This is a genomic window from Streptomyces lusitanus, assembly GCF_042647945.1.
In the GTDB taxonomy this organism is placed as follows: Bacteria; Actinomycetota; Actinomycetes; order Streptomycetales; family Streptomycetaceae; genus Streptomyces; species Streptomyces pseudogriseolus.
Genome location: NZ_JBHRWL010000002.1, coordinates 651,085 through 705,945, shown reverse-complemented (window position 1 = coordinate 705,945; position 54,861 = coordinate 651,085). Strand labels below are relative to the sequence as shown.

At 71.4% G+C, this 54,861-nt stretch carries 55 protein-coding genes and 1 pseudogene (2 of these 56 cut by a window edge); 29 read left to right on the top strand and 27 right to left on the bottom strand.

The genetic code is table 11. The features are described from left to right. Positions 1-1,063 carry the 3' portion of a tetratricopeptide repeat protein gene (locus ACFOSY_RS04720; protein WP_394305445.1) on the top strand. 923 nt of this gene lie to the left of the window's left edge, so the window shows 1,063 of its 1,986 coding nt (coding positions 924-1,986); its start codon lies beyond the left edge, outside the window; it ends in the stop codon at positions 1,061-1,063. Positions 1,064-1,103: 40 nt separating this feature from the next. Here ACFOSY_RS04720 and ACFOSY_RS04715 read toward each other — a convergent pair whose 3' ends face one another. Further along, positions 1,104-1,364 carry a DUF7848 domain-containing protein gene (locus ACFOSY_RS04715; protein WP_394305403.1) on the bottom strand — a complete coding sequence of 87 codons (261 nt, stop codon included), beginning with the start codon at positions 1,362-1,364 and terminating at the stop codon, positions 1,104-1,106. 707 nt (positions 1,365-2,071) lie between these two features. On the opposite strand from ACFOSY_RS04715, the gene ACFOSY_RS04710 reads away from it, so the two are divergent. Continuing rightward, positions 2,072-2,866 (top strand): XRE family transcriptional regulator, encoded by a 795-nt coding sequence (locus ACFOSY_RS04710; protein WP_394305402.1) that lies wholly within the window; start codon positions 2,072-2,074, stop codon positions 2,864-2,866. 53 nt (positions 2,867-2,919) lie between these two features. Continuing rightward, positions 2,920-3,852 (top strand): annotated as a pseudogene (locus tag ACFOSY_RS04705) (IS5 family transposase). A gap of 14 nt (positions 3,853-3,866) precedes the next feature. Here ACFOSY_RS04705 and ACFOSY_RS04700 read toward each other — a convergent pair. The 3 genes from ACFOSY_RS04700 to ACFOSY_RS04690 all read right to left on the bottom strand — a co-directional run bounded on the left by ACFOSY_RS04700 (position 3,867) and on the right by ACFOSY_RS04690 (position 5,845). Further along, on the bottom strand, positions 3,867-4,130 hold the full coding sequence (locus tag ACFOSY_RS04700; protein ID WP_394305401.1) for a hypothetical protein: 264 nt from the start codon (positions 4,128-4,130) through the stop codon (positions 3,867-3,869). A 59-nt stretch (positions 4,131-4,189) separates the two neighbouring features. Next, positions 4,190-4,711, bottom strand: a complete 522-nt coding sequence (locus ACFOSY_RS04695; protein WP_394305400.1) for a GNAT family N-acetyltransferase — start codon at positions 4,709-4,711, stop codon at positions 4,190-4,192. Positions 4,712-4,819: 108 nt separating this feature from the next. After that, positions 4,820-5,845 carry an ATP-dependent 6-phosphofructokinase gene (locus tag ACFOSY_RS04690; protein WP_394305399.1) on the bottom strand — a complete coding sequence of 342 codons (1,026 nt, stop codon included), beginning with the start codon at positions 5,843-5,845 and terminating at the stop codon, positions 4,820-4,822. 201 nt (positions 5,846-6,046) lie between these two features. Between ACFOSY_RS04690 and pta the strand changes: the two genes are divergently transcribed. The 3 genes from pta to pyk all read left to right on the top strand — a co-directional run bounded on the left by pta (position 6,047) and on the right by pyk (position 10,861). Beyond that, positions 6,047-8,152, top strand: coding sequence for a phosphate acetyltransferase (gene pta, locus ACFOSY_RS04685; protein WP_394305398.1), 2,106 nt, complete (start codon positions 6,047-6,049; stop codon positions 8,150-8,152). Further along, positions 8,149-9,360, top strand: a complete 1,212-nt coding sequence (locus ACFOSY_RS04680) for an acetate kinase (protein ID WP_394305397.1) — start codon at positions 8,149-8,151, stop codon at positions 9,358-9,360. The genes pta and ACFOSY_RS04680 overlap by 4 nt, the downstream gene beginning before the upstream one ends. A gap of 73 nt (positions 9,361-9,433) precedes the next feature. After that, positions 9,434-10,861: a pyruvate kinase gene (gene pyk, locus ACFOSY_RS04675; protein WP_394305396.1), complete on the top strand. Its 1,428-nt coding sequence runs from the start codon at positions 9,434-9,436 to the stop codon at positions 10,859-10,861. A gap of 104 nt (positions 10,862-10,965) precedes the next feature. On the opposite strand, the gene ACFOSY_RS04670 is transcribed toward pyk, so the two are convergent. From ACFOSY_RS04670 to ACFOSY_RS04655, 4 genes are all read right to left on the bottom strand, one after another. Further along, on the bottom strand, positions 10,966-12,306 hold the full coding sequence (locus ACFOSY_RS04670; protein WP_394305395.1) for a hypothetical protein: 1,341 nt from the start codon (positions 12,304-12,306) through the stop codon (positions 10,966-10,968). Further along, positions 12,296-12,865, bottom strand: a complete 570-nt coding sequence (locus ACFOSY_RS04665; RefSeq protein WP_394305394.1) for a DUF6114 domain-containing protein — start codon at positions 12,863-12,865, stop codon at positions 12,296-12,298. The genes ACFOSY_RS04670 and ACFOSY_RS04665 overlap by 11 nt, the downstream gene beginning before the upstream one ends. Positions 12,866-12,981: 116 nt before the next feature. After that, positions 12,982-13,617 (bottom strand): DUF6230 family protein, encoded by a 636-nt coding sequence (locus ACFOSY_RS04660; protein WP_394305393.1) that lies wholly within the window; start codon positions 13,615-13,617, stop codon positions 12,982-12,984. Positions 13,618-14,273: 656 nt separating this feature from the next. Next, entirely contained in the window at positions 14,274-15,248 is a 975-nt protein-coding gene (locus tag ACFOSY_RS04655; protein ID WP_394305392.1) for a tetratricopeptide repeat protein, read from the bottom strand. 236 nt (positions 15,249-15,484) lie between these two features. On the opposite strand from ACFOSY_RS04655, the gene ACFOSY_RS04650 reads away from it, so the two are divergent. Together ACFOSY_RS04650 and ACFOSY_RS04645 are read left to right on the top strand one after the other, a co-directional pair. Then, positions 15,485-16,105, top strand: coding sequence for a TetR/AcrR family transcriptional regulator (locus ACFOSY_RS04650; protein ID WP_225656574.1), 621 nt, complete (start codon positions 15,485-15,487; stop codon positions 16,103-16,105). Between the two features lie 109 nt (positions 16,106-16,214). After that, the gene (locus ACFOSY_RS04645) at positions 16,215-17,015 is read left to right on the top strand and encodes an SAM-dependent methyltransferase (protein WP_394305391.1); all 801 of its coding nucleotides are present in this window, start codon (positions 16,215-16,217) and stop codon (positions 17,013-17,015) included. Positions 17,016-17,113: 98 nt separating this feature from the next. Here the strand turns inward: ACFOSY_RS04645 and ACFOSY_RS04640 are convergent, their stop codons facing one another. The 5 genes from ACFOSY_RS04640 to ACFOSY_RS04620 all read right to left on the bottom strand — a co-directional run bounded on the left by ACFOSY_RS04640 (position 17,114) and on the right by ACFOSY_RS04620 (position 20,524). After that, entirely contained in the window at positions 17,114-18,814 is a 1,701-nt protein-coding gene (locus ACFOSY_RS04640) for an acyl-CoA mutase large subunit family protein (protein ID WP_394305390.1), read from the bottom strand. Positions 18,815-18,898: 84 nt separating this feature from the next. After that, on the bottom strand, positions 18,899-19,231 hold the full coding sequence (locus ACFOSY_RS04635; RefSeq protein WP_394305389.1) for a DUF3817 domain-containing protein: 333 nt from the start codon (positions 19,229-19,231) through the stop codon (positions 18,899-18,901). A gap of 43 nt (positions 19,232-19,274) precedes the next feature. After that, entirely contained in the window at positions 19,275-19,784 is a 510-nt protein-coding gene (locus tag ACFOSY_RS04630; RefSeq protein ID WP_031023172.1) for a MarR family winged helix-turn-helix transcriptional regulator, read from the bottom strand. A 105-nt stretch (positions 19,785-19,889) separates the two neighbouring features. Beyond that, positions 19,890-20,183 carry an MTH1187 family thiamine-binding protein gene (locus tag ACFOSY_RS04625; RefSeq protein ID WP_086698769.1) on the bottom strand — a complete coding sequence of 98 codons (294 nt, stop codon included), beginning with the start codon at positions 20,181-20,183 and terminating at the stop codon, positions 19,890-19,892. Beyond that, positions 20,180-20,524: a DUF3817 domain-containing protein gene (locus tag ACFOSY_RS04620; RefSeq protein ID WP_394305388.1), complete on the bottom strand. Its 345-nt coding sequence runs from the start codon at positions 20,522-20,524 to the stop codon at positions 20,180-20,182. Before ACFOSY_RS04620 ends, ACFOSY_RS04625 begins: the two co-directional genes overlap by 4 nt. A gap of 212 nt (positions 20,525-20,736) precedes the next feature. Between ACFOSY_RS04620 and ACFOSY_RS04615 the strand changes: the two genes are divergently transcribed. The 4 genes from ACFOSY_RS04615 to ACFOSY_RS04600 all read left to right on the top strand — a co-directional run bounded on the left by ACFOSY_RS04615 (position 20,737) and on the right by ACFOSY_RS04600 (position 23,392). After that, positions 20,737-21,369, top strand: a complete 633-nt coding sequence (locus tag ACFOSY_RS04615) for an AIM24 family protein (protein ID WP_369158621.1) — start codon at positions 20,737-20,739, stop codon at positions 21,367-21,369. Between the two features lies 1 nt (position 21,370). Next, complete coding sequence (locus ACFOSY_RS04610) at positions 21,371-22,021, top strand: AIM24 family protein (protein ID WP_394305387.1); 651 nt, start codon at positions 21,371-21,373, stop codon at positions 22,019-22,021. Then, positions 22,018-22,818: an AIM24 family protein gene (locus tag ACFOSY_RS04605; RefSeq protein WP_394305386.1), complete on the top strand. Its 801-nt coding sequence runs from the start codon at positions 22,018-22,020 to the stop codon at positions 22,816-22,818. The genes ACFOSY_RS04610 and ACFOSY_RS04605 overlap by 4 nt, the downstream gene beginning before the upstream one ends. Before the next feature lie 97 nt (positions 22,819-22,915). Next, entirely contained in the window at positions 22,916-23,392 is a 477-nt protein-coding gene (locus tag ACFOSY_RS04600; protein ID WP_006130189.1) for a MarR family winged helix-turn-helix transcriptional regulator, read from the top strand. 18 nt (positions 23,393-23,410) lie between these two features. On the opposite strand, the gene ACFOSY_RS04595 is transcribed toward ACFOSY_RS04600, so the two are convergent. After that, positions 23,411-24,889, bottom strand: coding sequence for a sensor histidine kinase (locus ACFOSY_RS04595; protein WP_394305385.1), 1,479 nt, complete (start codon positions 24,887-24,889; stop codon positions 23,411-23,413). Beyond that, on the bottom strand, positions 24,886-25,551 hold the full coding sequence (locus ACFOSY_RS04590) for a response regulator transcription factor (protein WP_394305384.1): 666 nt from the start codon (positions 25,549-25,551) through the stop codon (positions 24,886-24,888). The genes ACFOSY_RS04595 and ACFOSY_RS04590 overlap by 4 nt, the downstream gene beginning before the upstream one ends. A 116-nt stretch (positions 25,552-25,667) precedes the next feature. Here ACFOSY_RS04590 and ACFOSY_RS04585 point away from each other — a divergent pair, with 116 nt between their 5' ends. Genes ACFOSY_RS04585 through ACFOSY_RS04575 form a run of 3 tightly spaced genes read left to right on the top strand, consistent with a single transcriptional unit; the run spans position 25,668 to position 27,058 of the window. Continuing rightward, positions 25,668-26,285, top strand: a complete 618-nt coding sequence (locus ACFOSY_RS04585) for a PepSY domain-containing protein (RefSeq protein WP_394305383.1) — start codon at positions 25,668-25,670, stop codon at positions 26,283-26,285. A gap of 40 nt (positions 26,286-26,325) precedes the next feature. Next, a complete protein-coding gene (locus tag ACFOSY_RS04580; protein WP_394305382.1) occupies positions 26,326-26,613 on the top strand; it encodes a type II toxin-antitoxin system Phd/YefM family antitoxin in 288 nt (95 codons plus the stop codon). Further along, complete coding sequence (locus ACFOSY_RS04575) at positions 26,606-27,058, top strand: PIN domain-containing protein (RefSeq protein WP_394305381.1); 453 nt, start codon at positions 26,606-26,608, stop codon at positions 27,056-27,058. Before ACFOSY_RS04580 ends, ACFOSY_RS04575 begins: the two co-directional genes overlap by 8 nt. Positions 27,059-27,261: 203 nt before the next feature. Here the strand turns inward: ACFOSY_RS04575 and meaB are convergent, their stop codons facing one another. Both meaB and ACFOSY_RS04565 read right to left on the bottom strand, forming a co-directional pair. Beyond that, positions 27,262-28,233, bottom strand: coding sequence for a methylmalonyl Co-A mutase-associated GTPase MeaB (gene meaB, locus ACFOSY_RS04570; RefSeq protein WP_394305380.1), 972 nt, complete (start codon positions 28,231-28,233; stop codon positions 27,262-27,264). Positions 28,234-28,283: 50 nt separating this feature from the next. Next, entirely contained in the window at positions 28,284-29,507 is a 1,224-nt protein-coding gene (locus ACFOSY_RS04565; protein ID WP_394305379.1) for an acetyl-CoA C-acetyltransferase, read from the bottom strand. Between the two features lie 147 nt (positions 29,508-29,654). Here ACFOSY_RS04565 and mce point away from each other — a divergent pair, with 147 nt between their 5' ends. The 7 genes from mce to ACFOSY_RS04530 all read left to right on the top strand — a co-directional run bounded on the left by mce (position 29,655) and on the right by ACFOSY_RS04530 (position 39,347). Next, a complete protein-coding gene (mce, locus tag ACFOSY_RS04560) occupies positions 29,655-30,095 on the top strand; it encodes a methylmalonyl-CoA epimerase (RefSeq protein ID WP_394305378.1) in 441 nt (146 codons plus the stop codon). Positions 30,096-30,321: 226 nt separating this feature from the next. Then, positions 30,322-34,170, top strand: a complete 3,849-nt coding sequence (gene scy / locus ACFOSY_RS04555; protein ID WP_394305377.1) for a polarized growth protein Scy — start codon at positions 30,322-30,324, stop codon at positions 34,168-34,170. A gap of 183 nt (positions 34,171-34,353) precedes the next feature. Then, a complete protein-coding gene (locus ACFOSY_RS04550) occupies positions 34,354-35,292 on the top strand; it encodes a coiled-coil domain-containing protein (protein WP_006130181.1) in 939 nt (312 codons plus the stop codon). An 80-nt stretch (positions 35,293-35,372) separates the two neighbouring features. Continuing rightward, a complete protein-coding gene (locus ACFOSY_RS04545) occupies positions 35,373-36,335 on the top strand; it encodes an ABC transporter ATP-binding protein (protein WP_394305376.1) in 963 nt (320 codons plus the stop codon). Between the two features lie 2 nt (positions 36,336-36,337). Then, complete coding sequence (locus ACFOSY_RS04540) at positions 36,338-37,111, top strand: ABC transporter permease (protein WP_394305375.1); 774 nt, start codon at positions 36,338-36,340, stop codon at positions 37,109-37,111. Positions 37,112-37,242: 131 nt separating this feature from the next. Further along, entirely contained in the window at positions 37,243-38,457 is a 1,215-nt protein-coding gene (locus tag ACFOSY_RS04535; RefSeq protein ID WP_394305374.1) for an ABC transporter ATP-binding protein, read from the top strand. Next, positions 38,454-39,347 carry an ABC transporter permease gene (locus ACFOSY_RS04530; protein WP_394305373.1) on the top strand — a complete coding sequence of 298 codons (894 nt, stop codon included), beginning with the start codon at positions 38,454-38,456 and terminating at the stop codon, positions 39,345-39,347. The genes ACFOSY_RS04535 and ACFOSY_RS04530 overlap by 4 nt, the downstream gene beginning before the upstream one ends. 18 nt (positions 39,348-39,365) lie before the next feature. Here ACFOSY_RS04530 and ACFOSY_RS04525 read toward each other — a convergent pair whose 3' ends face one another. Then, positions 39,366-39,698 (bottom strand): ATP/GTP-binding protein, encoded by a 333-nt coding sequence (locus ACFOSY_RS04525; RefSeq protein WP_394305372.1) that lies wholly within the window; start codon positions 39,696-39,698, stop codon positions 39,366-39,368. Between the two features lie 241 nt (positions 39,699-39,939). Between ACFOSY_RS04525 and ACFOSY_RS04520 the strand changes: the two genes are divergently transcribed. After that, complete coding sequence (locus ACFOSY_RS04520) at positions 39,940-40,968, top strand: LLM class flavin-dependent oxidoreductase (protein WP_394305371.1); 1,029 nt, start codon at positions 39,940-39,942, stop codon at positions 40,966-40,968. Positions 40,969-41,052: 84 nt separating this feature from the next. On the opposite strand, the gene ACFOSY_RS04515 is transcribed toward ACFOSY_RS04520, so the two are convergent. After that, complete coding sequence (locus ACFOSY_RS04515; RefSeq protein WP_006130174.1) at positions 41,053-41,445, bottom strand: SCO5389 family protein; 393 nt, start codon at positions 41,443-41,445, stop codon at positions 41,053-41,055. A gap of 288 nt (positions 41,446-41,733) precedes the next feature. Between ACFOSY_RS04515 and nucS the strand changes: the two genes are divergently transcribed. Beyond that, entirely contained in the window at positions 41,734-42,405 is a 672-nt protein-coding gene (gene nucS, locus ACFOSY_RS04510) for an endonuclease NucS (protein ID WP_394305370.1), read from the top strand. A 91-nt stretch (positions 42,406-42,496) separates the two neighbouring features. On the opposite strand, the gene ACFOSY_RS04505 is transcribed toward nucS, so the two are convergent. The 3 genes from ACFOSY_RS04505 to ACFOSY_RS04495 form a co-directional block, all read right to left on the bottom strand. Next, complete coding sequence (locus tag ACFOSY_RS04505; protein WP_394305369.1) at positions 42,497-45,031, bottom strand: ATP-binding protein; 2,535 nt, start codon at positions 45,029-45,031, stop codon at positions 42,497-42,499. Between the two features lie 263 nt (positions 45,032-45,294). Then, positions 45,295-45,618 carry an STAS domain-containing protein gene (locus ACFOSY_RS04500; RefSeq protein ID WP_006130171.1) on the bottom strand — a complete coding sequence of 108 codons (324 nt, stop codon included), beginning with the start codon at positions 45,616-45,618 and terminating at the stop codon, positions 45,295-45,297. Between the two features lie 153 nt (positions 45,619-45,771). Beyond that, a complete protein-coding gene (locus ACFOSY_RS04495; protein WP_394305368.1) occupies positions 45,772-46,620 on the bottom strand; it encodes a 3-hydroxyacyl-CoA dehydrogenase family protein in 849 nt (282 codons plus the stop codon). Positions 46,621-46,920: 300 nt separating this feature from the next. Between ACFOSY_RS04495 and ACFOSY_RS04490 the strand changes: the two genes are divergently transcribed. Both ACFOSY_RS04490 and ACFOSY_RS04485 read left to right on the top strand, forming a co-directional pair. Next, positions 46,921-47,586, top strand: a complete 666-nt coding sequence (locus ACFOSY_RS04490) for a maltokinase N-terminal cap-like domain-containing protein (protein ID WP_394305367.1) — start codon at positions 46,921-46,923, stop codon at positions 47,584-47,586. A 52-nt stretch (positions 47,587-47,638) separates the two neighbouring features. Continuing rightward, on the top strand, positions 47,639-48,211 hold the full coding sequence (locus tag ACFOSY_RS04485; RefSeq protein ID WP_394305366.1) for a cob(I)yrinic acid a,c-diamide adenosyltransferase: 573 nt from the start codon (positions 47,639-47,641) through the stop codon (positions 48,209-48,211). 17 nt (positions 48,212-48,228) lie between these two features. Here ACFOSY_RS04485 and ACFOSY_RS04480 read toward each other — a convergent pair whose 3' ends face one another. After that, positions 48,229-48,432 (bottom strand): DUF5708 family protein, encoded by a 204-nt coding sequence (locus ACFOSY_RS04480; RefSeq protein ID WP_394305365.1) that lies wholly within the window; start codon positions 48,430-48,432, stop codon positions 48,229-48,231. Further along, on the bottom strand, positions 48,429-49,022 hold the full coding sequence (locus ACFOSY_RS04475) for a hypothetical protein (protein ID WP_394305364.1): 594 nt from the start codon (positions 49,020-49,022) through the stop codon (positions 48,429-48,431). The genes ACFOSY_RS04480 and ACFOSY_RS04475 overlap by 4 nt, the downstream gene beginning before the upstream one ends. Before the next feature lie 153 nt (positions 49,023-49,175). Here ACFOSY_RS04475 and ACFOSY_RS04470 point away from each other — a divergent pair, with 153 nt between their 5' ends. The 3 genes from ACFOSY_RS04470 to ACFOSY_RS04460 all read left to right on the top strand — a co-directional run bounded on the left by ACFOSY_RS04470 (position 49,176) and on the right by ACFOSY_RS04460 (position 52,975). After that, positions 49,176-50,366, top strand: a complete 1,191-nt coding sequence (locus ACFOSY_RS04470) for a sensor histidine kinase (RefSeq protein WP_394305363.1) — start codon at positions 49,176-49,178, stop codon at positions 50,364-50,366. Next, positions 50,366-51,007 carry a response regulator gene (locus tag ACFOSY_RS04465; RefSeq protein ID WP_225654362.1) on the top strand — a complete coding sequence of 214 codons (642 nt, stop codon included), beginning with the start codon at positions 50,366-50,368 and terminating at the stop codon, positions 51,005-51,007. The genes ACFOSY_RS04470 and ACFOSY_RS04465 overlap by 1 nt, the downstream gene beginning before the upstream one ends. 141 nt (positions 51,008-51,148) lie before the next feature. Further along, a complete protein-coding gene (locus tag ACFOSY_RS04460) occupies positions 51,149-52,975 on the top strand; it encodes a glycosyl hydrolase family 18 protein (RefSeq protein WP_394305362.1) in 1,827 nt (608 codons plus the stop codon). A gap of 83 nt (positions 52,976-53,058) precedes the next feature. Here the strand turns inward: ACFOSY_RS04460 and ACFOSY_RS04455 are convergent, their stop codons facing one another. The 3 genes from ACFOSY_RS04455 to atpD all read right to left on the bottom strand — a co-directional run. Continuing rightward, a complete protein-coding gene (locus tag ACFOSY_RS04455; protein WP_031020613.1) occupies positions 53,059-53,505 on the bottom strand; it encodes a DUF2550 domain-containing protein in 447 nt (148 codons plus the stop codon). Positions 53,506-53,633: 128 nt separating this feature from the next. Then, positions 53,634-54,011, bottom strand: a complete 378-nt coding sequence (locus ACFOSY_RS04450; RefSeq protein ID WP_093768144.1) for a F0F1 ATP synthase subunit epsilon — start codon at positions 54,009-54,011, stop codon at positions 53,634-53,636. A 131-nt stretch (positions 54,012-54,142) separates the two neighbouring features. Beyond that, a protein-coding gene (atpD, locus tag ACFOSY_RS04445) for a F0F1 ATP synthase subunit beta (protein ID WP_225654364.1) crosses the window boundary here: on the bottom strand, positions 54,143-54,861 show its 3' portion. The gene runs 718 nt beyond the window's last position; only the last 719 of its 1,437 coding nucleotides appear in the window; its start codon lies beyond the right edge, outside the window — the gene reads right to left on this strand; its stop codon occupies positions 54,143-54,145.

Here is a 54,861-nt window from a genome sequence, read left to right as displayed (position 1 = left end):
CATCAACGGGGCACCTTCCGCCATGCGGTGGCGCCTGCATGACCTGGTGCGGGCGTTCGGGGCGGGCGTGGTAGCGGGGGATGCAGGGTTGCGGGAGGAGGGGGAGGCGGCGCGGGAGCGGGTGCTGGAGTTCTATTGGCGGTGGGCGAAGGCGGCCGATGACCGCTTGCGGTGGTTGCCGGGGAAGCCGGTGCCGGAGCGGTTCGGGGACCGGGGGCACGCGTTGGAGTGGCTGGACGGCGAGCGGTCCGGTCTGATTGCGGCGGTGGGGTGGGGGCGGGAGGAGCGGTTCGCGGGCACGGCGACGCGGCTGGCCGAGTGCTTGGGGGAGTACCTGGACTGGCGGCGGTACTTCGACGATCTGATCGCCGTTGCGAAAGCTGCACTCGGTGCGGCGCGGCTTGCCGGGGACCGACTGAACGAGGCCAACGCATGGAACAGCCTCGGCAACGCCCTGCTGGTGGCGGGCCGGCCGGGGGAGGCGATCGAGGCCCACAGCCAGGCCCGCTACCGATATCAAGCCGCCGGAGGACGCCACGACGAGGCTGTAGCGTGGGGCAACCTCGGCAACGCCCTGCGAGCTGCGGGCCAGGTGGACGACGCGATTGACGCCCACGCTCGGGCCCGGGATCTGTACCAGGCCGCTGGGGACCGCCACCGCGAAGCCATGGCGTGGGACAACCTCGGCAACGCCCTGCAAGAAGCGGGCCGAACTGGGGAGGCGATCGACGCCCACACCCGGGCCCGCGACTTGTTGCAGGCCGCCGGGGACCGCCACGGCGAGGGCCGGGCCTGGCACAACCTCGGCAACGCCCTGCGAGCAGCGGGCCGATTGGAGGCGACGATCGAGGCGTATGGCAAGGGCCTCAAAATTTGCAGGGAATTCGAGGACTGGTACGGCGCGGGACAGACCCTTCGCAACCTGGCTCACACTTACAAGACCATTGGCCGCCCCGCTGACGCCCACGCCGCCTACCTCCAGGCCGCCGACGCCTACACTCGCGCCAACGCCCCCACCGAAGCCTCCCGAGCCCGCGCCTGGGCTGCCGAACTACCGCAATAGCTCCCCACCCAAACCCAGCTTCACACGCTTGCGAATGTACTCAGGCGTCACGCTCCCGGTGAGTGTTGCCCTCCGCCGGCGTCACGCGCCAATAGGTCTCGACCATGGCCTTGTACTGCCGATGAGCCGGATTCAGACCCGTGTGTTTCAGCGCCCAGATCTCCACAGGCTCAGGGGAATCGTCCGACGCCGGCGCCTCTGTTCCGCACACCATGCACAGAGCGGAGTAGATGGCCTGCGTGGCACCCTCGCTGGTTTCGGGACCCTGCGCCCATTCAGCCGCTTTGACGATTGAATGCATCACAGTTCCCCCCGGCTTCGCCTGTTCACTTCCGCCAGTTGAGCGCGCAGCCCCGCATCCGTCCTCGCCCGGCAAAGTGGGCAGGCGCAGGGCGGGAACCTGTCGAAGAGTTCCGGTACATCGGCAGGCTTGACGGTACGCAACGGCCGGACCTGAGTGCGGACGCCTGTCTTCGGATTGATCCGGTAGACCTCAATGGTCATCGTCACAGGGCATCACTCCAAGGGAGCGCCCAGGGCCCCGCCCATGGATGAGCGTCCGCGCGGTCGTTTCCGGCCGAAACGCTCAGGTGTGCCACGTAAGGCCGGACAAGCACACCCGTCGGCTCCCAGGCCTCCTCCGCCTCCCAGTCGGGAAGCGTCTGCGTCTGCGGTGGGGTCGAGCGCCCTTTCATGTGGAACCGGCGCACGGCGACCAGTCGGGCACCCCACACACATGGTGACAGGGGGATTTCCACCCACCGGGGTGCCACAGGAGTCACTACGTGTCCGCTGTGCCTGGCATGGGTGCGCGGCCCGAACAGGACCGCTCTCAGCCAGTCGAGCAACTGCGTGATAGGCATGGGATGTCGACGCTCCTCGTAAGCGTTGGCCATGCCCCGGGGCCGTTCGCGCGGTCGCCGGGGTCCTTGCGTCCCGCCATGCTGACGCCCCCTCAAGGAGCTTTCGATGCCGTTCCGGCGACATTTGAGACGTTTCCTCGGTAGCGTGGAAAACGCCCAAACGTCTTCGGGGGAACTCTTGAACAGCGCACTGAGATCGGCTATGCAGTCGGCCAATCTGTCGCCCAGGCAGTTGGCGGTACGGGTAGGCGTTTCCGGCAAGACCGTGGAACGGTGGGTGGCGGACGCCGAACTGATCCCGCACGCCAGGAACCGGGAAGACGCCTGCAAAGCGCTGGGAGTTGACGAAGAGATGCTGTGGCCGAAAGCAGTGAAGGACCGGATCAAGTCCGGCGGGGACCGCGAGATCATCCAGTCCTACCCCTACCGTTCCTCCTGCCCATCGACGGTCTGGGCCGAACTCGTGGAGAAGTCCACGACGGACATCCTCTTCGCGGGGTACACCAACTATTTCCTTTGGATCGACCAGCCCGCGTTCGTGTCGACCCTGCGCCGGAAGCTCGACAGCGGGTGCCGTGTGCGTTTCCTGCTGGGCGACCCCGACGGCGAGACAACGCGCAACCGCGAACAGATCGAAGACGTGGCTCTCACTGTTTCCACGCGTATCCGGATCACGCTCGAGCACCTGGACAAACTCGGTGCGCATGAGGGCCTGGAAGCACGCTTCTCCGCGGCGGGCGACGCGGCCAGTCACGTCTCACTGTCGGTCTTCCGCTTCGATGACGAAGCGCTTGTCACGCCCCATCTGGCCCGACTGGTGGGACACGACTCACCACTGCTGCACCTGCGGAAGCTCGGCGGTGCCGGCATGTTCGCCCGGTTCGCCGAACACGCCGAAGACTTGTGGTCGAAGGGAGAGCCGACAGGCCCCCGAGCCTAGGACTTGTCCGGCCGATCATGTGACTACTCCGAGCCCGAGTCGTTGTTGTGGACATGGGGCGGGGTGATCTGAGTGATGCCGAGTGGGAACGGCTACGGCCGTTCCTGCCGGTCAGCGACGGTCGTTGTGGCCGGTGGCGGGATCACCGGCAGGTGATCAACGGGATCCTGCACCGGGGTACGGACCGGCGTGCAGTGGCGTGACCTGCCCGAACGGTTCGGTCCATGGAGGACCGTCTATGAACGCCATCGCCTGTGGTCTGCAGATGGCACCTGGGAACGACTGCTCCAGCAGGTCCAGGCCGCGGCGGACGCGGCAGGTGAGATCAACTGGGACATCTCGGTGGACTCCACAATCGTCCGCGCACATCAGCATGCGGCCGGTGCCCGCACCGATCCGCCCCCGGTACTCGCTTCAAAAGGGGCCGAAGGGGTGGAACACCAGGACGAAACACCGTGGGAGAGTCTCGTCGGCCGCCTGGTGGAGGTGGTGCCGGAAGCGAGGGCCTGGGCCGCTCGCGCGGCGGGTTCACCAGCAAGCTCCACCTGAGCGCCGACGGCCGCTGCCGCTCGTTGTCCCTGACCCTCACTCCGGGCCAACGAGCGGACTGCACCCAGTTCAAGCCGGTTCTGGAGAGGATCCGCGTTCCCAGACCTGGCCCGGGCCGGCCGCGCAAAAAGCCGGACAATCTCGCCGCCGACAAGGCATACCGCAACGGTCCGTGCCGGGAGTATCTGCGGCGTCGGAGTATCCGTCACGCGATTCCCGAAAAGACCGACAGCCAGGCGGCCCGGCTCCGTAAGGGCTCACGCGGAGAACGGCCACCGGGCTTCGACGCGGAGCGGTACAAGAAGCGCAACACCGTCGAACGGGCGATCAACCGCTTGAAGCAGTCCCGCGCGGTGGCCACTCGCTACGACAAGCGCGGCTACGTCTTCCTCGGCACCGCCACCGCCGCAGCCCTGGTCATCTGGCTCCGAACCTGACGATCGGACACAGCTCAGCTGCCGTCTTCGGCGGGTCGCTGGTGCCCGCACGACACCAATCCACCGTTCTTGTCGAAGACCTCGGCGTCATGACCTGCGTTCACCCACACCGTAATGCCCTGGTCATGCACGACCACGTTGAACGGCGACTGCTCCGGCTCCGCCTCGGTCACCACCGTGAACTCCTCACCAGGACGCATCCAGTGATCAGTTCCCCACGGCTCGACCCACAGGCAGACCATGCTGCTGCTCTCGTTGCTCACGCTCGTCTTGGACACGCACGCACCCTAACCAGCAACATGATCGGCCGGACAAGTCCTAGCCGCCGTACCCGGCATCAGCCGGGAAGAACGCTCCGATGCCATCGAATCTCGCCGTCATGCCATGCGTCAGTGGGCGTGAGTCCGGCGGCTGCTGCGACGGCAGCGGAGGCTCGGTGTTCGGGGTGGACGTGCGCGATGATCGCGTGCACCGGGGGCCAGCTGAGCCAGCCGGCGAGTCCTTGGGCCGCTTCGGTGGCGATGCCTCTTCCCTGCCACGGGGTTCCCACCACCCAGGCGATCTCCGCGACGGCGCCGATGCCGCCGTGGCCGTCGAGGCTGATCGTCGCCTGGACGGTGCCCGTCAGGCAGGACTCGTCCCGCAGCCGGATCACCCAGTTCAGCCAGGTCACGGCCGGGTCGGGGGAACCCGCGGTCATACGCTGGTAACGCGACCGCAGGGCCTGCGCCGTCTCCGGAGTGCCGCCGATGAAGGTGTGCAGGGCGGGATCGGACAGCACCACGGCCATCTCCTCGGCGTGCTCGACGCGCAGCGGCAGCAGGTCCAGTCGGCGGGTGCTGATGGTCCGGGCTGTCATGATGTCCACGTGGCGCTGTCCGCTCTCACATCGCTCGAGGTGCGGCATCCGGCGGGTTCGGCGGCAGCGTCCGCTCGGCGGGGCGGGGGCGACCTCGGGCCGTACCGGCTAGAAGACCGACTCCGCCTCGTCCATCCGGTCCTTCGGGACCGTCTTCAGTTCCGTGACCGCCTCCGCGAGCGGGACCATCACGATCTCCGTGCCGCGCAGGGCGGTCATCCTGCCGAAGTCGCCGCGGTGGGCGGCCTCCACCGCGTGCCAGCCGAAGCGGGTCGCGAGGACGCGGTCGTAGGCCGTGGGCACGCCGCCGCGCTGGACGTGGCCGAGGATGACCGGCTTGGACTCCTTGCCGAGGCGCCGCTCCAGCTCGTACGCCAGCGCCGTGCCGATGCCCTGGAAGCGCTCGTGGCCGAACTTGTCGATCTCGCCCTTGCCGTAGTCCATGGTGCCCTCGGCCGGGTGGGCGCCCTCGGCGACGCAGATCACCGCGAACTTCTTGCCCCGGTCGAAGCGCTCCTCGACCATCTTGACCAGCTGGGCCGGGTCGAAGGGCCGCTCGGGCAGGCAGATGCCGTGGGCGCCGGCCGCCATGCCGGACTCCAGGGCGATCCAGCCCGCGTGCCGGCCCATGACCTCGACGACCATCACCCGCTGGTGCGACTCGGCGGTGGTCTTCAGGCGGTCCATCGCCTCGGTGGCGACGCCGACGGCGGTGTCGAAGCCGAAGGTGCGGTCCGTGGAGGAGATGTCGTTGTCGATCGTCTTGGGGACGCCGACCACCGGCAGACCGGCGTCGGACAGCATGCGCGCCGCCGTCAGCGTGCCCTCGCCGCCGATCGGGATCAGCGCGTCGATGCCGAACTCGTGGATCATGTCGGAGGCGTTCTCGCAGGCCTCGCGCAGCCGGTCGCGCTCCAGCCGGGAGGAGCCCAGTATCGTCCCGCCGCGCGCCAGGATGCCGCTGACCGCGTTGAGGTCCAGCGTGCGGTAACGGCCGTCCAGCAGGCCGGAGTAGCCGTCCTCGAAGCCGATGACCTCGTCGCCGTAGTTGTCCACCGCCCGGTGCACGACCGACCGGATCACGGCGTTCAGTCCAGGGCAGTCGCCGCCTGCGGTGAGGACTCCTATACGCATCGTGCTGTGTCTCCTGGTCGCTGTCGTTACCGGTGAGCCACTGCCGATTCTTTCACGTCCCCCGGAGCACCGCCGACAGCCCGATGCGCGGGCGCCTTAACCAGCGCCGCAGGTATTGTCAAGAGGGATCCGCTCACCTGTGTGGGCGGTTTCGAGGCACCGCCGTTGCCCTGGCGGCCCCCGACGAAACGGAGAGCGCGCGTGACCCGCAGCGTGTACGTGACCGGTATCGACCGCGGCGACGGCCGGCAGGTCGTCGAACTCGGGGTCATGGAACTGCTGACCCGGCAGGTCGACCGGGTGGGCGTGTTCCGCCCCCTGGTGCACGACGGGCCCGACCGGCTCTTCGAACTGCTGCGCGCCCGCTACCGGCTCGCCCAGGACCCCACGACGGTCTACGGCATGGACTACGCCGAGGCCTCCGCGCTCCAGGCCGAGCGCGGCACCGACGAGCTGGTGTCCACGCTGGTCGACCGGTTCCATCTGGTGGCCCGCGACTACGACGTGGTGCTGGTGCTGGGCACCGACTACGCGGACACGCAGTTCCCGGACGAGCTGTCCCTGAACGCCCGCCTCGCCAACGAGTTCGGCGCCTCGGTGATCCCGGTCGTGGGCGGCCGCAGGCAGACCGCCGAGTCGGTGCGCGCGGAGACCCGCAACGCCTACCGCGCCTACGACACCCTCGGCTGCGACGTGCTCGCGATGGTCGTCAACCGGGTCGCGCGCGAGGACCGCGACGAGATCGCCGAGCGGCTCGCCACCCGGCTGCCCGTGCCCTGCTACGTGCTGCCCGACGAGCCCGCGCTGTCCGCGCCCACGGTGTCCCAGATCGCCCACACCCTCGGCGCGAAGGTGGTGCTCGGCGACGACTCCGGGCTCGCCCGGGACGCCCTGGACTTCGTCTTCGGCGGCGCCATGCTGCCGAACCTGCTCGCCGCCCTCACCCCGGGGTGTCTGGTGATCACCCCCGGCGACCGGGCCGACCTGGTGGTGGGCGCGCTGGCCGCGCACAGCGCCGGCACCCCGCCGATAGCCGGGGTGCTGCTGACCCTGGACGAGGTGCCCGGCGAGCGCATCCTCACGCTCGCCGACCGGCTGGCGCCCGGCACGCCGGTGCTGTCGGTGCCGAGCAACAGCTTCCCCACCGCCGAGCAGCTGTTCTCCCTGGAGGGCAAGCTGAACGCGGCCACCCCGCGCAAGGCGGAGCGGGCGCTCGGCCTGTTCGAGCGGTACGCCGACACCGCCGAGCTCACCCGCCAGGTGTCCGCGCCCAGCAGCGACCGGGTCACCCCGATGATGTTCGAGCACAAGCTGCTCGAACAGGCCCGCTCCGACCTGCGCCGGGTGGTGCTCCCGGAGGGCGCCGAGGAGCGGGTGCTGCACGCGGCGGAGGTGCTGCTGCGCCGGGGCGTGTGCGAGCTGACCCTGCTCGGCGACGTCGACCAGATCCGCAAGAAGGCCGCCGACCTGGGCATCGACCTCGGCGACACCCAGCTGATCGACCCGGCGACCTCCGAGCTGCGCGACTCCTTCGCCGAGAAGTACGCGGCGCTGCGCGCGCACCGGGGCGTCACCGTGGAGCTGGCCTACGACGTGGTGTCCGACGTGAACTACTTCGGCACGCTGATGGTGCAGGAGGGCCTCGCCGACGGCATGGTGTCCGGCTCGGTGCACTCCACGGCGGCGACCATCCGCCCGGCCTTCGAGATCATCAAGACCCGGCCGGACGCGGACATCGTCTCGTCGGTGTTCTTCATGTGCCTGGCCGACAAGGTGCTGGTGTACGGCGACTGCGCGGTCAACCCGGACCCGGACGCCGAGCAGCTCGCCGACATCGCGGTGCAGTCGGCGGTCACGGCGGCGCGGTTCGGGGTGGAGCCGAGGATCGCGATGCTGTCGTACTCGACCGGCACCTCCGGCTCGGGCGCCGACGTGGACAAGGTGCGCGGCGCGACCGAGCTGGTCCGCGAGCGCCGTCCCGACCTGCGCATCGAGGGGCCGATCCAGTACGACGCGGCGGTGGAGCCGTCGGTGGCGGCGACCAAGCTGCCGGACTCCGAGGTGGCCGGGCAGGCGACCGTGCTGATCTTCCCCGACCTGAACACCGGCAACAACACCTACAAGGCCGTGCAGCGCTCGGCCGGCGCGATCGCCGTCGGCCCGGTCCTCCAGGGCCTGCGCAAGCCCGTCAACGACCTGTCCCGGGGCGCCCTGGTCCAGGACATCGTCAACACCGTCGCGATCACCGCCATCCAGGCACAGTCCCCGGCCCCAAGTTCCCCGAGCGAGAAGGCAGCCGCCCAGTGAGTCCGTCCCGCGTCCTCGTCCTCAACTCCGGCTCCTCGTCGGTGAAGTACCAGCTGCTGGACATGAGCGACAGCAGCCGGCTGGCCTCCGGTCTCGTCGAGCGGATCGGCGAGCGCACCTCGCTGGTGCGCCACACCCCGCTCGCGTCCGGCGGGGAGCCCCGGGAGCGGACCGGGCCGGTCGCCGACCACGACGCCGCGCTGAAGGCGATGGCCGAGGAGCTGGCCGCCGACGGGCTGGGCCTGGACTCCCCCGAGCTGGCCGCGATCGGCCATCGGGTGGTGCACGGCGGGAAGCGCTTCACCGAGCCGACGGTGATCGACGAGCCGGTGCTCGCCGAGATCGAGCGGCTGATCCCCGTCGCGCCGCTGCACAACCCGGCCAACCTGACCGGCATCCGCACGGCGATGTCGCTGCGCCCCGACCTGCCGCAGGTCGCCGTCTTCGACACCGCCTTCCACACCACGATGCCGGAGTCGGCCGCCCGGTACGCGATCGACGTGAAGACCGCCGACGCGCACCGCATCCGCCGCTACGGCTTCCACGGCACCTCGCACGCGTACGTCTCCCGGGCCGCGGCGCGGCTGCTGGGGAAGGCGCCCGAGGAGGTGAACGTGATCGTGCTGCACCTCGGCAACGGGGCGTCCGCCTCGGCGGTGCGGGGCGGCCGCTGCGTGGACACCTCCATGGGGCTCACGCCCTTGGAGGGGCTGGTGATGGGTACGCGGTCGGGAGACATGGATCCGGCCGTCATCTTCCATTTGATGCGTGTTGGCGAAATGTCCGCCGACGAGATCGACACTCTTCTCAACAAGAAGAGCGGTCTGGTCGGACTGTGCGGGGACAACGACATGCGGGAGATCCGGCGCCGGATCGACGAGGGCGACGAAGAGGCGGAGCTGGCGTTCGACATCTACATTCACCGTCTGAAGAAGTACATCGGCGCCTATTACGCCGTTCTCGGACGGGTGGACGCGGTGGTCTTCACCGCCGGGGTCGGCGAGAACTCCGCCGAGGTGCGCGCGGCCGCCGTGTCCGGCCTGGAGGGGCTGGGTCTCGCGGTGGACGGCGGGCGCAACGCCGTCCGCGGCGGCGGGGCGCGGCTGATCTCGCCCGAGGGGGCGCGGGTCGCGGTCGCGGTGGTGCCCACGGACGAGGAAATGGAGATCGCACAGCAGACATACGCACTGGTCGGAAAGAACAACTGAGCAGCGGCCACCCCATTTGTACATTCCGCCAGACGGAATATTCCGGAGCGAAACAAACCGATAGGATCGCCCCATGCGCCGTTCGAAAATCGTCTGTACTCTCGGCCCCGCGGTCGACTCCCATGAGCAGCTCGTCGCTCTCATCGAAGCCGGCATGAACGTGGCCCGCTTCAACTTCAGCCACGGCTCGCACGCCGAGCACCAGGGCCGGTACGACCGGGTCCGGGCCGCCGCCAAGGAGACGGGCAGGGCCGTCGGCGTCCTCGCCGACCTCCAGGGCCCCAAGATCCGGCTGGAGACCTTCGCCGAGGGCCCCGTCGAGCTGGTGCGCGGTGACGAGTTCACCATCACCACCGAGGACGTCCCCGGTGACAGGACGATCTGCGGGACCACCTACAAGGGCCTTCCGGGCGACGTCTCCCGCGGCGACCAGATCCTCATCAACGACGGCAACGTCGAGCTGAAGGTGCTGGACGTCGAGGGCACCCGGGTGAAGACGATCGTCATCGAGGGCGGCGTCATCTCCGACCACAAGGGCATCAACCTGCCCGGTACGGCCGTGAACGTGCCCGCGCTCTCCGAGAAGGACGTCGAGGACCTGCGGTTCGCCCTGCGGATGGGCTGCGACCTGGTCGCCCTGTCCTTCGTCCGGGACGCCAAGGACGTCGCCGACGTCCACCGTGTGATGGACGAGGAGGGCCGCCGCGTCCCGGTCATCGCCAAGGTGGAGAAGCCGCAGGCGGTGGAGAACATGGAGGACGTCGTGATGGCGTTCGACGGCGTGATGGTCGCGCGTGGCGACCTGGCCGTCGAGTACCCGCTCGAGAAGGTCCCCATGGTGCAGAAGCGCCTGATCGAGCTGTGCCGGCGCAACGCCAAGCCGGTGATCGTGGCGACCCAGATGATGGAGTCGATGATCACCAACTCCCGTCCGACCCGCGCCGAGGCCTCCGACGTGGCCAACGCGATCCTGGACGGCGCGGACGCGGTGATGCTGTCCGCCGAGTCCAGCGTGGGCGCGTACCCGATCGAGACCGTGCGGACGATGTCGAAGATCGTCCAGGCGGCCGAGCAGGAGCTGCTGTCCAAGGGTCTCCAGCCGCTGGTGCCGGGCAAGAAGCCGCGCACCCAGGGCGGTTCGGTGGCCCGCGCGGCCTGCGAGATCGCCGACTTCCTCGGCGGCAAGGGCCTGGTGGCCTTCACCCAGTCCGGCGACACGGCCCGCCGGCTGTGCCGCTACCGCGTCGCCCAGCCGATTCTCGCGTTCACCACGGACGAGTCGACCCGCAACCAGCTCGCGCTGAGCTGGGGCGTGGAGCCGTACGTGGCGCCGTTCGTCAACAGCACGGACGAGATGGTCGCGCTGGTGGAGCAGGAGCTGGTCCGGCTCAGCCGCTTCAACGAGGGCGACATCGTGGTGATCACCGCCGGCTCCCCGCCCGGCGTCCCCGGCACCACGAACATGGTCCGCGTCCACCACCTGGGCGAAGCCACCAGCTGACCCGGCACCCGGTGCACGAGACCGAGGGCGCCCCCCGCGTGCGGGGGGCGCCCTCGGTGTTGCGGCTCCCGGAGTGGTCCTGGTGTGCGGCCCGGGGTGAGCGGTCAGCCGGTGACGTACTGGTGGAGTCCCGGCACGTGCAGGGTGCCGCCGAACTGGCCGGCCTGCTGGACCGTGACCTTGGTGAAGTAGATCAGCGGGATGTTCAGCGGCGGCGGGTGCTCCGGGTCGAACGTCACCGGGATCAGGCCGAGCAGGTTGCCGGAGATGCTCTCGGTGTACATCACGGTGTCGCCGTCGCGGATGGTCGACGTCGAGCCCTTGGCGGCCTGGACGTGGTACGTCTTGCCGGTCTGCGGGTCCTTGACCGTCTGGTGCAGGTCGCCGATGTCGGTGCCGTCGGAGACCACGTACTTCAGCACCTTCTTCTTGGTGCCGTTGGCGGTCCGCACCTCGACGATGCCCTTGTAGTCGGCGCCCTTCAGCAGCAGCGAGCTGGCGTTCAGGAACCACGGGTCGTCGGGCAGGGGCACCTTGTTGTCGACCCCGCCCTCGGCGTCGGTGGCGACCGGGCAGTCCTCCAGGTCCGTCCCGGACGACTCGGAGGGGCTGGGCGAGGCGGTGGCCTCGGGCTCCTCGGTCTCCTCCTCCGCGGCCTCCTCGGCCTGCTCCGTGGCGTCCTGCGCCGCGTCGCCGACCGTGTCGAGGACATCGCCGGCGGACTTGTCCGCGGGCTTCTGCGGGGCCTCCTCGGCCTTCTCGTCCGTCTCGTCCTTGGCGTCGGGCTCGTCCGCGGTGGCGGACGACGACGCGGAGGCGGACGGGCTGGGGCTCGGGGTCTCCTCCGCCTTCTCGCCGGGCGTGAGGACGTCCTTGATGGTGTCCCCGATCTGCTCCAGCAGATTGCGGTCGGTCTCCGACGGAGACGGGGCGGGCTCGGTCTCCGCCTGCTGTCCGCCCGCGGTCGCGGAGGGCTCGGGGGCCGGGTCGGACTTGTCGTCGGAACCTGAATCCGGCGAAGAGTCCGAGCCCTTGTCCGCGTCCTGGTCCGCGTCCTCGTCAGGGGCCTGCTCGGCGGGGGCCGAGGCGCTCGGGTCCGGCGAGGGCTGCTCGCCGTCCTCGGAGGCGCTCTCGCTCGCGCTCGCGGACGGGCTGGGCGACGCGCTCGCGTCCCCCTTCTCCGCCTGCTCGATGGCCTCCAGGCACTCCTTGAACTCATCGGCCGTGAGATTCCTCGACGACGGCTGGTCGTCGGCCTGGGCGAGCGTCGGGGTGAAACCCATCCCCATCAGGACCGCGGTCGGCATCGCCGCGATGGCTATCGCCTTGCCCGCGGGCATGTGGAACCTGGTGAACAGCGGCTTCTTGGGTGCCGCGTGACGCGGCCCGGTTCTCACACGGGACGCCTCCACCTCAGCCCCGTGGGTCACCTCGTCAGCCGGCACTGTGCCTCCCGTTCGCCCCGTTCGCCGGGCTCGTTCCTGACAGATCGTTCGGCTCGCCCGTCGCCGCGGCGCCCGCTGCGGGGCCGGGGACCGTGGATCCGGGGAGGGCGCCCTCGGGAGCGCCGCCGTGTGCGCCCGCGTCCGCCCGCGGCTCCTGCTCGGGCGGCTCGCCCGGCACCCACGACACGGCCATCGCGCCGCCCACGAGGGCGAACAGGAAGCCGATCAGGAAGCCGCCGAGGTTGGACACGGGGATGGACACCAACGCCAGCAGGATCGCCGCGACGCCCGCGAAGACACGGATGTGCTTCTGGAACCAGAGGCTGACGCCGAGGACGACGAGCAGCACGCCGATGATCAGGGACCCGGCGCCCGCGGTGGTCGCCATCGCCAGGGTCAGGTGACCGATCTGCAGGTTCGCGTACGGGAAGTAGGCGATGGGGAGTCCGCCGATGATGATGAACAGACCGGCCCAGAAGGGCCGCTGGCCACGCCAGGCGCGGAACTGCAGCCGTCGGCGAGTGAACTGGCCGGAGGCGGCAGGAGTCTCGGCGCTCATGGAAAACAGCTCCCTGGATGGCGTTGCTGTGGTGGTGATGTGCGCCGCGTGTGAAACCGCGGCGGGAAGGTGGACGGGCGGGGGCGCCATCGGCTCCCCCGCCCGTCAGCGAGTGCTTAGTAGCACTCCTTGACGCCCGTCGAGAGCGACATCTTCAGGCCGCTGAGCTTGAAGGTTCCGGCGGTGGTCGCCCACGCCGTCTGCTTCACGTCCTTCAGCACGGCCTTGTCGGCCTGCTGCGCGAACCCGAAGGGGTTGGCCTGCTCGCCGCCGCCCTTCATGCCCGGACCCTTGCTGGCGTCCTTGGCGGCAACACCGATGTCGATGTTCGTGAACGTCGCATCGGCGTTCAGGTCGGCGACGTCGATGTACAGGTTCTTGGCCTCGACCGGCTCCGCGCCGTCACCGGCGCGCAGGATCAGGCTGACGTTCCCGAGCACCGGAATGTTCGGGGTCACGACCGACTGGCACAGGCTCTTGATGGTCGCGGACTTGAACGCCGAGACCGCGACGGGGTGAGCCGTCTTCTTGCCGTCGAGGGTGTAGCCCTCGTCCAGAGCGCCGTACTGCGAGAAGCCCTCGCCGACGAGCTCCTTCGTGGTGACCTTGAACGACTGGCCGGAAACGCTGAACGACGCCGCGAGGGCGCCCTGCGCGAGAGCGACACCTATGCAAGCCGTGGCGGCCACGCTGGGCACCATGACCACAGCGAACCGCTTCCATCTGGTCCCGCCACGCACCTGGGACTCCATATTTCCTCCTTCTCGGACGTACATCTCCTGCTCCGGCTCGCCGCCTTGACCGGCGGCCGAGTGGGGCAGGGATGGGAGAAGTGCTACGTCCTCGGGAAGGAGAGCGCCTGCGTTCGGCGGCGCGAGGTACGCGCCTGAATCACCGGCGATCACCCCCGAGCGACAACCACTGGTCGCGCCTGACACGCATCACGCACAACCCTGCTGGACAGGCTTCGCCGGACGGGCGAAGACCCCCCTGTCCAAGGAGCGACGTCACTGCCGGCGCTCCTGCTCGGTGGGGACCCAGGAGTTCCCGCGGCCCGACCGGCTGTCGGGGTACGGGTAATGGACCGAGCGTCGCCGATCGTGGTGCATTCTCGCCGCCCGCACAAGGGGGTTCGTTACTGGCTAGTAACGGCCGGATAACCATGACGCGACCCGCCGGACCCGAGCGGCGACGCTGGGTGCACCGATGGGGGTGTACAAAACTATTGATCGCTGGACAGAACCCGACAGATCAACGCCTGCGACTTACTCGCAGTAACAGCGGCCGCGATTACCAAGATTTGGCAAAGCGCGGCCGCTCAGGTCTCCGGCGGCCGACCGGCACCACGAGCCCCGCCCGCCGCCGTAACCGGCGAAAGCGACAGAACGGGCGCCCGGGTGCGGCTCGTTCAGAACAGCGCGCGGGCCAGGGCCCGGCGGGCGGTCACCACGGCGGGGTGGTCGGCACCGACCACGTCGAACAGCTCCAGCAGTCGCACGCGTACGGCCTCGCGGTCGTCGCCCGCCGTGCGGGCCACGGTGTCGACGAGCCGGCCGAAGGCGTCCTCGACATGACCGCCCGCCAGGTCCAGGTCGGCGGCGGCGATCTGCGCCTGCGCGTCGCCCGGCTTCTCGGCGGCGTCCTTGCGCACCTGCTGCGGGTCCATGTCCCGCACCCGGCGCAGCAGTTCGGCCTGGGCGAGGCCCAACACGGCCTCGGGGTGGGCCGGGTCCTCGGCGAGCACGTTCTTGTACGCCTGCACCGCGCCGTCCAGGTCGTTGGCGTCCAGCGCGCGGGCGGCCGCCTCCAGGAGGGAGTCGTACGGGCCGACGGGAATCTCTTCGGCCGCCGCGCCGCCGCCCGGCTCGGCCTCCGGGTCGACGGTCAGGCCGGTCAGGCCGAAGCGCTGCTCGGCGACCTGCACCAGCTGGTCCAGGGTCTGGCGGATCTGCGCCTCGCCCGCGGCGCCCTGGAAGAGCGGCAGGGCCTGGCCGGCCACCACCGCGAAGACGGCGGGGATGCCCTGGATGCCGAACTGCTGCATCAGCATCTGGTTGGCGTCGACGTCGATCTTGGCGAGGAGGAAACGGCCGTTGTATTCGACGGCGAGCCGCTCGAGGACGGGGCTCAGCTGCTTGCAGGGCTCGCACCACTCGGCCCAGAAGTCGATGACGACCGGGACCTCGGTGGAGCGCTGAAGGATGTCGCGCTCGAAGGCGGCCTCGTCGACGTCGATGACGAGATCGGGGGGCGAGACGGCGCCGGTGCCGCCCTTGCGGGCCGCTTCGGCGCGCGCCTGCTCCGCCTTCGCCTTGGCCTCCTGGGCCGCCTTCACCGCGGCGAGGTCGACGACTCCGCTCATGGACATGTTCCGTGGCTGCATGCGTCTATCCTCCCCCGTACTCCGCGTGAGTGTGAAAAGCGCCCGGGAAACACAGGCTTACGTGTGGTGCGGGTGCACCGGGTCCCCACCCGGCGCGGTGGTCGTCGCTCGGGCACGTGAGGTGCTCACGTGCTTTCGCTACGAGTCGTAGCGTAATGGCAGGGAGCCGGTGCGTGGCGGCACTTCCCGGTGATCTCCCTCACCACCGCACGGATTCCGCCGGTTATGGTCGTGCCATGCAGCGCCGCAATCCAGCCAGCCGCACCGGGCGCCCCCGCAGCGCCGCGGCCGACACCGCGATCCTCGCCGCGACCCGGCAGGCGCTGGTGGACCTGGGGTGGTCGGGGCTCACGCTGTCGGACGTCGCGGTGCGCGCCGGGGTGGCCAAGACGACGCTGTACCGGCGCTGGGCGGGCAAGAACGAACTCGTCGTGGACGCCGTCGCGGAGCTGTTCGACGAGCTGACGCTGCCCGACCGCGGGTCGCTGGCCGCCGACATCGAGGGCGTGGTGCTCCAGTTCGCCGCGATCCTGGCCCGCCCGGAGGCGCGCAGCGGGCTGATGGCGGTGGTCGCCGAGGCCACCCGCGACGAGGCGCTGCGCGAGCGCGTCCGCGCCTCGATCGTGGACCGCCAGAAGCGGCTGGTGGTGGCGGGCCGGGCGCGGGCCCAGGAGCGCGGTGAGCTGCCGCCCGAGTCCGACGCGGCGCGCTCCGCCCGCGCGGTCGACCTGATCTTCGACATGGTGGCGGGTTCGGTGGTGCACCGCACCCTGGTCAGCAACCAGCCGGCCGACGAGGAGTGGGTGCACGGGCTGACCCGGGTCCTGCTGTCGGGGCTGGCGGCGGGCGCGCGCTGAGCGTCGCGGGGAGACCGGCCACGGTCGGCCGGTACTCGCCTGTCACCTCGCGGTCACCCGCTGCGATGATCGTGTCCGCCACGGGACATGAGCATCAGGGGGAACAGGCATGACCGGCGCCGCACGCATCGACACGTCCGCACCGCACCCGGCCCGGGTCTACGACTGGTTCCTCGGCGGCAAGGACAACTATCCCGTCGACGAGGAACTGGGCCGCCGCATCATGAGCGTGGACGGCACCGCCCGGCACATCGCCCGCACCAACCGCTGGTTCATGCAGCGCGCCACCCGCTGGCTGGCCGGCCCCGGGGGCGTACGGCAGTTCCTGGACGTCGGCACCGGCATACCGACCGAGCCCAACCTGCACCAGATCGCGCAGGGCATCGCGCCGGAGTCCCGGGTGGTCTACACGGACAACGACCCCATCGTGCTGAAGCACGCCGAGGCGCTGCTGTCCGGCACGCCCGAGGGGGCCACCGACTACGTGCAGGCGGACGTGCGCGAGCCCGGCCGCATCCTGAAGGAGGCCCGGCAGACGCTGGACCTGACGCGCCCGGTGGCGCTGTCCCTGGTGGCGCTGACGCACTTCCTCGGCGACGAGGACGACCCGCACACCCTGGTGGAGGGTCTCGTGGACGCCCTGCCGTCCGGCAGCTACCTGGTGCTGTCGCAGCTCACCGCGGACTTCGACCCGGAGGCCGTGGCCCGCGGGGTGGAGCTGTACCGGGCGGGCGGCGTCACCCTGGCGCCCCGCTCCCGCGCGGAGATCGCCCGCTTCTTCGAAGGGCTGACGCCGGTCGAGCCGGGACTGGTCCAGCTGACCGACTGGCACCCGGAACTCGCGGTCGGCGAGACCACCGACGAGCGCGCCGTGATCTCCCTGTACGGCGCGGTGGCCCGCAAGCCGTGAACGCACCGCGCCCCGGCGGGCCGGGGGCCTGCCGGGGTGGGTGTGGTGATGCGGGAGGGTGTGGTGATGCGGGAGGGTGTGGTGATGCGGGGCGGGGCTCAGAACCCGGCGGGCTCCGTGTAGACGCCCCATTCGTCGCGCAGGGCGTCGCAGATCTCGCCCAGCGTGGCCTCCGCGCGGACGGCGTCGAGCATCGGCTCGATCATGTTCGCGCCGGAGCGGGCCGCCTCGACCATCGCGTCCAGCGCGCCGCGCACCGTCGCGTCGTCGCGGGCCGCCTTGCGCTCGCCGAGCAGCCGTACCTGCTCGCGCTCCACCTCGTGGCTGACCCGGAGGATCTCCAGGTCGCCGGTGACGGAGCCGGTGTGGACGTTGACGCCGACGACCCGCTTGTCACCCTTCTCCAGCGCCTGCTGGTAGCGGAACGCCGACTCGGCGATCTCGCCGGTGAACCAGCCGTCCTCGATGCCGCGCAGGATGCCGGAGGTGATCGGACCGATGGGGTGCTTGCCGTCCGGGTGGGCGCGCAGGCCCCGCTCCTTGATCTGCTCGAAGATCTTCTCGGCGTCCGCCTCGATGCGGTCGGTGAGCTGCTCGACGTACCAGGCGCCGCCCAGCGGGTCGGCGACGTTGGCGACGCCGGTCTCCTCCATGAGGACCTGCTGGGTGCGCAGGGCGATCTCGGCGGCCTGCTCGCTGGGCAGCGCGAGGGTCTCGTCGAGGGCGTTGGTGTGGAGGGAGTTCGTCCCGCCGAGCACCGCCGCCAGCGCCTCCACGGCGGTCCGTACGACGTTGTTGTACGGCTGCTGCGCGGTGAGCGAGACGCCGGCGGTCTGGGTGTGGAACCGCAGCCACTGCGCCTTCTCGCTCCGCGCGCCGTAGACGTCCCGCATCCAGCGCGCCCAGATCCGGCGCGCGGCGCGGAACTTGGCGATCTCCTCGAAGAAGTCGACGTGCGCGTCGAAGAAGAAGGACAGCCCCGGTGCGAAGACGTCCACGTCGAGGCCGCGGCTGAGGCCCAGCTCGACGTAGCCGAAGCCGTCGGCGAGCGTGTACGCCAGCTCCTGCGCGGCCGTCGCCCCGGCCTCGCGGATGTGGTAGCCGGAGACCGACAGCGGCTTGTACGCGGGGATGCCCGCGCTGGTGTACTCCATCAGGTCGCCGATGAGGCGCAGGTGGGGCTCCGGCTGGAACAGCCACTCCTTCTGCGCGATGTACTCCTTGAAGATGTCCGTCTGGAGCGTGCCGTTGAGCACGGCCGGGTCGACGCCCTGCCGCTCGGCGGCGACGAGGTACATGCAGAAGACGGGCACGGCGGGCCCGCTGATGGTCATCGAGGTGGTGACGTCGCCGAGCGGGATGTCCTTGAACAGGACCTCCATGTCGGCCGCCGAGTCGATGGCCACCCCGCAGTGGCCGACCTCGCCCAGGGAGCGCGGGTCGTCGGAGTCGCGGCCCATGAGCGTCGGCATGTCGAAGGCGACGGACAGGCCGCCTCCGCCGTTGCCGAGGATCATTTTGTACCGCTCGTTGGTCTGCTCGGCGTTCCCGAACCCGGCGAACTGCCGGATGGTCCACGTCCGCCCGCGGTAGCCGGTCGGATACAGGCCGCGGGTGAAGGGGTACTCACCCGGCCAGCCGATCCGCTCGAACCCCTCGTAGGTGTCCCCGGGCCGGGGACCGTACACCGGCTCCACGGGGTCGCCGGAGAGCGTGGTGAAATCCGCGTCGCGCTTGCGTGCGGCGTCGTACCGGGCCTGCCAGCGACGGCGGCCCTCCTCGATGGCGTCAGCGTCCATACCGTCGAATTTACTAGGACGTCCAAGTAAATGTCGATGGGAGACCGCCGTACGCTCGTCCGTACGGCGGTGGGACGCGGGGCGTCAGGCCTTGGCGACGGCCGGCTCCGAGCCCTCGACCAGGGGCTCCACCTGCTGCGTCACCTTGCGCTCGACGAAGAAGGCGGCGAAGGGGATCGTCCCGGAGAGCAGCACCCACAGCAGCTTGCCGAACGGCCACTTGGCCTTGGAGCCGAGGTCGAACGCGAAGATCAGGTACACGATGTACAGGAAGCCGTGCACCTGGGAGACGACCAGCGTGACGTCCTCGCCCTTGTCGAACCCGTACTTGAACACCATGCAGGTGCACAGCACCAGCAGCATGACGGCGGTGACGTAGGCCATCACCCGGTAGCGGGTCAGCACGCTCTTCTTCATGCCGTCGAGCGTAACGGCACGTTCCGGGCGATCTTCGGCAGGGTCACCCCTCCTCGAAGTCGCCCGCCGCCAGTCGCAGGGGGCGGAGGATGGCGAAGAGTTCCGCGCACTCCTCCGCGTCGTAGGCGCTCAGGCCGAAGTCCATCGCCATCAGGTCGCGGGTGGCGGACTCGACGACCTCGCGGCCCTTGTCGGTGATGGAGGCGAGGGTGCCGCGGCCGTCGTTGGGGTTGGGGCGCTTGGAGACGAGGCCCGATCTCACCAGCCGGTCCACGGTGTTGGTCACCGACGTGGGATGCACCATCAACCGCTCGCCGATCTTCGACATCGGCAGCTCGCCGGACTGGGAGAAGGTCAGCAGGACCAGCGCCTCGTACCGCGCGAAGGTCAGCCCGTAGGGCTTGACCACCGCGTCGACCTCGGCCAGCAGGATCTGGTGGGCCCGCATGACCGAGGTGATCGCGGCCATCGCCGGCACGTTTCCCCAGCGCTGCTTCCAGAGCTCGTCGGCACGGGCGATGGGATCGAACGAGAGACTGAGCGGTTTGGGCACGGTCCAGACCCTACCGGCGGGTCAGATGCCGGTCAGCCCTGTCTCGCACTTCGGTCCGCGGACGGGCGGCGGGACAGGGCCGGCGGGCACGGACGGCGGGGTCCGTCAGCCGGCCAGATGCCGTTCGACGGTCTCGACCTTGGACGTCAGACCGTCCTCCACGCCCGGACGGATGTCCGCCTTGAGGACGAGCGAGACGCGCGGCGCACGCGCCTCCACGACGGCCACGGCGCGCTTCACCACGTCCATGACCTCGTCCCACTCCCCCTCCACGGACGTGAACATCGCGTCGGTGCGGTTCGGCAGCCCGGACTCGCGGACCACCCGCACGGCGTCGGCGACGTACTCCCCCACGTCCTCGCCGACGCCCAGCGGCGTCACGGAAAAGGCGACGATCACGCGTTCACGACCCCTTCCTTGCGGGCGCGGGAGGCGATCACCGCGTCCTCGGTCTCACGCTTGAGGCGGCGGTCGGCGAAGAAGCCGCCGGTCGGGAGGACCGACATCAGGAAGTAGAAGGCGGCGGTCTTCAGCGGCCACTTGGCACGGTTCCAGGCGTCGAGCCAGAAGATCACGTAGATGACGAAGAGGAAGCCGTGGATCATGCCCATCGGCCGGACGGCGTCGAAGTCCGTGGTCCGCTTGAGGACCGAGCAGACGAGCAGCAGCAGGAACGAGATCGCTTCGGGGCCCGAGACCAGGCGGAGGCGGCGGAGTGCGGAGGCGGTCTTGATGTCCACGGGTCACCTTCGGGAGGGAGAGACGTCGGCGTCGACGGTGCTGTCTGCCTGCGAGCGCCTTGTGAACGCGCGCACAAGCGGGTCCATTGTGGCAAACCACGGGAGCGATCACCGCAGGGGGTCAGGGTGGGGTCAGGGCCGGGTCAGGGTGCGACTCCTCCTTCGGGCTCTGGGCGCGGGGCAAAAGGGCCGCTACCGTCGCACACGTGGCGATGTTCCGACTTCAGAGCAGCAAGGTGCTCGCCGTCGACATGACCGGGGACGCCGTGAAGGCGAAGAACGGCTCCATGGTCGCGTACGACGGCCGGATGACCTTCAAGAAGCTCACGGGTGGCGGTGAGGGCCTGCGGGGGATGGTGACCCGGCGGCTCACGGGCGAGCAGATGACGCTGATGGAGGTGAAGGGGCACGGCACCTGCTTCTTCGCCGACCGCGCCTCGGAGATCAACCTGGTGTCCCTGAACGGGGAGAAGCTGTACGTCGAGTCGAGCAACCTGCTGGCGACCGACGGCGGTTTGCGCACGGGCACCACGTTCACCGGCCTGCGCGGCGCCTCCCAGGGCAACGGGCTGTTCACGACCACGGTCGAGGGCCACGGCCAGGCCGCGATCATGTCGGACGGCCCCGCCGTGCTGCTGCGGGTCGGCCCGCAGTACCCGCTGACGGTCGACCCGGGCGCGTACGTGGCGCACCAGGGGAATCTGCGGCAGTCGTTCCAGTCGGGCGTGACCTTCCGCACGCTGCTGGGCGAGGGCGGCGGCGAGGCCTTCCAGATCCGCTTCGAGGGCGACGGGGTGGTCTACGTCCAGCCCAGTGAGCGCAACACGATCGCGGGGGACGTCTGACATGGGCTTCCGGGAGATCAACGCCAAGGTGGTCGAGGCGACCGTTGCGCCGGGTCAGCGGCTGTTCAGCCAGCGCGGCGCGATGCTCGCGTACCAGGGCGAGGTCAGCTTCACCCCGAACCTGCGCGGCGGCCAGGGCGGGGTGATGTCGATGATCGGCCGGCGCGTGGCGAACGAGGACACGCCCCTGATGACCGTCGAGGGCAGCGGCACGGTGCTGTTCGGGCACGGCGGCCACCACGTCCAGGTGATCCACCTCTCCGGGGACACCCTGTACGTCGAGGCGGACCGGCTGCTGGCCTTCGAGGGCACGCTGGAGCAGGGCACGGTGTTCCTCGGCTCGCAGGGCGGGGTGATGGGGATGGTCCGGGGCCAGGTCTCCGGGCAGGGCCTGTTCACCACCACGCTCAAGGGGCACGGGGCGGTCGCCGTGATGGCCCACGGCGGGGTCGTCGAGCTGCCGATCACCCCGCAGCGCCCGGTGCACGTCGACCCGCAGGCGTACGTCGCCCACCACGGGGACGTGCGCAACAAGCTGTCGACGGCGCTCGGCTGGCGGGACATGGTGGGACGCGGCTCCGGCGAGGCCTTCCAGCTGGAGCTGAGCGGCAGCGGCGCGGTCTACGTCCAGGCCTCGGAGGAGAAGCTGTGAGCACGTACGGAACGCCGGGCGCCGGGGCCGCGGCCCTCGACCCGATGACGCTGCCGTCCGACGACAACGTCAACGCCTACACCTTCTGCGTGGAGCTCAAGGGCACCCAGTGGTTCATGCAGAAGGGGAAGATGATCGCCTACTACGGCGCCATCGAGTTCAACGGGATCGGGCACGGGCGACTCGACCGACTTGTCCGCACGTCGTTCCATTCGCCACTGCACGCGAGCGACTGGGTCGTGGCGGAGGGCTCGGGCAAGATGCTGCTCGCCGACCGGGCCTTCGACGTCAATTCGTACGACCTCGATGACGGCAATTTGACCATTCGCTCGGGCAACTTGCTCGCTTTTCAGCCAAGTCTGTCGCTGAAGCAATCGATCGTGCCAGGTTTCCTGACCCTGATCGGAACCGGAAAGTTCGTGGCGGCGTCCAACGGACCGGTGGTGTTCATGGAACCGCCGATCAGGGTCGACCCGCAGGCGCTGGTCGGCTGGGCGGACTGCCCGTCCCCGTGCCACCACTACGACCACGGCTACCTGACCGGCGTACTGGGCGGTCTACGTGCGATGACGGGCCTCGGCGGGGTCTCCGGCGAGGAGCACCAGTTCGAGTTCGTCGGCGCGGGCACGGTGCTGCTCCAGTCGTCCGAGGCGCTGATGACGGAGCAGGCCACGGGGGCTCCCCCGCAGCAGCCCGGGGTGCCCGGAGGGGGCGTGCCGGGCGGGGCCGGACCTGGCGCAGGCGGACCGCGCCTTCCCGGACAGCTGGGGGACCTCCAGCGTCGCTTCGGGCTGTGAGCGGTAGTGTGCGGGGTGTGACATCGAACGCCTGCACGTGGTGTCACACGGAAGCCCTATTAGTTCGCCTTTCAACTTCCTTAGGTAGACTTCATTCATGGAGACCGAGACGGCCACCCGCTGGCTGACCAATGCGGAGCAGTGCGCCTGGCGCACCCACCTGGAGGTCAACAAGCTGCTGACCTACCAGCTCGAGAAGGATCTGCAGCCGTTCGGCCTGACAATGAACGACTACGAGATCCTGGTGAACCTGTCCGAGTCGGAGGACCGGCGGATGCGGATGAGCGACCTCGCCTCCGCCACGATGCAGTCCAAGAGCCGGCTCTCCCACCAGATCACCCGGATGGAGAACGCCCACCTGGTCCGCCGGGAGAACTGCGAGTCGGACCGCCGGGGACTGTACGCGGTCCTCACCGACCACGGCATGGAGACGATGCAGAAGGTCGCCCCGCACCATGTGGCGTCGGTGCGCCGGCACTTCATCGACCTGCTCTCCCCCGAGGCGCTGATCGAGCTCGACAAGGCCCTCAAGCCCATCGCGGAGCATCTGCGGGGGCAGCGGGGACGACTCTGACGTCCTCCGCCCTGCCGTTCAGGTGGGTGGCGTCCCCCGGTCCGCGCCGGCGAGCGGCAGGCGGAGTTCGAAGAGGGCTCCGCCCGCCGGCGCCGCGCCCGCGGTGAGCGTGCCGCCGTGCCGCACGGCGACGTCCCGCGCGATGGCCAGGCCGAGCCCCGCGCCGCCGTCGTCCCGGCTGCGCGCCGCGTCCAGCCGTACGAACCGCTCGAAGATCCGCTCGCGGTCGGCGCCGGCCACGCCCTCGCCGTCGTCGGCGACGCCCACCACGGCCTCGTCACCCTCCCGGCGCACGGACACCGTGATCCGCTCACGGGCGTGCCGCTGCGCGTTGTCGAGCAGGTTGGCGAGCACCCGCCCGAGCTGACCGCGCGACCCGGAGACCTCCACGGCCTCCGCCTCCACCGTCACGCCCTCGCGCCCCGCGGCCTCCTCGCGGGCCAGCGCGGCCAGGTCCACCCGGGTGCCGGCGGGCCGCTCCCCCGCGTCCAGCCGGGCGAGCAGCAGCAGGTCGGCGGCGAGGTTCTGGAGCCGTACGGTGTCCTCCACCGCGCCGTCCAGGTCGAGCAGTTCGGGGTGGGCGGCCGCGACCTCGAGCTGGGTGCGCAGCGAGGCGATGGGGCTGCGCAGCTCGTGCGAGGCGTCGGCGACGAACCCGCGCTGCCGCTCCACGGAGGACTCCAGGGCGGCGAGGGTGGCGTTGGTGGTGCGGGCCAGCCGGGCGATCTCGTCGTGCGTCGCCGGTTCGGGGACGCGGCGGCGCAGGTCCTCGGAGGCGGTGATCGCGGCCATCTCGCGGCGGATGCCCTCGACCGGGCGCAGGGCCCTGCCGGTGACCAGCCAGGTCACCGCGGCGACGACGCCGAGCAGCAGCGGGAAGCCGATGAGCATGGAGGTCAGCGCGGTGCCCACGGCGCTGTGCTCGGCGGCCAGCGGGGCGCCGGCGTGGACGGTGAGGCGGCCCCGGTCGGGGGTCTCCACCTCGACGGCGGCGAAGCGGTAGTCCTCGGTGTCGCCGTCGACGGTGGCGGTGCCGTTGGTGTAGCTCGCGCCCTGGGCGATCTCGCCGGGGGCGAGGGAGTCGTCGTCACGGTCGTCGTCGCGGTCGTCGTCGTCCGAACGGCCGGAGCGATCGTCACTGTCGTCACCGTCGTCGTCCCCGCCGGAGCGGGCCGGCGCGGGGGTCACCTCGGCGGTGCCGGTGCCGTCGATCCGCTCCAGGTCCTCCGAGGCGGCGAGGAGGACGCCGTCCTCGTCGACGATCTGCACCGGGGTGTCGTCGGCGTCCAGCCCGGAGAGCTTGTCGAGGGGCGTACGGGCGGCCAGTTCGGAGGCGACGGCCTGGGCGGAGCGCTCGGCCCGGGTGCCCGCCTCGCCGGTGAGGTTGGCGCGCAGGGACAGCAGGACGGCCGCGCCGGCCGCGACGAGGGCCACGGCGACGACGAGGGTGGCGCCGAGCGTGGCCCGGGAGCGGACCGAGCCGAACAGCCGGCTCACGGCGCCGTCTCCAGCCGGTAACCGGCGCCGCGCACGGTGCGGATGAGGTCGGCGCGCAGTTTGCGGCGCAGGGCGCTGACGTAGACCTCGACGATGTTGGGGTCGCCGTCGTAGGCGAAGTCCCAGACGTGCTCGAGGATGTCCGCCTTGGACACCACCTCGCCGGCCCGCAGCACCAGGTGCTCCAGCACCGAGAACTCCTTCGCCGTCAGCTCGGCCTCGTCCTCGCCGAGCCAGACCCGGCGGGCGGCGGTGTCCACCTTCAGGTCGCCGTGCACATGGACCGGGGACGCGCCCGCGGCCCGCCGGCGGCGCAGCAGCGCCTTCACCCGGGCGACGAGCACGACGTAGGAGAAGGGCTTGGTCAGATAGTCGTCGGCGCCGGTGTCCAGGCCCTCGGCCTCGTCGTACTCGCCGTCCTTGGCGGTGAGCATCAGGATCGGCACGTCGTGCCCGGCGGCGCGCAGGGCGGCGCACACCCGGTAGCCGTTGAGGCCGGGCAGCATGATGTCGAGGATCACCAGGTCGTACGGCTCCGCCGTGGCCCGGTCCAGTCCCTCCCGGCCGTCGTGCACGACGTCGACGGCGTAGCCCTCGGCGGTGAGGCCCTTGGCGAGGGAGAGAGCGAGGCGCTTTTCGTCCTCGACGATCAGGAGTCGCATGGCACCCAGGGTCGCAAAGGGAAGCTGAAGATCACTTCAGGCTGCTTCAGCTTCGGCTCAGCGTCGGTGGGCGAGATTGAAGGCGTCGAAAGTGAGCCGACTCGGGAGGAACCCACATGAAGCGCAACATCGTGATCGCCGTCGTCACGGCCGCGGCCCTGGTGGGAGGGGGCACGGCGACGGCTCTGGCGGTCTCGGGGGACGGTGACGACGACGCCACGTCGGTGACGCGGACGGACGACGACAGGGGCGACCGCGACGACCGCGACGACCGGGACGACCGTTCCGGCGACGACGGCGACCGTGCCGCCGCACCCGGTGACGTCACCGCCGCCGACGCCATCGCCGCCGCGCTGAAGCACACGCCGGGCACGGCGGTGTCCGCCGAACTCGACGACGGGTCGTGGGAGGTGGACGTCCTCGGCAAGGGCGACACCTGGCACGGCGTGCGTGTCGACCCGGGCACCGGCAAGGTCCTGGGGTCCTCGGAGGACGACGAGGACGACGCCGCCGAGGTGCGGGCCGCGCTGAAGGGGGCGTCGGTGACGGCAGAGAAGGCCGCACGGGCGGCTGCCGCCAAGGGGACCGTGACGTCGGTGGAGCTGGACCATGACGACAACAAGGGCTGGGAGGCGGAGACGCGCGCTTCCGGCGGGGACGAACGGGACTGGAACGTCGGCCTGACGACCGCTTCGGTCACGGCCGGCCAGCAGGACGACTCGGACGACGACTGAGCACCGCGCCGCCCTGTAGAACGCGTAGTACATTGGAGCTATGAGCGACGGCGCCGAGATCCCGCTCCGGGAACTCAATCAGCAGACATCACGCGTTCTGGCCCGTGTGGCGGCCGGCGAGACGGTGACCATCACCAAGGACGGCGTGCCCATAGGGGACATCGTTCCCCGGGGCACGCCCACGGGCCGCCCCGCGTACCCGTTCCGCACCGACCCCATGGGCGACCTGGACATCCCCGACCTGGGCGGTCCGGTGCTCGACGACGACGAGATCATGGCGACGCTGCGCGCCATGGGCGGGTCGACGACCGAGGGGACCGATGGCTGACATCCCGGTGGCGATCGCCGACACCAACGCGCTGTACCGGTTGTTCATCCCGAAGGACCCCCGCCACGCCGCTCACCGGGAAGCGCTGGCTCGCACGGGTCACCTCGTGGTGTCGCCCATGGTGCTCACCGAGCTGGACTACCTGCTGACGTCGCGGATCGGTGCCCGTGCGGCCATGAACGCGCTGGACTTCGTCGCAGGGCAGACGGAGGCCCGTCGGTTCGAGATCCCCGACACCGCGCCACACCTGAGGGCGGCCATGGCGGTGATGCGCGGATACGCCGACACGGACGGCGGAGCAGGAGTGGGACTGGCGGACGCGATGAACGTGGCGCTGGCCGCGGCCTTCCGGACGACGTCCCTCTTCACCACGGACAGCCATTTCCGCATGATGCGGCCGCTCACCGGAGAACCCGCCTTCCGGCTCCTGCCCGACGACCATTGACCAGGAGTGTCCTCGCCCCCGCCGCCCCTTCCCTTCCCGACCCCGGGGCTCCGCCCCGGACCCCGCTCCTCAAACGCCGGAGGGGCTACTTGTAGCCCGTCCGGCGTTTGAGGACGAGGCCCGCCAGGGCCGACAGGGGGGTCTGGGGGCGCAGCCCCCAGGGACGGGACGGGAAGGGGCGGCGGGGGCGAGAAACCCCGCGCTCAGCTGCCGGACGAGCCGCCCCGGGTCAGCCCCGCCACCAGTTCGTCCGCCGCCCGGTACGGGTCCAGGTCGCCGGCGACGATGCGTTCCGCCAACGCGTCCAGACGCCGGTCGCCGTGGAGGTCCCCGATACGCTCCCGCAGCGCGGTGACCGCGATCGTCTCGACCTCCCGCGCCGCCCGCGCCCCGCGCCGCTCCGCGAGAACCCCCCGCTCCTCCATCCAGGCCCGGTGCTTCTCCAGCGCCTCGACGACCTCGTCGACGCCCTCCTGGCGGGCGGCGACCGTCTTGACGATCGGGGGGCGCCAGTCGCCGGGGCCGCGGGACTCGCCCAGGCCCAGCATGTGGTTCAGCTCCCGGGCGGTCGCGTCCGCGCCGTCGCGGTCGGCCTTGTTGACGACGTAGACGTCGCCGATCTCCAGGATTCCGGCCTTGGCGGCCTGGATTCCGTCGCCCATCCCCGGCGCCAGCAGCACCACCGACGTGTCGGCCTGGGAGGCGATCTCCACCTCCGACTGGCCGACGCCCACCGTCTCCACCAGGATCACGTCGCAGCCGGCCGCGTCCAGGACGCGGATGGCCTGCGGGGCGGCCCAGGCGAGCCCGCCCAGGTGACCCCGCGTCGCCATCGAGCGGATGTAGACGCCCGGGTCGGAGGCGTGCTCCGACATCCGGACGCGGTCGCCGAGCAGGGCGCCCCCGGAGAAGGGGGAGGACGGGTCGACGGCCAGGACGCCGACCCGCTTGCCCTGTTTGCGGTACGCGGTCACCAGCGCCGAGGTGGACGTCGACTTGCCGACGCCCGGGGAGCCGGTGAGGCCGACCACGTAGGCGTTGCCCGCGAGCGGCGCGAGGGCCGCCATGACCTCCCTGAGCTGCGGGGACGCCCCCTCCACCAGGGAGATCAGCCGGGCCACGGCCCGCGGCCGGCCTTCCCTGGCCTGGGCGACCAGCGAGGAGACGTCCTGCATCACAGCTCCGTTCACGACGTTCACCAGAGGAAAAACTGCAAAAGGCGGGCTCAGGCCTTGGGCACCCGCACGATCAGCGCGTCGCCCTGCCCGCCGCCGCCGCACAACGCCGCGGCGCCCACGCCGCCGCCCCGCCGCTTCAGCTCCAGCGCCAGGTGCAGCACCAGCCGCGCGCCGGACATCCCGATCGGGTGGCCGAGGGCGATGGCGCCACCGTTGACGTTCACCTTTTCGGAGGAAACGCCCAGGTCCTTCATTGACTGCACGGCGACCGCCGCGAAGGCCTCGTTGATCTCGATCAGGTCGAGGTCGGACACCTCCAGGCCCTCCTTCTTGAGGGCGTGCAGGATGGCGTTCGACGGCTGCGACTGGAGCGAGTTGTCGGGGCCGGCCACGTTGCCGTGGGCGCCGATCTCGGCGATCCACTCCAGGCCCAGCTCCTGCGCCTTGGCCTTGCTCATCACGACCACGGCCGCGGCGCCGTCGGAGATCTGCGAGGAGGTGCCCGCGGTGATCGTGCCGTCCTTGGCGAAGGCCGGGCGCAGCTTGCCGAGGGACTCGGCCGTGGTGTCGCCGCGGATGCCCTCGTCCTTGCTGAAGAGCACCGGGTCGCCCTTGCGCTGCGGGATCTCGACCGGGGTGATCTCGGCCTCGAAGACGCCGTTCTTCTGCGCGGCGGCGGCCCGCTGGTGGGACAGGGCGGCGATCTCGTCCTGCTCGGCGCGGCCGATGCCGAGGCGGGTGTTGTGCTTCTCCGTGGACTCGCCCATGGCGATGCCCTCGAAGGAGTCGGTCAGGCCGTCGTGCGCCATCGCGTCGAGCATCTGCACCGCGCCGTACTTGTAGCCCTCGCGGGACTTCGGCAGCAGGTGCGGGGCGTTGGTCATGGACTCCTGGCCGCCGGCCACGACCACGTCGAACTCGCCCGCGCGGATGAGCTGGTCGGCCAGCGCGATGGCGTCGAGGCCGGAGAGGCACACCTTGTTGACGGTGAGCGCCGGGACGCTCATCGGGATGCCGGCCTTCACGGCGGCCTGGCGCGCCGGGATCTGCCCCGCCCCGGCCTGGAGCACCTGCCCCATGATCACGTACTGGACCTGGTCGCCGCCGATCCCCGCACGGTCGAGGGCGGCCTTGATCGCGAAGCCGCCGAGGTCGGCTCCGGAGAACGACTTCAGCGAACCGAGCAGCCGACCCATCGGGGTGCGGGCGCCCGCGACGATGACGGACGTCGTGCCGTTCGTTGCGGATGATGCAGAAGATGCAGAAGTCATGAGCTGCGGTCCCCTTCCGGCTGCACAGCCGAGGAGTGAACGAGGGTTTACTTCGAATGTACTGACGCGCGGGTGACCGCGTCATCGGCCTTTCGGTGTGATCGCGCGCACGTTGCGTAACCGTCGCGGGGGCGCTGCACTGATTCCATGCTGACGCGAATCGACCACATCGGGATCGCCTGCTTCGACCTCGACAGGACCGTGGAGTTCTACCGGTCCACCTACGGCTTCGAGGTGTTCCACTCGGAGGTCAACGAGGAGCAGGGCGTGCGCGAGGCCATGCTCAAGATCAACGAGACGTCGGACGGCGGTGCCTCCTACCTGCAGCTCCTCGAGCCGATCCGCGAGGACTCCACCGTCGCCAAGTGGCTCGCGAAGAACGGCGAGGGCGTCCACCACATCGCCTTCGGTACGGCGGACGTCGACGCGGAGGCGGCGGACATCAAGGAGAAGGGCGTACGCGTTCTGTACGAAGAGCCCCGGCGCGGTTCCATGGGGTCACGGATCACCTTCCTGCACCCCAAGGACTGCCACGGCGTACTGACAGAACTGGTCACTTCCGCGCCCGTTGAGTCGTCCGAGCACTGACCCACGTACATAAGGGCCGGTAGGGTTGGGTCTGGTCGCCGCTCGAAGCGTGGTGACCGAGTCCCGTCGTGTTCGGCGACGGGATCGCCGGGGCCGGGTGGCGGGGGGCGAGCGCGGGGCGGCAGCCCAAGCTCCGCCGATGATCTGACACCATTCCCCGGGGGCGCCGTTCGGGATGGACGGGGCTCGGCCAGACTTGCGACCAGGGGACGGATGGGACCGCGCAGTGCGGGGCTACGAGAGCCAGGAGCGAGAGCCGGCGGCTGACGTCGACCACCTCTCTCGGTTCGAAGCCGAGATGAAGCGGCTGAAGACCGAGCGGGAAAAGGCGATCCAGCACGCCGAGGACCTCGGCTACCAGGTCGAGGTGCTGCGCGCCAAGCTGCACGAGGCGCGGCGCACCATCATGTCCCGGCCCGCCTACGACGGCGGCGACATCGGCTACCAGGCCGAGCAGTTGCTGCGCAACGCGCAGATGCAGGCCGACCAGCTCCGCGCGGACGCCGAGCGGGAGCTGAGCCAGGCCCGCGCCCAGACCCAGCGCATCCTCCAGGAGCACGCCGAGCAGGCCGCCCGCCTCCAGGCGGAGCTGCACCAGGAGGCGGTGACCCGGCGCCAGCAGCTCGACCAGGAGCTGGCGGAGCGCCGGCAGACCGTCGAGAGCCATGTCAACGAGAACGTGGCGTGGGCGGAGCAGCTGCGGGCCCGCACCGAGGAGCAGGCCCGCCGGCTGCTGGAGGAGACCCGCGCCGAGCGCGAACAGGCCCTGGCCGCCGCGCGCGAGGAGGCCGAGCGGCTGACCGCGGAGGCCCGCCGCCGGCTCCAGAGCGAGGCGGAGGCGGCCCGCGGCGAGGCCGAGCAGCTGCTGCGCCGCGCCCGCGCGGACGCCGAGCGGCTGCTGAACGCCGCGTCCACGCAGGCCCAGGAGGCCACCGAGCACGCCGAGCAGCTGCGCACCTCCACGGTCACCGAGTCGGAGTCCGCGCGCCGCCGGGCGCAGGAGATGAGCCGGGCCGCCGAGGAGCGGATGACCGAGGCGGAGAGCGCGCTGCGCGAGGCGCGTTCCGAGGCCGAGAAGGTGCTCGCCGAGGCGAAGGAGGCCGCCGCCAAGGCGCTGGCGTCCGCCGAGGCCGCCAACGAGACGCGCACGCGCACCGCCAAGGAGCAGGTGGCGCGGCTGGTCAGCGAGGCGACCAAGGAGGCGGAGGCCACCAAGGCGGACGCCGAGCAGCTGGTCGCCGACGCCCGCGCCGAGGCGGAGAAGATCGTCGCGGAGGCCGCGGAGAAGGCCCGTACGCTCACCGCGGAGGAGTCGGCCACCCAGCTGTCCAAGGCGGCCAAGACCGCCGAGGACGTCCTCAACAAGGCGTCCGAGGAGGCCAAGCAGACCACCAAGGCCGCCGCCGAGGAGGCCGAGCGGATCCGCCGCGAGGCCGAGACCGAGGCGGACCGGCTGCGCGCCGAGGCGCACGACATCGCCGAGCAGCTCAAGGGCGCGGCGAAGGACGACACCAAGGAGTACCGCGCCAAGACGGTCGAGCTGCAGGAGGAGGCGCGCCGGCTGCGCGGCGAGGCCGAGCAGCTGCGCGCCGACGCGGTCGCCGAGGGCGAGAAGATCCGCGCGGAGGCCCGCAAGGAGGCCGTGGCGCAGATCGAGGAGGCGGCCAAGTCCGCCGAGGAGCTGCTCGCCAAGGCCAAGGCGGACGCGGACGAACTGCGGTCCACCGCGCAGACGGACAGCGAGAAGGTCCGCACCGAGGCCATCGAGCGCGCCACGACGCTGCGCCGGCAGGCCGAGGAGACCCTGGAGCGCACCCGCAAGGAGGCCGAGCGCAACCGCGCGGAGGCCGTCGAGCAGGCCGAGGCGCTCAAGGAGGATGCCGAGCGGGCCGCGCGCGAGCTGCGCGAGGAGACCGAGCGGGCCGTCGAGGCGCGCCGCGAGGAGGCGGCCGGCGAGCTGACCCGGCTGCACACCGAGGCCGAGGAGCGGCTCGCGTCGGCCGAGCAGGCGCTGAGCGACGCGCGCGAGGAGGCCGCCCGGATCCGCCGCGAGGCGACCGAGGAGGCCGAGCGGCTGCGCACGGAGGCCGCCGAGCGGATCCGTACGCTCCAGCAGCAGGCCGAGCAGGAGGCCGAGCGGCTGCGCGACGAGGCCGCCGCGGACGCGTCGGCGTCCCGGGCCGAGGGCGAGGCCGTCGCCGTGCGGCTGCGGTCGGAGGCCGCGGCCGAGGCGGAGCGGCTCAAGTCGGAGGCGCAGGACAGCGCGGACCGGATGCGCGCGGAGGCCCAGGCGGCCGCCGAGCGGATCGGCACGGAGGCGTCCGAGACGCTGGCGGCGGCGCAGGAGGAGGCGGCCCGGCGGCGCCGGGAGGCGGAGGAACTCCTCGGCGCGGCCCGCGAGGAGGCCGACGAGGAGCGCCGGCGGGCCCGCGAGCAGAGCGAGGAGCTGCTGGCGGCGGCGCGCACCCGGGTGGAGGAGGCGCAGGCCGAGGCGGTACGGCTGGTCGAGGAGGCGGACCGGCGCGCCACGGAGATGGTGTCGGCGGCCGAGCAGCACGCGCAGCAGGTGCGGGACTCCGTCGCCGGGCTGCACGAGCAGGCGCAGGAGGAGATCACCGGGCTGCGCAGCGCCGCCGAGCACGCGGCGGAGCGCACCCGCCGCGAGGCCGAGGAGGAGGCGGACCGGGTCCGTACCGACGCCTACGCGGAGCGGGAGCGGGCGAGCGAGGACGCGGGCCGGCTGCGGCGCGAGGCGCGGGAGGAGGCCGAGGAGGCCAAGTCCCTGGCGGAGCGCACGGTTTCGGAGGCGATCACGGAGGCGGACCGGATCCGCGCCGAGGTCTCCGAGCACGCGCAGCGGCTGCGCACGGAGGCGTCCGACGCGGTCGCCGAGGCCGAGCAGACCGCCGCGCGCACCCGGGCGGAGGCCCGTGAGGACGCCAACCGGATCCGTTCGGACGCGGCGACGCAGGCGGACACGCTCATCACCGAGGCGCGCAGCGAGGCGGAGCGGCTCACCGACGAGACGATCGCCGAGGCCGAGCGGGTGCGTTCGGAGTCGGTCGCCAAGGCGGAGAAGCTGATCGCGGACGCCACCGGCGACGCGGAGCGGCTGCGCGCCGAGGCCGCGGAGACGGTCGGGTCGGCGCAGCAGCACGCGGAGCGGCTGCGGCACGAGGCCGAGCGGGTCAAGGCGGACGCGGAGTCGGAGGCGGAGCGCCTCACGTCCTCCGCCCGCGAGGAGGCCGAGCGGACGCTGGACGAGGCCCGCAAGGAGGCCAACAAGCGGCGTTCGGAGGCGGCCGAGCAGGTCGACACCCTGATCACGGAGACCACCGCCGAGGCGGACAAGCTGCTCACCGAGGCGCAGCAGCAGGCGCTGAAGACCACGGCGGACGCCGAGTCGCAGGCGGACACCATGGTGGGCGCGGCCCGCAGCGAGGCCGACCGGCTGGTGTCCGAGGCGCGGGTCGAGGGCAACTCCCTGGTGGAGCGGGCCCGTACGGACGCCGACGAGCTGCTGGTCGGCGCGCGCCGCGACGCGACGCAGATCCGGGAGCGCGCCGAGGAGCTGCGCGACCGGATCACGAGCGAGATCGAGGAGCTGCACGAGCGGGCCCGGCGCGAGGCGGCGGAGACCATGAAGTCGGCCGGCGACCGCTGCGACGCGCTGATCAAGGCCGCGGAGGAGCAGCTGGCGAAGGCGGAGGCCAAGGCGAAGGAGATCGTCTCCGAGGCCAACTCCGAGGCGGGCAAGGTGCGGATCGCCGCCGTGAAGAAGGCCGAGGGTCTTCTGAAGGAGGCGGAGCAGAAGAAGGCCACGCTCGTGAAGGAGGCCGAGGAGCTGAAGGCCGAGGCGGTGCGCGAGGCACGGCGCACCGTCGAGGAGGGCAAGCGCGAGCTGGAGGTCCTCGTCCGGCGCCGTGAGGACATCAACGCGGAGATCTCGCGCGTCCAGGACGTCCTGGAGGCCCTGGAGTCCTTCGAGGCCCCGGCGGGCGGCAAGGACAACGGCGTCAAGGCGGGGGCCGCGGCGGGTGCTACCCGTACGGGTGGCAAGTCAGCCGATAGCTAGCAAACCGGGCGAATTCCCTTGTACGGTGAGGGCTTTGACCATGGCTTTGGCAAGGCTTCCGGCGGCGAGCCACTCAAAAGGGGTGTCATCTTCCGTATCAAACGTGCATCCGCTCGATGACACAGCGCTTCGGCCCCTAGGATTCCACCTATCACCTCACCGGTCTCATTCGACAGGAACCCCATGAGCGACACTTCCCCCTACGGCTTCGAGCTTGTGCGGCGTGGGTACGACCGCGCTCAGGTGGACGAACGTATCTCCAAGCTCGTCTCCGACCGTGACAGCGCTCTCGCCCGCATCACCGCTCTGGAAAAGCGCATCGAAGAGCTCCACCTCGAGACGCAGAACGCCCAGGCCCAGATCAACGACGCCGAGCCGTCGTACGCGGGTCTCGGCGCGCGCGTGGAGAAGATCCTCCGTCTCGCCGAGGAGGAGGCCAAGGACCTGCGCGAGGAGGCCCGGCGCGCCGCGGAGCAGCACCGCGAGCTCGCCGAGTCGGCCGCCCAGCAGGTGCGCAACGACGCCGAGGCGTACGCCGCCGAGCGCAAGGCGAAGGCGGAGGACGAGGGCGTCCGGATCGTCGAGAAGGCCCAGGGCGAGGCCGCCCAGCTGCGCTCCGACGCGCAGAAGGACGCCCAGTCCAAGCGCGAGGAGGCGGACGCCCTCTTCGAGGAGACCCGCGCCAAGGCCGCGCAGGCCGCCGCGGACTTCGAGACGAACCTGGCCAAGCGCCGCGAGCAGTCCGAGCGTGACCTGGCCTCGCGTCAGGCGAAGGCGGAGAAGCGTCTCGCGGAGATCGAGCACCGGGCGGAGCAGCTCCGCCTGGAGGCCGAGAAGCTGCGCACCGACGCCGAGCGCCGTGCCCGCCAGACGGTGGAGACCGCGCAGCGCCAGGCCGAGGACATCGTGGCGGACGCCAACGCCAAGGCCGACCGGATCCGTTCGGAGTCCGAGCGTGAGCTGGCCGCGCTGACCAACCGCCGCGACTCGATCAACGCCCAGCTGACCAACGTCCGCGAGATGCTGGCGACCCTCACGGGTGCCGCGGTCGCCGCCACCGGCGCGCCCGCCACCGAGGACGAGCCCGTCTCCCGCGGCGTCCCGGCGCAGCAGTCCCGGTAGCTCCACCGGCCGGCCGGACCACGGCGAAGCCCTCTGCCACTGCGGTGGCAGAGGGCTTCGCCCCGTTTTAGCGTGGCCGCATGATCGAGCTGGAGGGGCTGACCAAACGGTACGGCGAGAAGGTGGCGGTCGACCGGCTGACCTGCACCGTCAGGCCGGGCATCGTCACAGGCTTCCTCGGCCCGAACGGCGCCGGCAAGTCGACCACCATGCGGATGATCCTGGGGCTCGACCACCCCACGTCCGGGGACGTGCGGATCGACGGCATGCACTACGACCAGCTGAAGGACCCGCTGACGTACATCGGCGCCCTGCTGGAGGCGAAGGGCGTGCACCCGGGGCGCAGCGCCTACAACCACCTGCTGTGGCTCGCGCAGAGCAACGGCATCCCCGACCGGCGGGTGCGCGAGGTGCTGGAGACGGTCGGCCTGACGGCGGTGGCGCGCAAGAAGGCCAAGGGGTTCTCGATGGGCATGGGGCAGCGGCTCGGCATCGCCGCCGCGCTGCTCGGCGACCCGCGGATCCTGATGTTCGACGAGCCGGTGAACGGCCTCGACCCCGAGGGCATCCACTGGATCCGCACGCTGATGAAGTCGCTGGCGGAGCAGGGCCGCACGGTGTTCGTCTCCTCCCATCTGATGAGCGAGATGGCCCTGACGGCGGACCACCTCGTCGTCATCGGGCAGGGCAGGCTGCTCGCCGACACCTCGATGGCTCAGTTCATCGAGCGCAACTCCCGCTCGTACGTCCGGGTGCGCACCCCGCAGCGGGAGGCGCTGCTCGACGCGCTGCACCGGGCCGGCGTCACCGCCGTGGACGGCGCGGACGGGACGCTGGAGGTGGACGGGACGCCCGCCGAGACGATCGGCGAGCTGGCCGCCCGCGACGGGGTGGTGCTGCACGAACTGAGCCCGCAGCAGGCCTCCCTGGAGGAGGCGTTCATGCAGTTGACGGCGGAGTCGGTGGAGTATCACGCCCACCCCGGCACCGGCGCGCCCCTGCCCCCGCAGCAGCAGTGGGGCGAGAGCTGGAGGAAGGGCTGAGCATGGCGACGGCACAGGTCGTACGGTCGGAGTGGACCAAGATCCGGTCGGTGGCGTCCACCGTGTGGACGCTGTCCAGCGCGGTGGTCGTCACCATCGCGCTCGGCATGCTGATCTCGGCGCTGTCGAGGAGCGAGTTCGACGAGCTCGACCGGCGGGATCAGCTCTCCTTCGACCCGACGTTCATCAGCTTCGCCGGGACCAGCCTGGGCCAGCTCGCGATGATCGTGTTCGGGGTGCTGGTGGTGTCGAACGAGTACAGCACCGGGATGATCCGCGCCTCGCTGGCGGCCGTGCCCCGGCGCGGGGTCTTCCTGTTCAGCAAGCTCGCCGTGGCCACCGTGCTGGCGTTCGTGGTCGGCATGGCCACCAGCTTCGCCACCTTCTTCCTCGGCCAGCTGATGCTCGGCGACCTCGGCACGTCCATCTCCGACGACGGGGTGCTGCGCGCGGTCATCGGCGGCGGGCTCTACATGACGCTGATCGCGCTGTTCTCGATGGGGGTGGCCACGATGCTGCGCTCCCCCATGCTGTCGCTGGGCATCCTGATGCCGTTCTTCTTCCTGATCTCCAACATCCTCGGCAACGTCGACGCCACGAAGAAGGTCGGCCAGTTCCTGCCCGACCAGGCCGGCAGCCGGATCATGCAGGTGGTCACCCCGCTGGACGACGACACCCCGTACGGCCCATGGGGCGGCCTGGGCATCATGGCGCTGTGGGTGATCGCGGCGGTCGCCGGCGGCTACGTGCTGCTGAGGCGGCGTGACGCGCAGTGAACGACCGGACGCGACCGGTTCCGGTCCGGCCCTGACGCACCCTTGAGCGGAACCGTCAGCGCCCCGATAAGCTCCTAACCCTTACGGGGGCGTGTGCCCCGCTGTCCTGAACCTTTCGATGGGTGCGGAGCATGATCGAGGCAAGCGGCCTGACCAAGCGGTACGGCGACAAGACCGCTGTGTACAACCTTTCCTTCCAGGTGCGTCCCGGCACCGTCACCGGCTTCCTGGGTCCCAACGGCTCGGGCAAGTCGACGACGATGCGGATGATCCTCGGTCTGGACAACCCCACCGCGGGCCGGGTCACGATCTGCGGCCACCCGTACGACAAGCTGCCCAACGCCCCCCGGCAGGTCGGCGCGCTGCTGGACGCCAAGGCGGTGCACGGCGGCCGGTCCGCCCGCAACCACCTGCTCAGCCTGGCGCAGCTGTCGGGCATCCCGGCCCGCCGGGTGGACGAGGTGCTGGGCGTGGTGGGCCTGCACGAGGTGGCGGGCCGGCGGTCCAAGGGCTTCTCCCTCGGCATGGGGCAGCGTCTGGGCATCGCCGCCGCTCTGCTGGGCGACCCGCAGGTGCTGCTGTTCGACGAGCCGGTGAACGGCCTCGACCCCGAGGGCATCCTCTGGGTGCGCAACCTGATGAAGTCGCTGGCCGCCGAGGGCCGCACGGTGTTCGTCTCCTCCCACCTGATGAGCGAGATGGCGCTGACCGCCGACCACCTCATCGTGATCGGCCGCGGGCAGCTCATGGCGGACATGAGCGTGCGCGATTTCATCTCCGCGAACTCCGCCGACTTCGCCCGGGTGCGCACGCCCGACACCGAGCCGCAGCAGCGCGAGAAGCTGTCGGCGGCGATCACCGAGGCCGGCGGCCATGTGCTGCCCGAGCAGGACGGCGCGCTGCGGGTGACGGGACTGCCGCTGCCCCGGATCAGCGACATCGCCCACGACCACGACGTACGGCTGTGGGAGCTGTCGCCGCACCAGGCGTCCCTGGAGGAGGCGTACATGCGGCTGACGCAGGGCGCCGTCGACTACCGCTCGACCATCGACCAGAAGGAGGGGCTCCAGCAGCCGCTGCCGCCGGGCGCGCAGCCGCCGGTGCCGGTGCCGGGCCAGGGCCAGCCCGGCTGGTACGCCCCGCCGCCGCCCCAGCAGGGCGGCGGGCAGCCCTTCGCCCCGCCGCAGGCCGCCCCCGCGGGCCCCTACGGCGCTCCCCCGGCCCCCGCCGCCGCTCCGGCCGCCCCGGCGGCGAACCCGTACGCGCAGCCGCCGCAGGCGCCGCCGAGCGCACCCCAGCCCGCCGCCCCTTCCGCCGAGCCGACCAAGTCCGAGGACGCCCGATGAGCACGCCCCAGCCCCCGATGCCGCACAGCGCCGCACCCGCGTGGCCGGCCGCCCCCGGCGCCGCACCCTCCGCCCCCGGCCCGGCCTACCCGACCTACACCTCGCCCATCCCGGTGGTGCGCACCCACCTCGGGCACGCGCTCGCCTCCGAGTGGACGAAGATCAAGTCGGTGCGCTCGACGCTGTGGACGCTGGGCGTGTTCGTCGTGCTCGTGGTCGGCATCGGCGCGCTCACCGGCCTGGTGGTCGCCGGCTCCGACCCCGACCTGGGCGGCGAGAGCCCGCTGTCGCTGGGCTTCTTCGGACTGCTGCTCGGCTCGATGTGCCTCATCACGCTCGGCGTGCTGACCACCGCCTCCGAGTACGGCACGGGCATGATCCGCACGACCATGGTCGCCTGTCCCACCCGCGGCCGGGTGCTCGCGGCGAAGGCCCTGGTGTTCTTCCTGCTCGCCTTCGTGGTGACCCTGGTGTGCGCCGCCGTCGTCGGCCTGCTGCACGTGTCGCTCCTGGAGGAGTACAACGCCAAGGACCCCTCCGGCGGGGAATGGCTGAAGGGCACGGTCGGCGTCTCGCTCTACCTGGCGCTGCTCGGCACCCTGTCGCTGGCGGTCGGGTCGATGGTGCGGCACTCGGCGGGCGCCATCACCATCATGATCGCGGCGGTGCTCGCCCCGCTGGTGATCGCGCTGTTCATGTTCTCGCCCTCGCTGGCCGACGTGCAGGAAGCGCTGTTCGAGTACTCCATCCCGAACCAGATGAGCATCTTCTACGCCAACTCCCTGTCGGAGTCCGGCCCGTCGGGCTGGGACCCGCTGTGGGTCATGCTGGCCCTCACGGCGGCCGCGCTCGCCGGCGCCTTCACCCTGCTGCGGAAGCGGGACGTGTAACTCCCCCGGGGAGGGGCTTCAGAACCTCGGCGCGTTACGGGACCGCTGCACCCGCGTGGTGCGGCGGTCCTTCGCGTTCCAGCAGGCCTTGTGCCAGTGCCGGCGGTCGTCGACGCCGGAGTGCTCGGGCCAGGCCACCACGTGCGGCACCCCGTCCGGGATCAACTGGTCGCAGCCCGGGCACCGGTAGGACTTGCCGTGCGCGCTGGCGCCCGCCACGTGCCGCACGCTCCAGTCCTCGCCCCGCCAGGACTCCGTGGACTGCCAGCCGCCGTAGCGCCCGGAACGGTCGTCCTCGGCGCTCCGGCCGGACGAACCGGCTCCCTTGGGTCGGTTGCGACGCGGGGACACAGGACACCTCACGGGGCTATACAGGATGCACGGACCGCGTCCAGCCTACGCGTCACGCGGCGGGGTACGCGTACGCCGCCAATCGTCACAAGTCACTCCGTGGCACGTGGCGGCCCCTCGCGAGCGGCCCGTTCTGCAGACAATCCGCAAAATCGCTCACCCGGCCGTGTCCTCGGCACGTGTCGGGCGGTTATGCCCTGCGGGGGAGCTCCGCGTCGGAGCCAAGGAAGCAGGAAAAGCAATGCGCGTTGGAAGTTTCGTGTTGGCCGCCCGGTTCCCCGGGCAGGGCGAGGGGGAGGCGCTGCACCGCGCGGTCCGCTCCGCCGAAGTGGCCGAGGAGTCGGGGCTCGACACGGTCTGGCTGGCCGAGCACCACTTCGTGCCCTACGGCACCTGCCCGTCCGCCGTCACCCTGGCGGCGCTGCTGCTCGGCCGCACCCGGCGGCTGCGCGTCGGCACGGCGGTCAGTGTGCTGCCCACCGTTCACCCGGTCGCGCTCGGCGAACAGGCCGCGCTGCTGCACGTCGCCAGCGGCGGGCGGTTCTCGCTGGGCCTCGGCCGCGGCGGCCCGTGGGTGGACCTGGAGGTCTTCGGGGCCGGCCTGGAGGCGTACGAGAAGGGGTTCCCGGAGGCGCTCGACCTGCTGCTGCGCTGGCTGAGCGAGCCGTCCGTCGGCGCCGGCGGCGAGCGGTACCGGTTCCGCGAGGTGCCCGTCGTGCCCCGCCCCTCGGAGGCGCTCACCGAGGCCGAGGGCCCGGAGGTCGTGGTCGCCTGCACCTCCCCCGCGAGCGTACGGCTGGCCGCCGAGCGCGGGCTGCCGATGCTGCTCGGCATGCACGTCGGCGACGAGGAGAAGGCCGAGATGGTCGCCCTGTGGCGGCGTCACGCGCGCGCGTGCGGGCGGACGTCCGCCGAGATCGAGGGCGCGGCCCATGTCTCGGCCGGGGTCTGCCAGATCGCGGACCGGCGCTCGGACGCGGCCGAGATCCTGCTGAAGGCGATGCCCGGCTGGCTGAAACAGGGGCTGGAGGCACACGTGACGGTGGACGGCCGGGAGCGGCGGATGCGCGACCCGCTGGCCTACACCGAGCTGCTGTGCGGGCTGCACCCGGTGGGCACCCCGCGGCTGTGCGCCGACCGGCTCGCCGCGACCAGCGAGCGGACCGGCATCTCCCGCTTCGCGCTGCTCGTCGAGGGCTCCGGGGACCTGGCGGCGACCGAGGAGAACGTACGGCGGCTCGGCGCCGAGGTGCTCCCCCAACTCACCTGAGTGATACGGGCGTTCCAGGGATGCTTGCCGCCCCGGTACAGACTGCACCTCCCGCGTACGGAGCGGCAAGCTTCTCGTGGAGCGTCAGCAGTCGCGCAGTTCCGGCGACTGGTTGAGCAGTTGGCTGCGCACCGAGGTGAAGCGGGCCAGCGTCTCGTCGACCGAGGAGTCAAGCGGGAACACGGCCACCCGGTGGCAGTTCTGGAAGGCCAGCCGAACACCGAAGTGCCGTTGCAGCGCGCCGCGTATCGCGTCACTCGCGAGCGCACGCAGCAGCTGACCGCGTGCCTGCTCGTCCGGCGGGGGCGTCTGGTTGTCGGCGAATGCTCCGCCGTCCACCTTCAGCTGGGCCACCAGGGAGCTGATCATCTCCCACGCGTAGGGCAGGGAGGTCCGGACGCAGTCGACGAAGTCAGCTTCGTCGACCTCGCCTCGCTCGGCCTGTTCGAGTAGGGCCGGTGAGACGTCGAGCGACATGGGTTCTCCTCTCGCACCCCCAGCACTCGGGGGTTGCCTGACAGATACGGGAGTGCGCGAAAACGGGCACGCTGCGTACACAGTCCGCGACCTCCCGTTCAATACCGTAAGCAACGGACGGTGACCGCACCAGGAGAACGGGCGGATGCGGAACTTCCTGTGGGCCGGTAATCGGCCATCGCGGAAAACGCGTTTTCCAGGAGATACGGGACGCGCATCCTGGGCCCCGAGGGGCGCCTGTGAGGGCGAATCGCGTCCACCCCGGCCGGTCGAGTAGCGTTGCCGACCATGCGTCTCGTCATTGCCCGCTGCTCCGTGGACTACGCCGGGCGGCTCACCGCGCACCTGCCGTCCGCACCTCGTCTGATCCTGGTCAAGGCGGACGGCAGCGTCTCGATCCATGCCGACGACCGGGCCTACAAGCCCCTCAACTGGATGTCGCCTCCGTGCACCCTCAAGGAGGGCGCGGGCGAGGAGGAGGGTGTCTGGACCGTCGTCAACAAGGCGGGCGAGAAGCTCATCATCACGATGGAGGAGATCCTCCACGACTCCTCGCACGAACTCGGCGTCGATCCCGGCCTGATCAAGGACGGCGTGGAAGCACACCTTCAGGAGCTGCTCGCCGACCGCATCGAGACCCTCGGCGAGGGCTACACCCTGATCCGCCGTGAGTACATGACGGCGATCGGGCCGGTCGACATCCTGTGCCGGGACGCCGAGGGGCAGACCGTCGCGGTGGAGATCAAGCGGCGCGGCGAGATCGACGGCGTGGAGCAGCTCACCCGCTATCTGGAGCTGCTCAACCGCGACCCGCACCTCGCGCCGGTGCGCGGCATCTTCGCCGCCCAGGAGATCAAGCCGCAGGCCCGGGTGCTCGCCACCGACCGGGGCATCGGCTGCCAGGTCCTCGACTACGACGCCCTGCGCGGCATCGAGGACGACAAGCTGCGCCTGTTCTGAGCGGCGCGCGCGCCACGACGGCACGAGCGGGGGGCCGGGTTCCGTGCGGAACCCGGCCCCCTGGTGCGTGTGACGCCTCCGTCGGGGTGCGTCAGATCAGCGTCTCGGAGTTCTCGGGCGAGGCCTGGTCCGTGCCGGTGCCGGTGCCCGGGCCTGTGCTCTGCGGGGCGCTCGCGGTGGTCTCCACGGGGGCGGAGGAGGCGGTGTCGCTCGCCGTCGTCTCGGGATCGCCCGTGGGCGAGGTCTCGGTGTCCGTCGGGTCCGGGTCGGGTTCCGACGTCTCAGGATCGGTCGGCGGCTGGGAGTCGGTGGGCGGCGGCGAACTCGAGGGCGGCTTCGGGCCGGTGGACGGCTGCGAAGGCGACTTGGACGGCGACTTCGTCGGCTTGTCCGGCGTCTTCGTCGACGTCTCCTCCTCCGACGGCTCGTCGGAGTCGGTGGCCGTCGGCGTCGGGTCGTCCGCGGTGCCGGGCGTGCCGTCCGGGCCCGGGTCGGAGGGGCGGCTGGTGGCCTTCCCCGTGTCGCCCTTGTTGCCGGCCGCCGGGTCCGCGTCGAGCTCGCCGTCGCCCAGGCCCTGGCTGGCGGACGGGTTGACGCCGACGTCCCCCGAGGGCGACGCGGGGTCGTTGCCGGACGTGGCGCCGAGGGTGACGACGGTGCCGAGGACGGCGACGAGCAGCGCGCCCGCGCCCGCCGCGACCAGGTTCCGCCGGGCCAGGCCCTTCAGACCGCCGACGACCCCTTCCTTCGTCTGCTGCGGGACCGTCGCGGCCGGCACGGCGCGGGAGACGACCAGACCGGTGTCGGCGGGGGGCTGGAGGTCGGGGAAGGCCATCGGCACCCCGCGGGGCGGCGACGCCGACTCCTCCACGTGCGCCTCGGGCACCTCCTCCGCCGCGGTCGGCGCGAGCGTGAGCGGGACGCCGGAGCGGTCGGCGACGAGGGCCAGCGCCCTGCGGCCCGCGACCGTGCCGCGCTTGTCGGCGAGCGCCCCGCGCAGGCCGATGGACGCCTCCAGCTCGGCGCGCGCCCGGTCGAGCTGTCCGGCGCACAGCGCGTGGATGCCCAGCTCGTGGTGGAAGTAGGCCTGTTCGCCGACGTCGCCGGCGATACGGGCGGCCTCCGCGCCGGCCCGCAGCGCCCGCTCCCAGGCGCTCCAGTGGAGCCCGGAGGCGAAGGCGGGGGCGGCGGTGCGGGCGAGCTGCACGGCGGTGCTGGGCTCGTCGGCGGTGTCCGGGGCGAGCGGCGACAGGGCGGTGAGCGCGGCGAGGATCGCGTCGGACTCGGCGCAGACGCGTTCCGGGGTCACCGAGGGGTGTCCGGTCCACCAGGCGTAGTGCTGCGCGGCCTCGCGGACGCGGACGTCGGCGTCGTCGGCGTACCCGGCGGCCTCCAGCTGGGCGGGCACGCCCGCGGCGAGCCGGTGGCGGGCGCCGACCGGGGAGACGAGCCCGCAGGAGACGAGTTCGCCGAGGGCGGCGTCGGCGTGGGTGTCGCCGACCAGGGCGGGCAGGTGCGCCTGGTGCGGCACCTCGCCGCCGAGCGCGACGGCGAACCGCAGGGTGGCGCGGGCGGAGGCGCTGAGCCGGGAGGCGAGCAGCGGGGCGGGCGCGGCGGCCTCGCCGAGGGAGGGCAGCGGGACCTCGTCGCCGTCGGCGGGGTCGAAGGGCGCCTCGTCGGGCCGTACGTCCTCGAAGACGCCGAACTCGTCGACGGCGCTGGTGCCGGCCCGCAGCCGGTCGCGCTGCCGCAGCAGGGCGCCCGCCTGGACGAAGCGCAGCGGCAGACCCTCGGACTCGAACCACAGGTCGCCCGCCCAGGTGGCCTCCTCGTCGGTGAGGCTCCGGCCGACGGCGTGGCCGAGCAGGTCGAGGCCGGCCGCGCGGTCGAGGCCGGCCAGCTCGACGTCCTCGACGCCGGCGTCTGCGGAGGGGGCGGCCACGTCCGGGGTGGCGGCGAACAGGAAGGCGCACTCGGGGGTGGCGTCCAGCAGCTCGTCGAGGGCGGCCCCGCCGAACTCCAGGTCGTCCAGGACGACGACGGCGCCGATCTCGCGGATGCTGTCGAGCAGTTCGTCCCGGCCGGGGCGGTGCAGGGGCGCGTCGAACGCCGCGTGGAAGAGGTCGTGCAGGAGGTCGTCGACGGTGCGGCGGTGACCGTTCAGGCGCACCACGCCGTCGGGCGCGAGGTCGGCGCAGTCCTCGGCGACGATGTCGAGCAGCCGGGTGCGGCCGGAGCCGCCGGGGCCGACGAGACGCACGGAGCGGCCGCGGGCGAGCAGCCGTACCAGGGTCTCCCGCTCGTCCTGACGGGCCAGCAGGGGCAGCGCGGGCTGCGCGGGGCCCGGGGGGACGGGCGGGGCGGCGGCGCGCTCCACCTCGGCGCGCTCGGCCTCGGTGCGCTTCTCGGGGCGGCCCGGCCGCTCGGCGGGCGGGCAGGGCTCGATCTCGCTGCCGTCGACGGGGTTGACGGTCAGCAGGAAGTCGCCGGAGACGAGCTGCGTCGTACGGACGGGCACGGGCGCGTGCTGTCCGAAGTCGGAGGTGAGGGATTCCCTGGGAGGGCGCTGGCGCGGCGCGTCGCCGCCGTGGCCGTACTCCTCGGGTCCCGTGCGGTTCGGGTCCATAGGTCCTAGCCCCCCAAAAGCGTCGTGTGGCTGAAGCCCTCCCCGGCCTCGCTGCACACCGCGCTGTCGCTTCTGGTCCGGGCCCGCTCGAGGGTTGCAAGGCAGCGGGCAGCCGAACCCTAAACCTTCGGTCAGTATCCACGACAGTCCGGGGTGCCAGGGCGTCCGGCTGGTCACGGTCTCGTGAGGATTGTGCGCGCGGCGCGGGGTTCGCGGGCGTGGGCCCGGCTTCTCCCGCTCGTCCGTCGTGCACCCGTACGCCCTTACACGCGGGGCAGTGTGTCCACCCCGATGCCCCCCTCGATCGCCAGGATGCGGTGCAGCCGGGTGGCCACCAACAGGCGCTGCATCTGGGGCGGCACGTCGCGCAGCACCAGGCGCCGGCCGCAGCGGCCGGCCCGTCGGTGGGCCCCCATGATCACCCCGAGTCCGGTGGCGTCCCAGGAGTCCAGTTCGGACAGGTTCAGCACCAGGTCGCCGACTCCGTCGTCGACCGCCGAGTGCAGGACCGTACGGGCGTCCGCCGCGCTGCGGACGTCGAGGCGGCCCCCGACGACCAGCTCGGCGTGGTCGCCCCTGATGTGCATATGCGCTCCCCGTGATGCGTGGTGTGCTCCGCGGTGTCCTGACGGCCGGTGTTGCAACCTCTGACTGCGTGACGGCCGCGGAGGTTGCTGGCTGTGAGCGAACCGATACCGAATTCACCCCGGCGTGTGATGCACGCCGGGGTGTGCGCGGTCTCAGTGCTCGTAGAAGCCCTGCCCGCTCTTGCGCCCGATGTCACCGGCGTCAACCATCCGGCGCATCAGCTCGGGAGCCGCGAACTTCTCGTCCTGGGACTCGGTGTAGATGTTGTCGGTGGCGTGCAGCAGGATGTCCACGCCCGTGAGGTCGGCGGTGGCGAGCGGCCCCATCGCGTGGCCGAAGCCCAGCTTGCAGGCGAGGTCGATGTCCTCGGCGCTGGCGACGCCCGACTCGTACAGCTTGGCGGCCTCGACGACGAGGGCGCTGATGAGGCGGGTGGTGACGAAGCCGGCGACGTCGCGGTTGACGACGATGCAGGTCTTGCCGACCGACTCGGCGAACTCCCGCGCCCTGGCAAGGGTTTCGTCGCTGGTCTTGTAGCCGCGGACCAGCTCGCACAGCCGCATCATCGGCACCGGCGAGAAGAAGTGCGTGCCGACGACCCGCTCCGGGCGCTCCGTCACGGCCGCGATCTTGGTGATCGGGATGGCGGAGGTGTTGGAGGCGAGGACGGTGTCCTCGCGTACCAGCTTGTCGAGCGTACGGAAGATCTCGTGCTTGACCTCGAGCTTCTCGAACACGGCCTCGACCACGACGTCCGCGTCCGCGCAGGCGTCGAGATCGGTGGTCGTGGTGATCCGGCCGAGGGCGGCCTCGGCGTCCTTCGCCTCGAGCTTCCCCTTGGCGACGAACTTGTCGTACGACGCCTTGATCCCGTCCGTGCCCCGCGTCAGCGCCTCGTCGGTGACGTCGCGCAGGACGACGTCCCAGCCCGCCTGAGCGGAGACCTGGGCGATGCCGGACCCCATGAGTCCGGCCCCGATGACGGCGAGCTTGCGTGCCACTGTGCGACTCCCCTGATACGCGCTGTCCATGTTCTCCGAGAGCGGACATTAGCGGTCGTGAGCAGCCCTGTGACCGGTAAGTAACGCGCGTCACGTCTCACATGACGGACATCACACCGGCGGCAGACGCGGCGGGAGCCGACGGGGCGTCAGGTCGCGGGCGGGCGCCGTCCCGAGGGACGGGACAGGACGGGACCGAACGGTCTGCCGGGCCGGCGCCTCGCCGAAAGCCGTCGCGCCGGGGCGGTGCCGGTGTCAGGGTGGGGGGCGGTGTCCGTCCGTCGAAGGAGAGCCCCCGGCATGTCCGTCATCCACCGCACCACCCTGGAGCCGACCAAGCTGGAGCTGCTGGCCGGCTGGCTGCCCACCCGGCCCTGGTACCACGGCGGCCCGGAGGGACCGCGGCTGAGCAGGGTGGGCGGCTTCCGGCTCGACGACCCGACGGGCGAGGTCGGCATCGAGTTCATGGTGGTCCGGGACGACCCGGGCGACGCCCCGGTCTTCTACCTGGTGCCGCTCACCTACCGCGGCGCACCGCTCGACGGGGCGGACGCGGCCCTCGTCGGCACCTCCGAGCACGGGGTGCTGGGCCACCGCTGGATCTACGACGCCTGCCACGACCCGGTGGCCGTCGCCGAGTTGGCGGCGCTGGTGGAGGGCCGGGCGGAGCCGCAGGCGCAGAGCGTCAGCGACACCCCCGACCGTGAGGTGACCCGCGCCCTGGCGGGCGAGGGCCCGGTGCCGGCGGAGTTCCCAGCGGTCGCGGACGCCGAGGAGCACACCGAGCTGACCGCGCCGGACGGCACGGTGCTGCGCGTGCTGCGCACCCTGCACCCCGCCCCGGACGGCGCCCCGCAGGCCGAGCCGGGCGCCGCGGGTCATGTCGCGGGCGCGTGGGACGCGCCGGACGGCGCCCGCGCCCAGGGCCTGATGGTGCTGCTGCTCACCCCGCCGCCGACGCCGTGACACCGCGCACACGGGCGTCCTGAAGTCGCCGGCGCCTCACTAGGCTGACCTCATGGTCAACCTGACACGCATCTACACGCGGACCGGCGACAAGGGCACCACCCATCTCGGGGACATGAGCCGGGTCGCCAAGACCGATCTGCGGATCTCCGCCTACGCCGACGCCAACGAGGCGAACGCGGTGATCGGCACGGCGCTCGCCCTGGGCGGCCTCCCGGACGAGGTGGCCGCGGTCCTCACCCGCGTGCAGAACGACCTGTTCGACGTGGGCGCCGACCTGTCGACACCGGTGGTGGAGAACCCGGCGCACCCGCCGCTGCGGGTGGAGCAGTTCTACGTCGACCGGCTGGAGGAGGACTGCGACCGCTTCAACGAGCAGCTGGAGAAGCTCCGCTCGTTCATCCTGCCGGGCGGCACGCCGGGCGCGGCCCTGCTGCACCAGGCGTGCACGGTGGTGCGCCGCGCCGAACGCTCCACGTGGGCGGCCCTGGAGGCGCACGGCGAGACGATGAACCCGCTCACCGCGACCTACCTGAACCGCCTGTCGGACCTGCTGTTCATCCTGGCCCGCATCGCCAACAAGGAGACGGGCGACGTGCTGTGGGTCCCGGGCGGCGAGCGCTGAGCGCGCCGCCCGGGGCGTCAGCGGGGCCGCCGCCGCTCCGGGCCGCCCACCGCGCGGACGGCACCGAACAGCGCCTCGGCGGCCCCGAGGACCATCAGCACCACGCCCGCCTTCGAGGGCGTGATCACCGGCAGGTCCACTCCCCCGGCGAACCGCCACAGCAGCAGGCCGGCCAGCGCCGTGAAGGCGCCCGTGAGGACGGTTCCGTACCGCGTGTTCACCGGCCCACCCGCTCCCGCTCCGCGCCGCTGCCGGCGTCCTTCGTGCTCCCCCCGCCGTCCTTGGGCGCCTTCTTGGGCCACAGCCAGTAGGTGAGGGCGATCAGGCCGTGGATGCCGGCCACTCGCCAGGCGGTGTACTGCCAGGACTCCAGGGACGTGACGCGGCTCGGGTCGTCGACGTACCAGATGGCGGCCTGGAGCAGCGCGGTCGCCACCGCGGCGGCGGTCAGCGTGCCCAGCCACACCTTGGTCTCGTGCCGGGCCCGGGCCAGGCCGTAGCGGGGCGCCCGCACCAGCGGGCGGCCGTCGAGGCGGTGCGCCGCGTGCCCGTCGAGCCACTTCACGGTGCGGTGGCCGTGGCCCACGGTGTAGCCGATGTAGAGCGCGGCGAGCCCGTGGGTCCAGTCGGGCTCCGCGCCGTTCTTCAGGTCCCACGCGGTGACGACGAGCAGCACGACCTCCAGCACCGGCTCGCACAGCAGCAGCGCCAGGCCGGTGCGCGGCATCCGCAGCAGGTAGCGGAAGGCCAGCCCGGCCGCCAGCAGCACCCAGAACCCGACCTCGCAGGCGATGATCAAAGCGACGATCACGGTTCACTCCTCTCGGTCACCCTTCCAGGCTCCCGGGGGCGCCCGCCCCGCGCGTCGTCGCGCCCGACGAATCCGCGGTACATCGAAAGATGCAGTCCCAGACCGCCCCGAGGGATCAGGCGGACGCCGCGCGCACCGTGTTGGATGGGATCCATGGCCGTACGACCCGTGAGCCCGCCCCGCTTCGACGTCGCCGTCGCGCTCGCCGGACTGCTGGGCGGGCTGCTGCTGTGGGCGTTCGGGCTGGGCGTGCGGCCGGCCGACGACCCGGTCGTGCTGTTCGACGGCCGCTGGGCGCTGCTGGTGCCGCTGGCCGTGACGGCCGGCTGCGAGCTGCTGCGCCGCACCGCCCCGCGCACGGCGCTGGCCACGGGCACGCTGGCGCTGGCCGCGGACCTCATGACCCAGGGCAGCATCGCGACGATCGTGATGTACACCGACCTGATGTACGCCGCCGTGGTCTACGGCTCCCCCGCGACCGCCCGCCGGCTGCCGTGGATCACCGGGGTGCTCACGCTGGCCGGGATGCTGGTGCCGTACGCCGTGTGGCGGGTGCCCGAGGCGCTGCTGATCGGTCTGGTGGTCGGCGCGGTGACCTTCGCGCCCGCGTCGACCGGTCTGATCGTGCGCAACCACCGGGACGCCGCCGACGCCGCCCGTCTCCAGGCCGAACAGACCGCGCTGCTGGCGGAGATGGACCGGGTGCAGGCGGTCACCGCGGAACGCTCGCGTATGGCGCGGGAGTTGCACGACATGGTCGCCAACCACCTGTCCGCGATCGCCATCCACTCCACCGCCGCCCTCTCCCTGGACGATCCCGGCACCTCCCGCGAGGCGCTGACGGTGATCCGGGAGAACAGCGTGCAGGGACTGGCCGAGATGCGGCGGCTCATCGGGATCCTGCGCGACGGCGCCGACGACCGGGAGCCGTCCGCGACCCCCACGCTCGACGGTCTGGGCGCGCTGGTGGAGGGCGCCCGCGCCAACGGTCTGGACGTCACCCTGGACGCCGAGCACGGCGCGGTGCCCGCGCCGGTCGACCTGGCCGCGTACAGGATCGTGCAGGAGTCGCTGACCAACGCGCTGAAGCACGCCTCGCCGGGACGGGTGACCGTGTGTCTGCGCCGCTCGCCCGAGGCCCTGGAGATCCGGGTGACCAGCCCCTACGGCGACCGTGACGGCCCGCGCGCGCCGGGATCGGGCGCCGGTCTGGTCGGGATGCGGGAGCGGGCCGCCCTGCTGGAGGGGTCCTTCGAGGCCGGCCTGGCGAGCGCACCCGAGGGCAAGCGGTGGGTGGTGCGTGCCACCCTCCCCGTCACCGACGTCGAACAAGGAGAAGCCTGATGATCCGCGTCCTGGTGGCCGAGGACCAGTCCGCCGTCCGTGCGGGACTGGTGCTGATCCTACGCAGCGCGCCGGACATCGAGGTGGTGGGCGAGGCGGAGGACGGCGAGCGTGCGGTCGAGCTCGCCCGTGAGCTGCGGCCGGACCTGGTGCTGATGGACGTGCAGATGCCGCGTCTGGACGGGGTGTCGGCGACCCGGACGGTGGCCGGGGAGAACCTCGCGGACGTGCTGGTGCTGACCACGTTCGACCTCGACGAGTACGTGTTCGGGGCGCTGCGGGCCGGCGCGGCCGGGTTCCTGCTGAAGAACACGGAGGCGAAGGACCTGATCGAGGCGGTGCGCACGGTGGCGCGCGGCGAGGGCATCGTCGCCCCGGCCGTGACCCGGCGGCTGATCTCCGAGTTCGCCGCGAGGCCCGCCCGGCCGGCGACGGCGGACCCGTCGGTGCTGGACGCGCTCACCCGGCGGGAGCGGGAGGTGCTGTCCTGCCTCGGGGAGGGGTTGTCGAACGCGGCCATCGCGGAGCGCCTGGACATGGCCGAGGCCACGGTGAAGACGCACGTCAGCCGGCTGCTGGGGAAGCTGGAGCTGCGCAGCCGGGTGCAAGCGGCGGTGCTGGCGCAGGAGTTGGGCATTTAAAGGCTTCGTGAAGGTTTGGAACCGAAAGAGTCGCACACAGTGGTCCAGACCTATTGACCCGTGGTCCAGACCTTTCTATTCTCGCCGCACCGTGGGCACGAAGGCTCAGTCGTGCCCCCATCCCCCAGAAGGAGGCGCGGCATGCGCTTCAGACACAGAGTCGCGGCAGGAATCGCGACCCTCGTGCTCCCCTTCGCCGGCCTCGTCGGCCTCGCGAGCAACGCCGAGGCGGCGACGTCGGCGACCGCGACCTACGTCAAGACCCAGGACTGGGGCTCCGGCTTCGAGGGCAAGTGGACGGTGAAGAACACCGGCACCACCAGCCTCAGCTCCTGGACCGTCGAGTGGGACTTCCCCGCCGGCACCTCGGTCACCTCCGCCTGGGACGCCGACGTCACCTCCTCCGGCACCCACTGGACGGCCAAGAACAAGTCCTGGAACGGCACCCTCGCCCCCGGCGCCTCCATCAGCTTCGGCTTCAACGGCAGCGGCTCCGGCTCGCCGTCCAACTGCAAGCTGAACGGCGGCAGCTGCGACGGCGGCCCCACCGTCCCCGGTGACAACCCGCCGAGCGCCCCCGGCACCCCCACCGCCTCGAACGTCACCGACACCTCGGTGCGCCTGTCCTGGTCCGCGGCCACCGACGACAAGGGCGTCAAGAACTACGACGTGCTGCGCGACGGCTCCCGCGTCGCCACCGTGACCGGCACCTCCTACACGGACAGCGGCCTGACCAAGGGCACCGACTACTCGTACACCGTGCAGGCCCGGGACACCGCCGACCAGACCGGCCCGGTCAGCGGGGCGGTGCGGGTCCGCACCACCGGCGACACCGAGGAGCCGCCGCCCACCGGCGACAAGGTCAAGCTCGGCTACTTCACCGAGTGGGGCGTCTACGGCCGCAACTACCACGTCAAGAACCTGGTGACCTCGGGCACCGCCGCGAAGATCACCCACATCAACTACGCCTTCGGCAACGTGAAGAACGGTCAGTGCACCGTCGACGACACGTTCGCCGCCTACGACAAGGCCTACACCGCCGACCAGTCGGTCAGCGGCCAGGCCGACACCTGGGACCAGCCGCTGCGCGGCAACTTCAACCAGCTGCGCCAGCTGAAGGCCAAGTACCCGCACATCAAGGTGCTGTACTCCTTCGGCGGCTGGACCTACTCCGGCGGCTTCGGCCAGGCCGCGCAGAACCCGGCCGCGTTCGCCCGGTCCTGCAAGCAGGTCGTGGAGGACCCGCGCTGGGCCGACGTCTTCGACGGCATCGACATCGACTGGGAGTACCCCAACGCCTGCGGCCTGACCTGTGACTCCTCCGGCCCGGCGGCGTTCAAGAACCTGATGTCGGCGCTGCGCACCGAGTTCGGCCCGAACTACCTGGTGACCGCGGCCATCACCGCCGACGGCTCCAACGGCGGCAAGATCGACGCGGCCGACTACGGCGGCGCCTCCCAGTACCTCGACTGGTACAACGTGATGACCTACGACTACTTCGGCGCCTTCAACGCGCAGGGCCCCACGGCCCCGCACTCGCCGCTGACGTCGTACCCGGGCATCCCGCAGGCCGGCTTCAACTCCGCCGACGCCATCGCCAAGCTGAAGTCGAAGGGCGTCCCGTCCAAGAAGCTGCTGCTCGGCATCGGCTTCTACGGCCGCGGCTGGACCGGCGTCACCCAGTCCGCCCCCGGCGGCACCGCGACCGGCGCCGCGCCGGGCACGTACGAGGCGGGCATCGAGGACTACAAGGTCCTCAAGAACAGCTGCCCGGCCACCGGCACCGTCGGCGGCACCGCGTACGCGTACTGCGGCACCAACTGGTGGTCCTACGACACCCCCGCCACCATCAACTCCAAGATGGCGTGGGCCAAGTCCCAGGGCCTGGGCGGCGCCTTCTTCTGGGAGTTCAGCGGCGACACGAGCAACGGTGAGCTGGTCACCGCCATCGACGGCGGACTGAAGTAGCACCCTCCCCGTCCCCGCGAAAAGCACGTCGCCCCTCCTCCCGGCCGGGAGGAGGGGCGACGTGCTTCACGAACGCCGGCGGATCAGGCCACGTTCACCCTCTGGCCCGGAGGCGCCGCCTCCAGCCAGGCGAGGAAACCGGTCAGCGCGTCCTCGCTCATCGCCAGCTCCAGACGCGTGCCCCGGTGCAGACAGGCGAGGATCACCGCGTCGGACAGCAGCGCCAGCTCCTCCTCGCCCTCCGGGACGCGGCGGCCGGCCACCTCGATCGCGGAGCGCTCCAGCACACGGCGCGGGCGCGGGGCGTAGGAGAAGACCCGGAACCACTCGACCCGGTCGCCGTTGTAACGTGCCACCCCGTACGCCCAGCCCTTGCCGCCGGCGTCGCCCTTCTCGGGCGCGTCCCAGCGCAGGCTGCAGTCGAACGTGCCGCCCGACCGCTGGATGAGGCGGCGGCGCAGCCCGAAGACGAAGAGCCCCACCACCAGCAGGGCCACCACGATTCCGCCCACAGTCAGAGCGAGGACCATCGGCACCGACCTCCTCGTCTCCTAGGTAACGGAACGGAAAAATCATCCAGATCTGCCTCAGCCGCGACCGGCTCCGGATCGCTCCGGTGCCGGCCGCGGCTGAGTGACGTCATCTCACCGTGCCGGGATCAGCGCCCCGCCGTCGCCGCCCGCAGACGGACGTCCGCGGCACGCTGTGCCTCGGCGTCGTCCTCCGCCTTCGCGCGGGCGAGCTCCTGCTCCACGCGCTGGACGTCGATCTCGTCCGACAGCTCGGCGACCTCGGCCAGCAGGGACAGCTTGTTGTCCGCGAACGAGATGAATCCGCCGTGCACCGCGGCGACGACCGTCCCGCCCTCGGGCGTACGGATGGTCACCGGGCCCGACTCCAGCACACCGAGCAGCGGCTGGTGACCGGGCATGACGCCGATGTCGCCGGACGTGGTGCGCGCGACGACCAGGGTGGCCTCGCCGGACCAGACCTCTCGGTCGGCCGCGACCAGCGCGACGTGCAGCTCAGCAGCCAAGGTGGCTCCTCGGGTCACCACCCGGCGGTAGTGCCGGGTGTTGGTTACAAGTCTAGTGGGCGTGGCAGAGGGGGCGGGACGTGCCCGCCCCCTCAAGGGTGAGCCGTTCGGCTCACGTCAGAGCGCGGGGGTCAGGAGACGCCCAGCTCCTTCGCGTTCTTCTTCAGGTCCTCGATGCCACCGCACATGAAGAACGCCTGCTCCGGGAAGTGGTCGTACTCGCCGTCGCAGATCGCGTTGAAGGCCGCGATCGACTCGTCCAGCGGGACGTCCGACCCGTCGACGCCGGTGAACTGCTTGGCGACGTGGGTGTTCTGGGACAGGAAGCGCTCCACGCGACGGGCACGGTGGACGACGAGCTTGTCCTCCTCGCCGAGCTCGTCGATACCGAGGATCGCGATGATGTCCTGCAGGTCCTTGTACTTCTGCAGGATGTTCTTCACGCGCATGGCCGCGTTGTAGTGGTCCTGCGCGATGTAGCGCGGGTCCAGGATCCGGGACGTCGAGTCCAGCGGGTCCACGGCCGGGTAGATGCCCTTCTCCGAGATCGGACGGGAGAGCACCGTCGTCGCGTCGAGGTGGGCGAAGGTGGTGGCCGGGGCCGGGTCGGTCAGGTCGTCCGCGGGGACGTAGATCGCCTGCATCGAGGTGATCGAGTGACCACGGGTCGAGGTGATGCGCTCCTGGAGGAGACCCATCTCGTCGGCCAGGTTCGGCTGGTAGCCCACCGCGGAGGGCATACGGCCGAGCAGGGTCGACACCTCGGAACCGGCCTGGGTGAAGCGGAAGATGTTGTCGATGAAGAACAGCACGTCCTGCTTCTGCACATCGCGGAAGTACTCCGCCATGG

What these genes read in the sequence shown, in the direction of transcription:
- ACFOSY_RS04665 (WP_394305394.1), bottom strand. Translation starts at nt 12,865, where the DNA reads ATGAGCGCCGAGACTCCTGCCGCCTCCGGCCAGTTCACTCGCCGACGG.
- ACFOSY_RS04615 (WP_369158621.1), top strand. Translation starts at nt 20,737, where the DNA reads ATGTTCCGACTTCAGAGCAGCAAGGTGCTCGCCGTCGACATGACCGGG.
- meaB (WP_394305380.1), bottom strand. Translation starts at nt 28,233, where the DNA reads ATGCAGGACGTCTCCTCGCTGGTCGCCCAGGCCAGGGAAGGCCGGCCG.
- ACFOSY_RS04535 (WP_394305374.1), top strand. Translation starts at nt 37,243, where the DNA reads ATGATCGAGGCAAGCGGCCTGACCAAGCGGTACGGCGACAAGACCGCT.
- nucS (WP_394305370.1), top strand. Translation starts at nt 41,734, where the DNA reads ATGCGTCTCGTCATTGCCCGCTGCTCCGTGGACTACGCCGGGCGGCTC.
- mce (WP_394305378.1), top strand. Translation starts at nt 29,655, where the DNA reads ATGCTGACGCGAATCGACCACATCGGGATCGCCTGCTTCGACCTCGAC.
- ACFOSY_RS04520 (WP_394305371.1), top strand. Translation starts at nt 39,940, where the DNA reads ATGCGCGTTGGAAGTTTCGTGTTGGCCGCCCGGTTCCCCGGGCAGGGC.
- pyk (WP_394305396.1), top strand. Translation starts at nt 9,434, where the DNA reads ATGCGCCGTTCGAAAATCGTCTGTACTCTCGGCCCCGCGGTCGACTCC.
- ACFOSY_RS04485 (WP_394305366.1), top strand. Translation starts at nt 47,639, where the DNA reads ATGGTCAACCTGACACGCATCTACACGCGGACCGGCGACAAGGGCACC.
- ACFOSY_RS04590 (WP_394305384.1), bottom strand. Translation starts at nt 25,551, where the DNA reads ATGCGACTCCTGATCGTCGAGGACGAAAAGCGCCTCGCTCTCTCCCTC.
- ACFOSY_RS04465 (WP_225654362.1), top strand. Translation starts at nt 50,366, where the DNA reads ATGATCCGCGTCCTGGTGGCCGAGGACCAGTCCGCCGTCCGTGCGGGA.
- ACFOSY_RS04695 (WP_394305400.1), bottom strand. Translation starts at nt 4,711, where the DNA reads ATGACAGCCCGGACCATCAGCACCCGCCGACTGGACCTGCTGCCGCTG.
- ACFOSY_RS04530 (WP_394305373.1), top strand. Translation starts at nt 38,454, where the DNA reads ATGAGCACGCCCCAGCCCCCGATGCCGCACAGCGCCGCACCCGCGTGG.
- ACFOSY_RS04500 (WP_006130171.1), bottom strand. Translation starts at nt 45,618, where the DNA reads ATGCACATCAGGGGCGACCACGCCGAGCTGGTCGTCGGGGGCCGCCTC.
- ACFOSY_RS04545 (WP_394305376.1), top strand. Translation starts at nt 35,373, where the DNA reads ATGATCGAGCTGGAGGGGCTGACCAAACGGTACGGCGAGAAGGTGGCG.
- ACFOSY_RS04515 (WP_006130174.1), bottom strand. Translation starts at nt 41,445, where the DNA reads ATGTCGCTCGACGTCTCACCGGCCCTACTCGAACAGGCCGAGCGAGGC.
- ACFOSY_RS04575 (WP_394305381.1), top strand. Translation starts at nt 26,606, where the DNA reads ATGGCTGACATCCCGGTGGCGATCGCCGACACCAACGCGCTGTACCGG.
- ACFOSY_RS04650 (WP_225656574.1), top strand. Translation starts at nt 15,485, where the DNA reads ATGCAGCGCCGCAATCCAGCCAGCCGCACCGGGCGCCCCCGCAGCGCC.
- ACFOSY_RS04715 (WP_394305403.1), bottom strand. Translation starts at nt 1,364, where the DNA reads ATGCATTCAATCGTCAAAGCGGCTGAATGGGCGCAGGGTCCCGAAACC.
- ACFOSY_RS04540 (WP_394305375.1), top strand. Translation starts at nt 36,338, where the DNA reads ATGGCGACGGCACAGGTCGTACGGTCGGAGTGGACCAAGATCCGGTCG.
- ACFOSY_RS04470 (WP_394305363.1), top strand. Translation starts at nt 49,176, where the DNA reads ATGGCCGTACGACCCGTGAGCCCGCCCCGCTTCGACGTCGCCGTCGCG.
- ACFOSY_RS04660 (WP_394305393.1), bottom strand. Translation starts at nt 13,617, where the DNA reads ATGGAGTCCCAGGTGCGTGGCGGGACCAGATGGAAGCGGTTCGCTGTG.
- ACFOSY_RS04585 (WP_394305383.1), top strand. Translation starts at nt 25,668, where the DNA reads ATGAAGCGCAACATCGTGATCGCCGTCGTCACGGCCGCGGCCCTGGTG.
- ACFOSY_RS04655 (WP_394305392.1), bottom strand. Translation starts at nt 15,248, where the DNA reads ATGCAGCCACGGAACATGTCCATGAGCGGAGTCGTCGACCTCGCCGCG.
- ACFOSY_RS04690 (WP_394305399.1), bottom strand. Translation starts at nt 5,845, where the DNA reads ATGCGTATAGGAGTCCTCACCGCAGGCGGCGACTGCCCTGGACTGAAC.
- ACFOSY_RS04490 (WP_394305367.1), top strand. Translation starts at nt 46,921, where the DNA reads ATGTCCGTCATCCACCGCACCACCCTGGAGCCGACCAAGCTGGAGCTG.
- ACFOSY_RS04580 (WP_394305382.1), top strand. Translation starts at nt 26,326, where the DNA reads ATGAGCGACGGCGCCGAGATCCCGCTCCGGGAACTCAATCAGCAGACA.
- ACFOSY_RS04460 (WP_394305362.1), top strand. Translation starts at nt 51,149, where the DNA reads ATGCGCTTCAGACACAGAGTCGCGGCAGGAATCGCGACCCTCGTGCTC.
- ACFOSY_RS04455 (WP_031020613.1), bottom strand. Translation starts at nt 53,505, where the DNA reads ATGGTCCTCGCTCTGACTGTGGGCGGAATCGTGGTGGCCCTGCTGGTG.
- ACFOSY_RS04600 (WP_006130189.1), top strand. Translation starts at nt 22,916, where the DNA reads ATGGAGACCGAGACGGCCACCCGCTGGCTGACCAATGCGGAGCAGTGC.
- ACFOSY_RS04640 (WP_394305390.1), bottom strand. Translation starts at nt 18,814, where the DNA reads ATGGACGCTGACGCCATCGAGGAGGGCCGCCGTCGCTGGCAGGCCCGG.
- ACFOSY_RS04645 (WP_394305391.1), top strand. Translation starts at nt 16,215, where the DNA reads ATGACCGGCGCCGCACGCATCGACACGTCCGCACCGCACCCGGCCCGG.
- ACFOSY_RS04565 (WP_394305379.1), bottom strand. Translation starts at nt 29,507, where the DNA reads ATGACTTCTGCATCTTCTGCATCATCCGCAACGAACGGCACGACGTCC.
- ACFOSY_RS04505 (WP_394305369.1), bottom strand. Translation starts at nt 45,031, where the DNA reads ATGGACCCGAACCGCACGGGACCCGAGGAGTACGGCCACGGCGGCGAC.
- ACFOSY_RS04610 (WP_394305387.1), top strand. Translation starts at nt 21,371, where the DNA reads ATGGGCTTCCGGGAGATCAACGCCAAGGTGGTCGAGGCGACCGTTGCG.
- ACFOSY_RS04550 (WP_006130181.1), top strand. Translation starts at nt 34,354, where the DNA reads ATGAGCGACACTTCCCCCTACGGCTTCGAGCTTGTGCGGCGTGGGTAC.
- ACFOSY_RS04635 (WP_394305389.1), bottom strand. Translation starts at nt 19,231, where the DNA reads ATGAAGAAGAGCGTGCTGACCCGCTACCGGGTGATGGCCTACGTCACC.